At 66.5% G+C, this 57,089-nt stretch carries 50 protein-coding genes (2 of these 50 running past the window's edge); 13 read left to right on the top strand and 37 right to left on the bottom strand.

All coding sequences use genetic code 11. From position 1 onward, the window contains the following. The 3 genes from BMY25_RS06750 to BMY25_RS06740 form a co-directional block, all read right to left on the bottom strand. A protein-coding gene (locus BMY25_RS06750; RefSeq protein ID WP_177176746.1) for an FGGY-family carbohydrate kinase crosses the window boundary here: on the bottom strand, positions 1-1,340 show its 5' portion. 223 nt of this gene lie to the left of the window's left edge; the window shows 1,340 of its 1,563 coding nt (coding positions 1-1,340); it begins with the start codon at positions 1,338-1,340; its stop codon lies beyond the left edge, outside the window. After that, on the bottom strand, positions 1,337-3,013 hold the full coding sequence (locus BMY25_RS06745; protein WP_177176745.1) for an alcohol dehydrogenase catalytic domain-containing protein: 1,677 nt from the start codon (positions 3,011-3,013) through the stop codon (positions 1,337-1,339). The genes BMY25_RS06750 and BMY25_RS06745 overlap by 4 nt, the downstream gene beginning before the upstream one ends. Positions 3,014-3,411: 398 nt before the next feature. Continuing rightward, positions 3,412-4,326 (bottom strand): LysR family transcriptional regulator, encoded by a 915-nt coding sequence (locus BMY25_RS06740; RefSeq protein ID WP_092495847.1) that lies wholly within the window; start codon positions 4,324-4,326, stop codon positions 3,412-3,414. A gap of 128 nt (positions 4,327-4,454) precedes the next feature. Here BMY25_RS06740 and BMY25_RS06735 point away from each other — a divergent pair, with 128 nt between their 5' ends. Genes BMY25_RS06735 through BMY25_RS06725 form a run of 3 tightly spaced genes read left to right on the top strand, consistent with a single transcriptional unit; the run spans position 4,455 to position 7,472 of the window. Continuing rightward, on the top strand, positions 4,455-5,777 hold the full coding sequence (locus BMY25_RS06735; RefSeq protein ID WP_092495846.1) for an MFS transporter: 1,323 nt from the start codon (positions 4,455-4,457) through the stop codon (positions 5,775-5,777). A 17-nt stretch (positions 5,778-5,794) separates the two neighbouring features. Then, positions 5,795-6,739 (top strand): ABC transporter substrate-binding protein, encoded by a 945-nt coding sequence (locus BMY25_RS06730; RefSeq protein ID WP_238858200.1) that lies wholly within the window; start codon positions 5,795-5,797, stop codon positions 6,737-6,739. Continuing rightward, positions 6,732-7,472, top strand: coding sequence for a maleate cis-trans isomerase family protein (locus BMY25_RS06725; protein ID WP_238858199.1), 741 nt, complete (start codon positions 6,732-6,734; stop codon positions 7,470-7,472). Before BMY25_RS06730 ends, BMY25_RS06725 begins: the two co-directional genes overlap by 8 nt. Before the next feature lie 306 nt (positions 7,473-7,778). Here BMY25_RS06725 and BMY25_RS06720 read toward each other — a convergent pair whose 3' ends face one another. Continuing rightward, positions 7,779-8,555: an SDR family oxidoreductase gene (locus BMY25_RS06720; RefSeq protein ID WP_092495845.1), complete on the bottom strand. Its 777-nt coding sequence runs from the start codon at positions 8,553-8,555 to the stop codon at positions 7,779-7,781. Continuing rightward, positions 8,555-9,724: a glutamine amidotransferase-related protein gene (locus BMY25_RS06715; protein ID WP_092495844.1), complete on the bottom strand. Its 1,170-nt coding sequence runs from the start codon at positions 9,722-9,724 to the stop codon at positions 8,555-8,557. Before BMY25_RS06715 ends, BMY25_RS06720 begins: the two co-directional genes overlap by 1 nt. A 199-nt stretch (positions 9,725-9,923) precedes the next feature. Between BMY25_RS06715 and BMY25_RS06710 the strand changes: the two genes are divergently transcribed. Then, positions 9,924-11,117, top strand: coding sequence for a pyridoxal phosphate-dependent aminotransferase (locus BMY25_RS06710; protein WP_238858198.1), 1,194 nt, complete (start codon positions 9,924-9,926; stop codon positions 11,115-11,117). Between the two features lie 57 nt (positions 11,118-11,174). Here BMY25_RS06710 and BMY25_RS06705 read toward each other — a convergent pair whose 3' ends face one another. The 7 genes from BMY25_RS06705 to BMY25_RS06675 all read right to left on the bottom strand — a co-directional run bounded on the left by BMY25_RS06705 (position 11,175) and on the right by BMY25_RS06675 (position 18,106). Further along, the gene (locus BMY25_RS06705) at positions 11,175-12,098 is read right to left on the bottom strand and encodes a dihydrodipicolinate synthase family protein (RefSeq protein ID WP_092495842.1); all 924 of its coding nucleotides are present in this window, start codon (positions 12,096-12,098) and stop codon (positions 11,175-11,177) included. A 52-nt stretch (positions 12,099-12,150) separates the two neighbouring features. Further along, positions 12,151-13,320: a M24 family metallopeptidase gene (locus BMY25_RS06700; protein WP_092495841.1), complete on the bottom strand. Its 1,170-nt coding sequence runs from the start codon at positions 13,318-13,320 to the stop codon at positions 12,151-12,153. Positions 13,321-13,325: 5 nt separating this feature from the next. Then, positions 13,326-14,426 (bottom strand): mandelate racemase/muconate lactonizing enzyme family protein, encoded by a 1,101-nt coding sequence (locus BMY25_RS06695; protein ID WP_092495840.1) that lies wholly within the window; start codon positions 14,424-14,426, stop codon positions 13,326-13,328. A 20-nt stretch (positions 14,427-14,446) separates the two neighbouring features. Then, on the bottom strand, positions 14,447-15,604 hold the full coding sequence (locus BMY25_RS06690; RefSeq protein ID WP_092495839.1) for a M20 family metallopeptidase: 1,158 nt from the start codon (positions 15,602-15,604) through the stop codon (positions 14,447-14,449). Between the two features lie 60 nt (positions 15,605-15,664). Then, positions 15,665-16,429, bottom strand: coding sequence for an amino acid ABC transporter ATP-binding protein (locus BMY25_RS06685; RefSeq protein ID WP_092495887.1), 765 nt, complete (start codon positions 16,427-16,429; stop codon positions 15,665-15,667). Positions 16,430-16,466: 37 nt separating this feature from the next. Next, positions 16,467-17,186 carry an amino acid ABC transporter permease gene (locus tag BMY25_RS06680; protein WP_092495838.1) on the bottom strand — a complete coding sequence of 240 codons (720 nt, stop codon included), beginning with the start codon at positions 17,184-17,186 and terminating at the stop codon, positions 16,467-16,469. A gap of 89 nt (positions 17,187-17,275) precedes the next feature. Continuing rightward, a complete protein-coding gene (locus BMY25_RS06675) occupies positions 17,276-18,106 on the bottom strand; it encodes an ABC transporter substrate-binding protein (RefSeq protein WP_238858197.1) in 831 nt (276 codons plus the stop codon). 258 nt (positions 18,107-18,364) lie between these two features. On the opposite strand from BMY25_RS06675, the gene BMY25_RS06670 reads away from it, so the two are divergent. After that, the gene (locus tag BMY25_RS06670; protein WP_092495837.1) at positions 18,365-19,291 is read left to right on the top strand and encodes a GntR family transcriptional regulator; all 927 of its coding nucleotides are present in this window, start codon (positions 18,365-18,367) and stop codon (positions 19,289-19,291) included. 165 nt (positions 19,292-19,456) lie between these two features. Here BMY25_RS06670 and BMY25_RS06665 read toward each other — a convergent pair whose 3' ends face one another. The 7 genes from BMY25_RS06665 to BMY25_RS06635 form a co-directional block, all read right to left on the bottom strand. After that, positions 19,457-20,950, bottom strand: coding sequence for a gamma-glutamyltransferase family protein (locus BMY25_RS06665; RefSeq protein WP_092495836.1), 1,494 nt, complete (start codon positions 20,948-20,950; stop codon positions 19,457-19,459). Between the two features lies 1 nt (position 20,951). Then, positions 20,952-22,166, bottom strand: a complete 1,215-nt coding sequence (locus BMY25_RS06660; RefSeq protein WP_092495835.1) for an amidohydrolase family protein — start codon at positions 22,164-22,166, stop codon at positions 20,952-20,954. Continuing rightward, positions 22,159-23,643 carry an NAD(P)-binding domain-containing protein gene (locus BMY25_RS06655; RefSeq protein WP_092495834.1) on the bottom strand — a complete coding sequence of 495 codons (1,485 nt, stop codon included), beginning with the start codon at positions 23,641-23,643 and terminating at the stop codon, positions 22,159-22,161. The genes BMY25_RS06660 and BMY25_RS06655 overlap by 8 nt, the downstream gene beginning before the upstream one ends. Positions 23,644-23,764: 121 nt before the next feature. After that, entirely contained in the window at positions 23,765-24,712 is a 948-nt protein-coding gene (locus tag BMY25_RS06650; protein ID WP_092495833.1) for a LysR family transcriptional regulator, read from the bottom strand. A gap of 114 nt (positions 24,713-24,826) precedes the next feature. Further along, a complete protein-coding gene (locus BMY25_RS06645; protein ID WP_092495832.1) occupies positions 24,827-25,585 on the bottom strand; it encodes an ABC transporter permease in 759 nt (252 codons plus the stop codon). Position 25,586: 1 nt separating this feature from the next. Next, entirely contained in the window at positions 25,587-26,393 is an 807-nt protein-coding gene (locus tag BMY25_RS06640) for an ABC transporter permease (protein ID WP_092495831.1), read from the bottom strand. 20 nt (positions 26,394-26,413) lie between these two features. Further along, positions 26,414-27,229, bottom strand: coding sequence for an ABC transporter ATP-binding protein (locus tag BMY25_RS06635; RefSeq protein WP_092495885.1), 816 nt, complete (start codon positions 27,227-27,229; stop codon positions 26,414-26,416). A gap of 262 nt (positions 27,230-27,491) precedes the next feature. Here BMY25_RS06635 and BMY25_RS06630 point away from each other — a divergent pair, with 262 nt between their 5' ends. Together BMY25_RS06630 and BMY25_RS06625 are read left to right on the top strand one after the other, a co-directional pair. Further along, positions 27,492-28,541, top strand: coding sequence for a questin oxidase family protein (locus tag BMY25_RS06630; protein WP_092495830.1), 1,050 nt, complete (start codon positions 27,492-27,494; stop codon positions 28,539-28,541). A gap of 2 nt (positions 28,542-28,543) precedes the next feature. Beyond that, a complete protein-coding gene (locus BMY25_RS06625; protein ID WP_092495829.1) occupies positions 28,544-30,046 on the top strand; it encodes an amidohydrolase family protein in 1,503 nt (500 codons plus the stop codon). A gap of 38 nt (positions 30,047-30,084) precedes the next feature. On the opposite strand, the gene BMY25_RS06620 is transcribed toward BMY25_RS06625, so the two are convergent. From BMY25_RS06620 to BMY25_RS06610, 3 genes are all read right to left on the bottom strand, one after another. Next, on the bottom strand, positions 30,085-31,443 hold the full coding sequence (locus BMY25_RS06620; RefSeq protein ID WP_238858196.1) for an amidohydrolase family protein: 1,359 nt from the start codon (positions 31,441-31,443) through the stop codon (positions 30,085-30,087). A gap of 62 nt (positions 31,444-31,505) precedes the next feature. After that, the gene (locus BMY25_RS06615) at positions 31,506-32,519 is read right to left on the bottom strand and encodes an ABC transporter substrate-binding protein (protein WP_177176744.1); all 1,014 of its coding nucleotides are present in this window, start codon (positions 32,517-32,519) and stop codon (positions 31,506-31,508) included. A 389-nt stretch (positions 32,520-32,908) separates the two neighbouring features. Continuing rightward, a complete protein-coding gene (locus BMY25_RS06610; RefSeq protein WP_092495827.1) occupies positions 32,909-33,526 on the bottom strand; it encodes an NIPSNAP family protein in 618 nt (205 codons plus the stop codon). A gap of 122 nt (positions 33,527-33,648) precedes the next feature. Here BMY25_RS06610 and BMY25_RS06605 point away from each other — a divergent pair, with 122 nt between their 5' ends. Further along, the gene (locus BMY25_RS06605) at positions 33,649-35,001 is read left to right on the top strand and encodes a dihydroorotase (RefSeq protein WP_092495883.1); all 1,353 of its coding nucleotides are present in this window, start codon (positions 33,649-33,651) and stop codon (positions 34,999-35,001) included. 28 nt (positions 35,002-35,029) lie between these two features. Here BMY25_RS06605 and BMY25_RS06600 read toward each other — a convergent pair whose 3' ends face one another. Continuing rightward, a complete protein-coding gene (locus BMY25_RS06600; RefSeq protein WP_238858195.1) occupies positions 35,030-35,716 on the bottom strand; it encodes a GntR family transcriptional regulator in 687 nt (228 codons plus the stop codon). 242 nt (positions 35,717-35,958) lie between these two features. On the opposite strand from BMY25_RS06600, the gene BMY25_RS06595 reads away from it, so the two are divergent. The 3 genes from BMY25_RS06595 to BMY25_RS06585 are packed head-to-tail and all read left to right on the top strand — an operon-like array spanning position 35,959 to position 39,416. After that, on the top strand, positions 35,959-37,032 hold the full coding sequence (locus BMY25_RS06595; RefSeq protein ID WP_092495825.1) for a nitrilase-related carbon-nitrogen hydrolase: 1,074 nt from the start codon (positions 35,959-35,961) through the stop codon (positions 37,030-37,032). A gap of 9 nt (positions 37,033-37,041) precedes the next feature. Then, positions 37,042-38,373 carry a Rieske 2Fe-2S domain-containing protein gene (locus BMY25_RS06590; RefSeq protein ID WP_092495824.1) on the top strand — a complete coding sequence of 444 codons (1,332 nt, stop codon included), beginning with the start codon at positions 37,042-37,044 and terminating at the stop codon, positions 38,371-38,373. Next, entirely contained in the window at positions 38,370-39,416 is a 1,047-nt protein-coding gene (locus tag BMY25_RS06585) for a PDR/VanB family oxidoreductase (protein ID WP_092495823.1), read from the top strand. Before BMY25_RS06590 ends, BMY25_RS06585 begins: the two co-directional genes overlap by 4 nt. A 279-nt stretch (positions 39,417-39,695) precedes the next feature. Here BMY25_RS06585 and BMY25_RS06580 read toward each other — a convergent pair whose 3' ends face one another. The 3 genes from BMY25_RS06580 to BMY25_RS06570 form a co-directional block, all read right to left on the bottom strand. Beyond that, on the bottom strand, positions 39,696-40,535 hold the full coding sequence (locus BMY25_RS06580; RefSeq protein WP_238858194.1) for an ABC transporter permease: 840 nt from the start codon (positions 40,533-40,535) through the stop codon (positions 39,696-39,698). Positions 40,536-40,537: 2 nt separating this feature from the next. Then, on the bottom strand, positions 40,538-41,356 hold the full coding sequence (locus BMY25_RS06575; protein WP_092495822.1) for an ABC transporter ATP-binding protein: 819 nt from the start codon (positions 41,354-41,356) through the stop codon (positions 40,538-40,540). 396 nt (positions 41,357-41,752) lie between these two features. Further along, entirely contained in the window at positions 41,753-42,760 is a 1,008-nt protein-coding gene (locus BMY25_RS06570; RefSeq protein WP_177176743.1) for an ABC transporter substrate-binding protein, read from the bottom strand. A gap of 157 nt (positions 42,761-42,917) precedes the next feature. On the opposite strand from BMY25_RS06570, the gene BMY25_RS06565 reads away from it, so the two are divergent. Further along, complete coding sequence (locus tag BMY25_RS06565; protein WP_092495820.1) at positions 42,918-43,103, top strand: hypothetical protein; 186 nt, start codon at positions 42,918-42,920, stop codon at positions 43,101-43,103. Between the two features lie 160 nt (positions 43,104-43,263). Here BMY25_RS06565 and BMY25_RS06560 read toward each other — a convergent pair whose 3' ends face one another. The 11 genes from BMY25_RS06560 to BMY25_RS20715 form a co-directional block, all read right to left on the bottom strand. Further along, entirely contained in the window at positions 43,264-44,304 is a 1,041-nt protein-coding gene (locus BMY25_RS06560) for an ABC transporter ATP-binding protein (protein WP_092495819.1), read from the bottom strand. Continuing rightward, positions 44,301-45,344 (bottom strand): ABC transporter ATP-binding protein, encoded by a 1,044-nt coding sequence (locus BMY25_RS06555; protein WP_092495818.1) that lies wholly within the window; start codon positions 45,342-45,344, stop codon positions 44,301-44,303. The genes BMY25_RS06560 and BMY25_RS06555 overlap by 4 nt, the downstream gene beginning before the upstream one ends. Then, entirely contained in the window at positions 45,341-46,312 is a 972-nt protein-coding gene (locus BMY25_RS06550; protein WP_092495817.1) for an ABC transporter permease, read from the bottom strand. Before BMY25_RS06550 ends, BMY25_RS06555 begins: the two co-directional genes overlap by 4 nt. A 2-nt stretch (positions 46,313-46,314) precedes the next feature. Further along, complete coding sequence (locus BMY25_RS06545; protein ID WP_092495816.1) at positions 46,315-47,370, bottom strand: ABC transporter permease; 1,056 nt, start codon at positions 47,368-47,370, stop codon at positions 46,315-46,317. Between the two features lie 76 nt (positions 47,371-47,446). After that, on the bottom strand, positions 47,447-49,147 hold the full coding sequence (locus BMY25_RS06540) for an ABC transporter substrate-binding protein (protein ID WP_238858193.1): 1,701 nt from the start codon (positions 49,145-49,147) through the stop codon (positions 47,447-47,449). Positions 49,148-49,181: 34 nt separating this feature from the next. Then, on the bottom strand, positions 49,182-50,114 hold the full coding sequence (locus tag BMY25_RS06535; RefSeq protein WP_092495814.1) for a proline iminopeptidase-family hydrolase: 933 nt from the start codon (positions 50,112-50,114) through the stop codon (positions 49,182-49,184). A gap of 498 nt (positions 50,115-50,612) precedes the next feature. Further along, positions 50,613-51,215 (bottom strand): DAK2 domain-containing protein, encoded by a 603-nt coding sequence (locus BMY25_RS06530; protein WP_092495813.1) that lies wholly within the window; start codon positions 51,213-51,215, stop codon positions 50,613-50,615. A gap of 1 nt (position 51,216) precedes the next feature. Beyond that, entirely contained in the window at positions 51,217-52,218 is a 1,002-nt protein-coding gene (locus tag BMY25_RS06525; RefSeq protein WP_092495812.1) for a dihydroxyacetone kinase subunit DhaK, read from the bottom strand. 72 nt (positions 52,219-52,290) lie between these two features. Continuing rightward, positions 52,291-53,751, bottom strand: a complete 1,461-nt coding sequence (gabD, locus tag BMY25_RS06520) for an NADP-dependent succinate-semialdehyde dehydrogenase (RefSeq protein WP_092495811.1) — start codon at positions 53,749-53,751, stop codon at positions 52,291-52,293. 73 nt (positions 53,752-53,824) lie between these two features. Then, positions 53,825-55,591, bottom strand: coding sequence for an acetolactate synthase catalytic subunit (locus BMY25_RS06515; protein ID WP_092495810.1), 1,767 nt, complete (start codon positions 55,589-55,591; stop codon positions 53,825-53,827). A gap of 482 nt (positions 55,592-56,073) precedes the next feature. Continuing rightward, positions 56,074-56,232, bottom strand: a complete 159-nt coding sequence (locus tag BMY25_RS20715; RefSeq protein ID WP_177176742.1) for a hypothetical protein — start codon at positions 56,230-56,232, stop codon at positions 56,074-56,076. A 152-nt stretch (positions 56,233-56,384) separates the two neighbouring features. Here BMY25_RS20715 and BMY25_RS06510 point away from each other — a divergent pair, with 152 nt between their 5' ends. Further along, positions 56,385-57,089, top strand: the 5' portion of a protein-coding gene (locus BMY25_RS06510) for a MaoC family dehydratase (RefSeq protein ID WP_177176741.1). It continues 234 nt past the right edge of the window; the window shows 705 of its 939 coding nt (coding positions 1-705); its start codon is at positions 56,385-56,387; its stop codon lies beyond the right edge, outside the window.

Below are 57,089 nucleotides of genomic sequence, written 5' to 3'. Positions count from 1 at the left end.
AGCGTGCCCGTCTCTGTGCGGTCGAGCCCTTGATAGGGAAGCTGCAGGATGTCCGACTTGATCTGGCGGAACAGCGGGCTCTTTGCGCCGCCGCCCATGTTCATCGCCCGCACCAGTTCCAGCCCGGGCACGATCTCGCGCACGGAGCGGAGATAGAGCGCGTATTCGTAGCCGATGCTCTCCATCATGGCGCGGAACATGTGGCCCTTGCCGTGGCGCCAGTTGAGCCCGATGAACGCGCCGCGCATGTCGGTGTTGTTGGGCGTATTGCGGCCGCCGAGATGGGGCAGGAAAACCAGCCGGTCGGAACCGGCCGGAGCCTCGGCCGCGAGCCGGCAAAGCGCGTCGTAGGGCGCGATGCCCGAGGCCTCCCAGTCCTTCTTCTCGGTCCCGCAGATCTCGTCGCGGAACCAGCGAAGGTTCAGCCCGCCGCCCGCGACATAGGCCATCGCGTAATAAAGGCCGGGGATCACGTGCGGGCAGGTCATCAGCGCGCCGTAGCGCTGGTCGGTGGCGAAGCGGTCGATCACGACGGAGAAGACGGAGGCCGTGCCGCTGACATCGAAGACCGTGCCGGGATCCACCATGCCAGCGCCCAGCACGTTGGCCGCCTGATCGCCGCAACCCGCCGCGATCGGCATGCCGGCCCGCAGCCCGGTCTGGCTCGCCGCCGCCTCAGTCAGGTGGCCGACGATGTCCCAGGGTTCCACGATCCGGGGCAGCTTGCTGTCGTCGAGCCCGAAGCGCCCGAGGAGATCCGTGTTCCAGCGGACGTTTTCGGTATCGGCGAAGGTCGTGAAGTTCAGATAGGTGCGGTCGATGAAGGCGTCCTCGCCCTTCAGCCCCGCCAGGCGCCCCGCGACATAGGCCGCCGGTTGCACGAACCTGGCGATGCGGTCCCAGATCTCCGGCTGCTCTTCCTTCCAGTAGAGCATCTTGGGGCCGTGATTGTAGGACGGCACGCAGCCGGAAACGCTCAGGATCTCCGCCCCGGCGGATTTCAGGCGTTCCACCTGCGGCGCGCAACGATTGTCCAGCCAGTTGTCGTACTGGGTCGGCGTGCCCCAATCGGCATCGACCGTGGATACGCCGGCCATCTGGCCGCTGATCGCGAGCGAGGCGACCGTGGCGGGATCGATGGCGGCCGCCTCCAGCGCGCCGGCGATCGTGCGGACGACGGAGCCGTAGAGATCCTCCGGCATCTGCTCCACCCAGCCCGGACGCGGATAGTGCAGCACCGATTCCTCGAAGGCTTCGGCGACGAGCCGGCCGTCTTCGTCATAGATGCCGGTTTTCGTCCCCATCGTGCCGATATCGATGCCGATGACATGCGTGGTCATGAGGATGAGGACTCCGGTTGGCCGGGTTTCCGGTTCTTGGAATGCAGCGCCTGCTCGGCGGCGAGCGACCATTTCGCGCTCTCCCCGCCCGGTTTTTCCGCATCGCGAAGCAGCGTGAACGGCAGGTCGGGGACGCCCGGGAAGATCGCGACCTTACCGGAAAGCCGGCCTTCGGTGACGGCGGCAAAGGCCTCGGGCACCGCGTCGAAGCCGGCGACCGCTTCCAGGTTTCCGAGAATATCGAAATCCGCTTCCGTCACCCGGGCGAGAACGGCGAGCTGGTCGGCGACGGCGGAACCCGTGGAGCCGGTAAAGCGCGCGCCGGCGGACGCCACGCGCCCCAGCGGCAGGCGGCAGGGCTGGCCATAGGCGGTGCCGGCGAAGATCACGAGCATGCCGTCCGGCTTCATCCATCCGGCCGCGCGCTCGACAACCGCTGCATCCGGCGCGACCACGGCGATGTCGTCGCAGCCTTGCGGCGCAATCCCCGCCAGCGTCGCGGGAAGCCTGTCCTCCGCGACGACGATCAGCCGGCGACCACGCCGTTCCGCGATGGCGCCGAAGTCGCGCTCCAGCGCCTCGATCCGGTGCGCCTGCCGCGTGGTCGCGATCACGGTGGCCGGACCATCCGCCATTTCCAGCGCACGGTGAACGTGGATGCGGCCCATCGCGCCGCCCGCGCCGAGCACCAGGGCGACGCCGCCCGGCCGCAGCTCGAAGCGGTTGCGCGCCGGATCGAAAGCGGCGCCGATCTCCGGGCCCGGCGTGCCGACGAAGGAGAGCGATTGATAATGGATGCGAGCGGGATCCACCGGCACGGGATCGTCGCCGCCCCTGCCCGCCAGCGTCATCATTCCGCCGGGCGCGAGATGCGGGATCAGCGCCGCCATGGCCTCCGCGAAGTCGTCACCGCAAAGCACGATATCGTCGAACGCGCCGTCGACGTCCTCCAGCCGCGCCAGTTCGCGAACCGCACCCGCCCGCGCCCCGGCCCATTCGGCCAACGCCGCCGGGGCTGCGACCAGTACCGCTTCGGCCGGCCGGCATTCGGACGAGAGGTGCATCGCCGCGCCGCCGGGCAGACCGACGACCAGCATGCGCCCGCCAGCCTTCAGGTCGGTGCGGCTGTTGGGCCGATAAGCGGCCTCGACGCAGGAATAGGGTTCGAGAAGTGCCGCCGCCGCGGAACTCATGCCCTGGGGCAGCGGAAACACGAACGCGTCGCTCCCCGCCCCATCGCTGTCGCCAAGCACGCGGCCGTCCAGGCGGATATATTCCGCCATGGCACCGGGCAAATCCATTCCGACGACCAGCCGCTTCGGGCCGCCGGTCAGCGCCGGCTGCAAGCCGAGACGATCACCGGAACGGTAGCGGTGCTTCCAGCGGGCGCCGACGGCAACAACCGTCAGGGCCATCTCGTGGCCCAGCACCACCGGCTCGCTGGCAAGATCCCGCGCCTGGAACAGCGGATGGCTGGCCCCCATGCGGATGATCTTCACGTCGGAGGAGCAGATGCAGGCTGCATCGATGCGGGCGATCACCTCATCGTCGCCGGGCGGCGGGAATTCCTGCTCCACCGGGCGGCCGGCAACGCCGAGGTCACGCACGCCGCCGCCCTGAAAGGGCCAGAAGCGATTGAAGACGGGTAAGGCGAAATCAGGTTCGTCGGTCATGGCACTGCCCATGCGGCTGAGCCGCTGTCGCGCAAATCGGAGGCCAAATCCGTCTCATGCGGTGCTCGCGGCAACAGCCGTCGCACCGGCGGAGCGGAGATCAGCCGAAGGACGATGAGATCTGGCGGAGACCGGGGGCTTCCTGGCGGCGCGGCGAATGCGCGGCGGGCCGAAACGCTGATGCAGGTCGGAATACGCCTGAAGGCACGCGGGCATAGAAAGCGTTCATTGTTCCACCCTTGGTTCGCCGCTTGGAGTACGGCGATTGTCGCTGATCGTCCGGCGCATCTTTGTGCGCTCATTTGTGAGACGACTGCTCTTTTGAGAGTTTTTATCGGTGCTTTACGGGCCTGTCAATGCGGGGTGGAGGCCGCTCCCGGCGCAATCGATCGGCCCGGTCACGCCGGAAAGGCCGACGAGCCGCCGATACGGGTGAGCGCATCGCAGAGCCACGCGATACCGCCATCGCCCCTGTCGCGCGGATGCCAGGCAAGTTCCACCGACAGGACGATGTCGGGTAGCGGCAGATCGTGGCAGGCCAGGCCGCGGGCGAACACGACATCCGCCATCCAGTGCTTGGGCACCGCCGCGACGAGGTCCGTTCCCAGGACCACACGGCGCATCTCGAACCAGCTCGGCACAGACATGACCACCCGGCGTCTCAGCCCCAGCCGTTCCAGCGCCTCGTCGATGCCGTTGGTCCCCACCGCGCCCGCCGTGACCTTGAGATGCGGCAGCGCCACGTATCGGTCGAGGGTCATCGGGGTGGCCGCGCCGGGGTGGCTGGCCGCCATCACCACGGCGAACCGATCCGTGAACAGCGGCCGGCTGGTGTCATGCACCAGCGTGCGACGGCCGCGCTCCGCCCTCAGTTGCACCTCGCCGGGTTCGATCGGCCTGTCTCCAGGCGCGCCCACCGGCAACACGGCCAGCTGCACGCCGGGAGCGTCGCGGCGAAGCAACGTGCAAAGCGGCGTGAGCAGCGTCGGCGAGACGTATTCCGACAGGCGCAGGGTGAAACCGCGCCTGCTGCTTCCCGGATCGAAGCTGCCCTTCTCCCGAAGCGCCGCGGAAATCTCCGCCAAGGCGGGCCGCACCGTTTCCAGCACACGAAGCGCCACGGGGGTGGGCTGCATTCTGCCGCCCTGGCGCACCATCACCTCGTCGTCCAGCAAGCGCCGCAGCCGCCGCAAGGCATGGCTTGCCGCGGACTGGCTGAGCCCCAGCTGGTACGCCGCCGCAGAAACGCTCCGTTGCTCCACCAGCGCGGCGAGCACCGTAAGGAGGTTGAGATCCACCTCGCGCAGGTTCACGACCGGATCTCTCCTGCCGTCGCACTATGAATCCCGTGCATGTCCTTATGCATGCCGCCTGCTTGGCTTATGCGCCCTCGCCTGTCTAGCCTCTGCGCAATCACAAGAAACAACAGGGTGGAACTCCAATGGTCGCGCGACGCCGTTTCCTCGTCTATGCCGGCATCTTCATCATGATGGCGCTGTGCTACGTCGACCGCATCAACCTGTCGGTCGCGGCCAAGTCGATCGCCACCAGTTACGGCCTTTCGCCGGTCCAGCTCGGCTTCATCTTCTCGGCCTTTCTCTGGACCTACCTGATCTGCCTGGTCCCCCTCGGCATGGCGGTGGATCGATGGGGCGCGCGGTCGGTGACGGCCGGCAGCCTGCTCATCTGGTCCGTCGCCGGCGTACTGACCGGCATGGCAACCACCTATACCGGGCTCTTCGCCAGCCGTTTGGCGCTCGGCGTGGGCGAAGCCGCGAGCTACCCCGCCGGGGGACGCGTGATCCGCGAATGGGCTCCGCAATCGGAACGCGGGATCGCCGCGGCGATCCTGAACAGCGGCGCCTATGCGGGCCTCGCCATCGGCGCGCCTGTGGTCGGCTGGCTCGTCGCGCATTTCGGCTGGCGGGAATCGTTCTACGTCACCGGCGCCCTCGGCGTCGTCCTTTCGGTCCTCTGGTACGCCATCTATCGCCGCCCGGAGCAGGCTGGCTGGCTGAGTGTCGGCGAACGAACCCACATCCTGGCGGGACGCGGTGAAACAGCGAAGCGAGATGCAGCGGGGCCGGACGCAAGCGGGAGCGGGGCCGGCGGGCCGGCCATCGGCGCGTTGCTCCGCAGCCCCTCCATGTGGGGACTGGCGCTGACGCAGGGCTGCGCCGGCTACACGCTTTATCTTTTCATGACGTGGCTGCCGACTTATCTGGCCGACACGCGCGGGCTGGACGTGATGCGCAGCGGCGCCTTCTCCGCCGTGCCTTACGCCGCGGCGGTTCCGCTGGGACTGCTGCTTGGCGTGGTCAGCGACCGGTTTCTCCGGCGCACCGGCACGGCCGGCGGCGGACGCCGGCGCCTTGTGGCAGTCGCCCTGCTGGTCTCGTCGGTGATCCTGCTGACACCCTATGTCACCAATATTTGGCTGATCCTCGCGCTCTTCAGCATTTCGCTGACCTGCGTCTCCACCGCGATGGGCATGAACATCGCCCTGACCAACGATCTCCTGGTGAACGGGGCACAGGCCGGCGCGGCGACCAGCCTGCTGATCCTGGGCGGCAATTCCTTCGGCATCGTGGCGCCGATCGCCACCGGCTACATCGTCGCCTCGCCGCTCGGCTATTCCGGCGCGTTCGTCGTGGCAGGGGTGCTGCTCCTCACCGGCGTCGCGACCTCACTCCTCCTCACCCGCAGGCCGATCGGCGGCGAGCCCGTCGAACGGCGCCGCCTCGTCGCCCGGCCCGTCATCTGATCCGCGAAAGGAATTCCATGACGCAGAGCATGACCAAACTGGCTTTCGCAGCCGTTTCCCGAAACTACTTCAACATGCCGGTCTGGGTCGGCGTGGACCAGGGTTTCTTCCGCGACGAGGGCATCGAACTCGCCGTCGAGCTGCACGAAAGCGTCGATGAGGTGAGCAACCGCCTCTACGACGGCCGCGTGCAGCTTGCCTACGGCATCACCGAGCACGTTATCCTGGACAGCGAGTCCGGCGGACAGAGCGAGATCATCGGCGGCAACGTCAACCGGCTGCCCTTCTCGCTGGTGGCCGGCAAGGACATCGACGGCTTCGAGGACATGCGCGGCAAGGTCGTCGGCGTTTCATCGCTGGAAGCGGGCAGTTCGTCCCTCGTCATGCGGCTCTTCGAGGCGCATGGGCTGCATCATCCCGCCGACTACACCATCAGGGCGGTGGGTCCGATCCTGTCGCGGTGGGAGAAGCTGCAGAACGGCGAGATCTCGGCCGGGCTCCAGGGCGCGCCGCTGAACTACATCGCGGCCGATGCCGGCTATCCCACGCTGGCCGATCCGCGCGTCGATTTCCCGGATTTCCAGTTCACCTCGCTGCACGTCTTGTCGCCCTGGGCCGCCGCCAACCACGAGCTGGCGGTGCGGTTCATGCGGGCCTTTCTGCGAGCGCATGAATGGTTCTACGCCAACAAGGAAGGCGCGGCGGAAATCGCGATGCGGGAGACCGGGGTGGAGCGGCGATACGTCGATCGCGCCTGGGAGGAATATGTCGGGTCGGAGATCTTTCCGCGCGACGGCGACGCCAGCGACGCCGCCGTGCAGGCCCTGATCGAGATCAGCGGCCTGATCCGTGCGCTGCCGAACCGGACGAAGACCCACGCCGCCGACTACATCAACCGCACCTATCTGCGGGAAGCGCAGGCCAGCCGGCTCCACGACAGCAGGGAGAGCCGGCGTGCCTGATCCCGCGGCTCGGGCGCGGCCGACGATCGACTATGGGGACCGGCTGCGGATGGGGATCATCGTTCCTTCCGGCAATGTGGTGGCCGAGCCGCAAATCCACGCGATGCTGCCGGCCGGGGTGAGCGCACTCTTCACAAGGCTTGCCCTGCGCGGCAGCTCGGAAGCGGAGTTGCAGCGCATGGAGGCGGGGGTGGAGGACGCCGCCCGGCTCCTTGCAGACGCGCGGGTCGACCGGATCGTCTTCCATTGCACCGCCGTGACGACGTTCTCGCCCTCATCCGGCCCGGCGATCCGCGAGCGGATCGGAGGCGCCACCGGCATCGAGGGCCTCGTCACCTCCGACGCGCTCGAAGCCGCCTTTCAAGCGCTCGGCACGCGGCGCGTCGTGCTGCTCACGCCCTATATCGAAGCCGTGCACCGGCGCGAGATCGCTTTCCTGGAGCATCTCGGCCTCCACGTGGCGGGAGAAGCCTCCCTCGGCATCGATACCAACGACGAGATGGCGCGGCTCTCGCCCGATACCCTTGCGGACTGGGTGCTGAAGCACCGGCATCCGGACGCGGATGCGTATTTCCTGAGCTGCACCGCACTGCGCAGCGCGGAACTGATCGCGTCGCTGGAAGACCGGCTCGGACGGCCGGTCCTGACCAGCAATCAGGTCATGGTCTGGCACGCACTGCGGGAGGCCGGAATAAAGGCGGCGGATCGCTGGGGGCAACTGATGCGCCTCTGAGGGGCCAGCCCATAACTGCCTCTCAAGCGACGCTTGGCGGGACCGGCTTGTTTCCGGTCCTTTGGCCGGGAGCGCTGTGGCACCCGCGTAGCGGCGACGACGAGGCGAGGCGAGGCGATCAAGCGCCGCCTCGCAAGCAAAAGTCCAGACCCGAGACATCGGGTGACCTGGACGCTGTACGTGGAGGGTTGCGACCGCCGCAGCACCGGCTCTTCGCACGTCGGCGATCGTCGTCCGGGATGAGGGTGACCCGCCCTGCCCGGCCTGCTGCCTGAAGCAGGCAAGGCCACCCTCCCCCGTTCCGCGTCAGATGCCGGCGATCATGCCGCCATCGACGCGCAGCGTCGTGCCGGTGATGTAGGAAGCGCGTTCGCTCGCCAGAAAGGCCACGGCATCGGCGAATTCCTGCGGCTTGCCGTAGCGCTTCATCGGGATGGAATTGCGCGAGGCTTCCGCCACCTCGCCCGCCGTCCGGTTGGTGCGCTTGGCTGCGGCTGCATCGAGCTGGTCGACGCGCGCGGTATGGATGCGGCCCGGCACCACGGAATTCACGGTGACGCCGTCGGCCGCCACTTCGCCGGCCAGCGTCTTCGCCCAGCCGATGATCGACGCGCGCAGCGTGTTGGAGATGCCGAGATTGGGGATCGGCTGCTGCACGCCGGACGAAACCAGCGCGATGACCCTGCCGAAGCGGCGGGCGCGCATGCCGGGCAGGACCGCGCCGGCGATGGCCAGCGGCGCTTCCACCATGGCGGCGAACTGGCGGCGCCATTCCTCCGACTGGACGTCCGCGACGGGTCCCGGAGGCGGGCCACCGCCATTCAGGACGAGAATGTCGATGACCTGATCCCCGAGCTTGCCGATCAGGGCCTGCACGGATGCCGGATCGGCGAGGTCCAGCTCTTCCGTCCGCACCGCGTCGGCCGCGCCCAGTTCGGCGGCGGCGGATGCCAGCTTCTCAGCCGAGCGGCCGGTCAGGATGACCTGAGCCCCCTCTTCGACCAGCGAGCGGGCGACCGCGTGGCCCAACCCCTGGCTTGAGCCGAGCACGAGAGCCGTCCGGCCCTTCAATCCAAGATCCATCAATTCTGCTCCGTGGTGGTGGAATGTGAAAGCTGGGCGCGTTCCCTCGCGGCGGAGAGAAAGGCCATGAAGACGGGATGCGGCCGGCCGGCCGGAAACCCGAGTTCGGGATGCCCCTGGAAGCCCCAGAAGAAGGGATGGCGGGGAACCTCGATGCCGTCGACCACGCGATCGTCATGGCTGGCGAGACTGATCACCAGACCGGCCTCCTGGAGTTTCGCGTGGAGCCCGGGCGCCAGGCAATAACGGTGATTGTAGCGGAACCGGATCGGCTCCCCGGCGATGAGAGACGCAAGCTTCGTGCCGGAACGGGCCTGCCCCACCGCATTACCCGTGCGATGGATGGGCAACGAGGCTTCTCCGCCTAGAGCCGCCATGGCCACGAAGCTCTTGATCGGCGCGTCGGGATCGGCTTCGGCGAGGTTTACCGCCTCGGTCGCGAGCGCCCTCTGGGCGAAGGCGGTCGCCATGGTCTGCATGCCGAGGCAGAGACCAAGGACGGGAATGTCGTTCTCCAGCGCATGGCGGGAAGCGGCGATCTGGGCGGGCACGTTGCACATGCTGGAGCCGCCCGGCAGCAGGATGCCGTCGGCGGCGGCAAGAATATCATCGGCTCCAGGGCCGACGAGGCCGGCTGGCTCGCCGAAGCGGACGGCCAGCGACAGGCCGAGCTGCGAGGCCGCATCCTGCAAGCTCACGAGCGCCGCCGGGTAGACATCGCGATGGTCGCGCTCGCGTCCGACAAGGAGAATGGAAACGTCCGATCCGGCCGTTGCCTGGCCTCGACCGAGGCAATCGTCGACCACCGGCACGTCGACCACCAGCACCGACACTCCGGCCTCCCGTGCCGGTTCTGCAACGGCTTCCGCCGACTGCCCGAAGCGCGGATGGACGGGAACGACGACGTTTTCCTCCCGCGCCGCCGCGATGATCGCCGCAAGGTCCAAGGCCGGCTCGACGGTCTTTCCTAGGCTGCGTTCGGCGAAGAAAAGCCCACTCGGGCCGAGGCCGCCGGAAGCATGGACATATTGGGCGGCATCGGGATCGCGGGCGAGGTCGAAGCGCGCGGGCAAATGCATGAAGCGCGCGCCGTCGCGATAAGCGAGCCGTGCCGCGGCCGCGCCGTAGAGCGCCGGGCGGTCGGTCCCGTCGATCACCAGGGTCAGCATGGGCCTTTAGCCTTTCCGAAACTTACGCCTGCGGGATCGAGCAGGAAACCTGCCGATGGAACCGCTTGCGGAGCGATTGCACGAAATTTCCCCATCCGGACAATTGATCGATATGCTTACATCGATACAATCATGGGCGATAGTCACGAAAGGTGGTTTCATGAATCCTCCCCATCCGGCTCCCCGTCTGGCGCCACGGATGAGTTCCGTCGGCGCGTCGCCTACCGCCGAGATCTCCAACAAGGTCCGCTCGCTGAAGAGCGCCGGGCACGCAGTGGTCAATCTCGGCGAGGGCGAGCTCGATTTCCCGACGCCCCCGGCCATCGCCGATGCCGGCATCGCCGCGATCCGTAATGGCGAGACGAAGTACACGGCCGTCTCCGGCACGGCGGACCTGAAGGCGGCGATAGCGGCCAAGTTCCTGCGCGAGAACCAGCTTTCCTACGAGCCGCGCGAGATCATCGCCGGGGCCGGCGCCAAGCAGCTCATCTTCAACGCTTTCCTCGCCACCCTTTCGCCGGGCGACGAGGTGATCATCCCGGCCCCCTACTGGGTTTCCTATCCCGACATGATCCGGCTGGCCGGCGGCGAGCCCGTGATCGTCGAGACCACACGCTCCGAAGGCTGGGTGCTGCAACCGGACGCGCTCCGGGCCGCCATCACACCGAAGACGCGCTGGGTTGTACTGAATTCACCGAACAATCCCACGGGCGCGGTCTATTCGCCGGAAGCGATGAAGCGGCTGACCGATATTCTCGTCGCCCATCCCGACGTGCTTGTCATGGCCGACGACATCTACGAGCATCTCCGCTTCGCCGGCCCCTTCGCCACTCCAGCGGCGCTGGAGCCCGCGTTGTTCGACCGCACGCTGACGATCAACGGCGTTTCCAAGGGCTATTCGATGACCGGCTGGCGCATCGGCTATGCCGGCGGCCCGGCCTGGCTGATCTCGGCCATGGAGATCCTGCAGTCGCAGAGCACGTCCAACCCATCGACGATCAGCCAGGCCGCAGCCGTTGCCGCGCTGACGGGCGATCTCGGCTTCATGGCGGAATGGATCTCCATCCTGCGCGACCGCCGCGACATCGTGATGGACATGGTCGCCGCCACGCCGGGCCTCGAAGCCGACACGCCGGACGGCGCCTTCTACGTCTTCGCCGACTGTAGCGGCCTCATCGGTTCCGCGACGGCGAGCGGCAAGGTGCTGGGCAGCGACCTCGATGTCGCTGGCTATCTTCTGGAAGAAGCGCATGTCGGCACCGTCCACGGCTCCGCCTTCGGCGCGCCCGGCCATCTCCGGATCGCCTACGCCGTGGATACGGACGTGCTGCGCGAGGCCTGCGCCCGCATCACCGCGGCCTGCGGTCGGCTGCGCATCAAAAAGGCGGCCTGAGCCGCCTTTCTTTCGCGAAAGCATGAAGCCGGCGCCTCGAGCGCCGGCTTTTTCGTGTCAGGCCGCGAGGCTGAGGCGGGCCGAGGGCTCGTTGGCAAGCTTGCCCAGAACCGCGGCGATCTCCGCTTTCACCGCTTCCGGCAGGTCGCGGAGCGGCAGGCGCACGGAGCCGCCGTCGAAGCCGCGTAGGTTCATCGCCGCCTTGGTCGTCTGCGGCTGCCCGTGGCGGCGCGCCAGCGCACGGAAATCGTACCAGAGCCGGTGCAGGTCGCGCGCGGAATGCGCATCGCCACGTTCCAGCGCGCGGTAGGTTTCCAGGATCAGTTCCGGCAGGGCGCAGCTGTTGGTGGAACTGATACCGTCGAAGCCGGCCATCATCGGCCCGAGGAAGGCGAGATCGGAGGCGCAGAACAGGCGAATGCGGCCACCGAGACGATTGGCGATGCGGTCGATGGCCGTCACCGAGAGGTCGCCCTGCTTGATGCCCACGGCTTCCGGCATGTCGGCCAGCCGCTCCAGCACGTCGGGCGCCAGCGTGATGCCGATGCCCGGCGCGTTGTAGACGAGGATGCCCGTCTTGGAGACCGGCGCGATGTCCTTGAAGAAGGAGACGATCTGCTCGTCGGTGACTTCCGAGACGAAGGGCGGCGTTACCATGGGCAGGCCGCCGAGATCGCCGGCAAGCTCCGTCAGTTCGCGCACGACGCGGGCATCCGAGCCGGCGGAGCAGAGCATGACCGGCACGCGGTCCTGCACGACGTCCATGACGTGGCGGAAGAGATCGGCCCGCTCCCCCGTGCTCATGGCGGGGAATTCGCCATAGGTCCCGCCGATGAGCACGCCGTCATAGCCGAGGCCGATGACACGCTCGACGGAGCGGGCGATTCCCGCCTTGTCGATTTCCCCGGCCGGGGTGAACGGAGTGACGGTGATGTTGAAGATGCCCTTCAACCGGGCGCGGCTTTCCTCGATATTCTTCATGATGGTCTCTTCGAAGGTGATGGGAAGGAGTGCGGAAGGGTGGTGGGTGCGATCAGGCGACCTGCAGCAGCGCGCGGTCGATGGTTCCGAGCGCGCGGTAGCCGGTGTCCGTCACGACGATGGTCTCGCTGACTCCGACGGTGAACTGGCCGTAGATCCGGAGCGCCGGAGGCAGGTGGAACGCCATGCCGGGCTCCAGCGGCGTCGTCACGCCCTTGTTCAGGCTGAGGATCGCGCCCTCGCCCCAGTCGGGCGCGAAGGAGATACCGACGCTGTAGCCGAGGCGTTTGCGGAAGGCGTCGGTATAGCCGGCCTTGTCGATCACGGCCTGGCAGGCATTGTGCGGCACCTCGCAGGCGACGCCCGGGCGGATCGTTTCCAGAGAAACGGCAAGCGCCTCCTGGCAGACCTTCATCATGTCGGCGGCCTCGGCCGGCGGCGTGCCGATCCAGGCCGAGCGCATCAGCGCGGCATGATAGCGGTCATGGCAGGCGGCCATTTCCAGGAAGACCGGATCGCCCGCCTCGATGCGGCGGCGCTTCCACGTGCCGTGCGGCACGCCGCAGCGCGGGCCGGACGACACCAGCGGCTCCATGCCGAGATATTCCGAGCCGGCGGCAATCGCCGAGCCCAGCATCGCGGCGACGAGGTCGTTCTCCGTCGCGCCGACACTGATGGCGGCGAGCCCGGCCTTCATGCCCGCATCGACATAGGACGCGGAGCGGTCGAGTTTCTCCAGCTCCAGCGGCGACTTCACCGCGCGGAGCTTCTCCACGATGCCGGCAGCATCGCCGATGGCGCCCAGCGCGTCCTGCAGCGCCTCGTAGACGGTAATGGGCAGGAACCAGCCGCGCTTGTCGATCGCCACGCGCTTGCCGGCAAGGCCACGCTCGCGGATGACTTTGGTCAGGAAGCCGACGGGATCCTCGCCGTCCTGGTAGATCGCCGCATCGGAGATGAAGGTGTTGGCGATGAAGTTGAAATATTCCAGCTGGCGGATCACGAAGACCGGATCGCCATCGACCGGCAGCACCAGCGCCTGGAACGTGTAATAGCCGGGCGTCTGCTGGCCCGTGAGATAGAAGATGTTCTCCGGCCCGGTCACAACCATGACGTCGAGGCCTGCCGCAGCAAGACCTTCGCGGGCGCGGGCGACGCGCCCCTCATACTCGCTTTTCGGGAAGGCGGATTCGGAGCCCTGAACGACGCTGCCGATATTCATGGTTCTCAATTCTCCCACAGGGTGTCGGTGCGCTCGCGCGCGAAAGGAAGGCCGAGGCCGGGCGCATCGGGGGCGGTCACCACGCCGTCGCGATAGATGAGCCCCGGCGCGGGATCGTCGGCGATGCCGTCGGCCCCATAGAGTTCGGCGAAGCGCGGCTTCAGCGCCGCGCAAAGATGCAAAGCGGCGGCGGTGGCGAGACCGCCTTCGTTCATCTGGCCGATCATGAAGGGCACGCCCGCCGCCGCCAGCGCCTGCCCGGCACGCAGAGCGGGGCGAAGACCGCCGAGCTTCACCAGCTTCAGATGCGCCATGAGGCGGTGGCCGCCCCGCGCGAGCCACGCCACGTCGTCGTCACCCTTCACGCTCTCGTCGAGCATCACCGGGACCGGGGTCGCCTCCGCCAGTTCGGCGATCGGCTCGAAGGGACCCGGCGGCACCGGCTGCTCGACATAGGCGAGACCGAAGGCGGCGAGCGCATCGAGATTTCGCCGCGCCTCCTCATGCGACCAGGAACCGTTCGCATCGGCGGCGATCTTCACGTCCGCGCCGAAGCGCTCGCGCAGCAGCCGTATGCGGGCGACGTCGCCGGCAAAGTCGCCGCCGCCGATGCGGACCTTCAGGTCGCGGAAGCCGCGCTCGACGTAAGCCTCGGCCTGACGCAGGAAGGTCGCGTCGTCGGAGATGAACAGCGTCTGGTTGCTGGGATAGGTCGTCCCGCCCGCCGGATCGGCACCGGCCAGGAGACCGGCGACTGGGCGGTTCGCCAGCTTGCCCCAGCGATCGTGCAGCGCCATGTCCACCAGCATGCGGAGAGGCGCGCTCGCCTCCCGCAATGCCGGGGGAGGCGCATCCAGCAGAGTGGCGGGATCGCCGGACAAGCCCAGCCCCGGCAGCACGCGGAGCGCTTCCGCCACCACGGCTTCGGCCGGGATGCCGTTGAGATAGGCGATGTTGATCCGCACCTCGCCCGTCGCCACGGCGCCGTCTTCGTCCTCGATCCGGAGATAGAGCGTATCGAGGCCGGGGACCTTTCCGGACGATGCGGTGTGCAGGAGCAGGCCGCCGCGATAGGTCAGCATTGCCCGGTGCAGGGAAAGGCGCATGATCCTCCGCGCTCCGTCGATCAGGAGGACAGCATCGCGGCGGCGACGTCGCGATAGATCAGGCTGGAGGTGACGAACTCGTCGACGGGCACGAACTCGTCCGCCTTATGGGCGACGGAGAGCGAGCCTGGGCCGATGACGACGCCTTCCGCCCCGGTTGCGCGGAAATGGACGAGATCGCAGCCGCCCTGGAAGCCGAAGGGACCGGGCTCCGCGATGCCGCGCCGTCTCGCCACGTCGAGGCTCTTCCGAACCACCGGGCGGTCGGCCGCCGTTTCGGTCGCGCCGCCGGTGGTCGCCTTCCAGTCGGTGATCTCGGCGCGCAGGCCGAAACGTGCGTTGGCGCGAACCAGCAGATCGGCGAGATCCGCCTTGACCGCGTCCTCGTCCTCGCCCGGCACCATGCGGCGGTCCAGCAGCAATTCGCAGGCGCCGGGCAGCACGTTGTCGGCGTGGCCGCCATGGATGCGCGTCACCGTCAGGCTCGCCTCGCCCACCAGCGGGTGATGGCGACGACGGACGGCGTTCTCGTGCTCCTCCGCGACCATGCCCAGAAGCTGGCCGGCGCGCAGCACCGCGTTTTCGCCGAGATGCGGCGTGCCGGAATGGGCGGGAACGCCGTGCACGCGAACCACGGGGCGAAGGCTGCCCTTGTGGGCGCTGTAGATCGTGTTGCTGGTCGGCTCGCCCACCACCGCGAAGTCGATCTTCGGGCGCTTGGCGGCGTAATGCTTGGCGCCTTCGCTGGCGATTTCCTCGTCGGCGACGAAGATCGCGAGCAGCGTCCCGGACCAGCTTTCGCGGCTGGCGGCGAGCATGCGGACGGCTTCCAGCATGGAGGCGAGCGGGCCCTTGCAGTCGCAGGCGCCGCGTCCGTAGAGCCGGCCGCCGTCTTCGCGCAGGATAAAGGGATCGCTGCTCCAGCCCTCGCCCACCGGCACGACGTCCATGTGCGTGTTGAATGCGAAGACCGGCCCCGGCCCGTTCAGGAGGACGGCTTCGACATTGACGCGGCCCGGCTTGTATTCGTCGAGCGTGACCTCAAGCCCCATCTCGCGGAGCTTCGCCGCCACGTAATCGGCGGCCTCGACCTCGCGGCCGGGCGGGTTCTCGCTGCGGATCGCGACAAGATCCGCCAGTTCGCGCTTCATCCGCGCGGCATCGGGAACGGAATGCATGATTGTCTCTCGGAACTGGTTCGAAGGCTCTGCCGGCGGGCGGGCTCGCCGGCCTGTCTGTCAGTGCAGGATCTGCTCGAGGAAGCGCTGGGCGCGGGCGTTGACCGTGCCACCGAAGAAGGCGTCGCTCTTCGCCGTCTCGACGATCTCGCCCGCTTCCATGAAGACGATCCGGTCCGCCGCGCGCCGGGCGAAACCCATTTCGTGCGTGACCACGATGCTGGTCATGCCTTCCGCGGAAAGCTCGGCCATGACGTCCAGCACCTCGCGGATCATCTCCGGGTCGAGCGCCGAGGTCGGCTCGTCGTAGAGCATCAGCGCCGGCTTCATGGCGAGGGCACGGGCAATCGCCACGCGCTGCTGCTGACCGCCGGAAAGCTCGTCAGGATAGCTGTCCGCCTTGGCCGGAATATGAACCTTCTTCAGCAGATCCAGGGCGACATCGTGCGCGTCGGCGCGCGACAGGCCGAGCACCTTCATCGGCGCCAGCATGATGTTTTCCGCCGCGCTCAGATGCTGGAAGAGCTCGAAGTTCTGGAACACCATGCCGATCTCGCGGCGCAGGCGCGGCGCGTTGCGGAGATCACGGGTGATGTCCTCGCCACGGAAGAAAACGTTGCCCTCGTCCGCCGGCTCCAGGAGGTTCACGCAGCGCAGGAGCGTCGACTTTCCCGAGCCGGACGGACCGATGAGCACCACAGTCTCGCGGGGGTGGACCTCCAGTGAGCAGCATTTGAGGATCTGCGTCGAACCGAAGCTCTTGTCGATTCCGACGATCTCCAGCAGCGGCTTTCCGGCAGGCGTGGTGCGGGGCGGCGAAGTCATGACGGCTTCCGCGGAAAGGGGAGAGAGGGGAAACATGTCAGTGGGCCTCCTCGATCGGGGCGAGGCGCTGCAGCAGGGAGCGCTTCTCGCTGCGGGCACGACGGCGCTTGACGTCGAGCGACTGCTCCAGCAGCGCCTGCAGGCCCATGAAGATGGTCGTCAGCGCGAGATAGTAGATGCCGGCGGCAGTCAGCGCCTCGAAGTATCGGAAGTTCGAGCTCGCCGTCTGGTTGGCGACGAGCAGCAGCTCCTGCACCGCGACGACGGAGACCAGCGCGCTCGTCTTCAGCATGCCGATCATCTGGTTGCCGACCGGCGGCAGCACGATGCGGAGCGCCTGCGGCAGCACGATGTAGCGCATCACCCCGGTCCGGGTCAGGCCGAGCGCCAGGCCGGCCGTGCGCTGCCCCTTCTTCACCGCGCCGAGGCCGGAGCGCAGGATTTCCGCCATGTAGGCGCCCTCGTTCAGCGACAGCGCGATCACGGCGGAGAGGAAGGCGGAGAGGCGGATGCCGAAGCCCGGCAGCACGTTGTAGATGAAGATGATCTGGAACAGGACCGGCGTGCCCCGGAAGAGCCAGAGATAGATCCAGGCCAGAACGCGGACCGGCCTGAACGTCGCTTCCTGCAGGAGGGCGATGACCAGCCCCGCCAGGACGCCGAAGAACAGCGATGTGACGGTGATGAGAAGCGTCATCATCGCGGCCTGGAAGAAGACCGCGGAGAACAGATAATCGATGACCAGATGTAGCGACATCAGCGCTCCTCGATCTTCTTGCGGAGAGAATGGACGTTGCGGGAAACGAGCCCCGCAACGATGGGCCCGGAAGCATCGGCCCCCGCGGCTTACTTGAAGATGGAGCCGGAGGCCGGGAGGTTCCACTTGGCCAGAAGCTTGTCGTAGGTGCCGTCGGCGACGACCTCCTTGATGGCGGCCTTGAGCGAGTCCTGCAGCGCCGTCTCGCCCTTGCGGGTGGCGAAGCCGATCTGCGTGTTCGCCTCGAATTCCTCGCCGACCGTCTGGAACGTATCGGGCACTTCCTGCAGCAGCTTCGCCGCGCCCGGGCTCGACTCGAAGATCGCGTCGGCGCGACCCTGGCGCAGGTTCAGCGCGGAATCCTGCGCGGTCGGCAGCGTGCTGACCGTCAACGGCTTCAGGCCCTTCGCCTTGCAGCGCTCCACGTCGGCGCGGGCCTGGCTTTCCTCGATGCCGCCCAGCGTCACCGCGATGTTCTTGCCGCAGAGCGAGTCGTCGCGACCGGTGATCTTGGCCGGATTACCCTTCTGCACGATTACGACGTTGCCGATCTTCATGTAGGGGACGAAGTCCACCTGCTCGGAACGCTGCGGGTTGATGTACATGGCGGAGTTGATGATGTCCGTGCGACCGCCCAGCAGCGCCGGGATCAGCCCCTTGAACTCCATGTTCAGCGGCTTCGGGGTCGCGTGCAGCTTTTCGCCGAGCGCCTGGATGAAGTCGATGTCGAAGCCGGTCAGCTTGCCGTCCTTCTGGAACTCGAACGGCGCGAAGGTCGCCGCCGTCCCATAGGTGAGCGCGCCCTTCTCCACGAGCCCCTTCCCGGGAAGCTCGGCGGCGGTGGCGGCCTGGATCAGGCCGAGAGGCAGCAGGGCGGCAATGGCCAGCTTGCGAAACATGTAGATCCCCTTCACGTACATTCATTGCTCTTATGTGTGTAATCAGTACAATATGCCGAAGCCCGAACGTCAAGCGGATTGCTCCGCCGGACCTGCCCAAATATCGGGACTCTCCTGCCTACAAATGAGGCATTCACGGTGGGTTAGAGATATGCACGCTCGCGGAAGACCTCCCGTCCAGGCACTTGGGAAAGCCTTCTGTTCAAAAGGTGTTCTTGTTCTCTCCGCCTTCACATTGTATCGAAGCTGCAAGAACAGACGGATCAAGCAGGGCGGGGAATGGGGCGCAGTCCCATACAGCGGAGATACAGGCTCGCGAACCAGATCCTCGACGTCGTGCGTGAGGCGCGCTTCGAGCCGGGCCATCATCTGCGCGAGCAGGCGTTGGGCGATCTTCTCCAGGTGTCCCGCACCCCCGTCCGCTCGGCGCTCATGCTCCTGGCCGACCACGGCGTGCTGGAGGCCAAGAAGAACCATGGCTTCTTCCTCAAGGCCTCGCCGGACGAATTGCAGCGGCTTGAAGTCGAGGTTCCCCCGACCAGCGATCAGGATCTCTACACGCTGATCGTGCAGGACCGGCTCGCCAAGAACCTGCCCGACAGTTTCATCCAGAGCGACATCGCCCGTCGCTACGACGCCGACAGGGCCGCGTTGCAGAAGACGCTGACCCGCCTCGTCGACGATGGCCTGCTCCAGCGCAACGCCGGACGCGGCTGGACCTTCATGCCGACGCTCGACACCGGCGTCGCCCTCAGCAACAGCTACGATTTCCGCCGCGTGCTGGAGCCGGCCGCGCTGCTGCTTCCCGGCTTCACCCCCGATCCTGGAATGATCGAGCGGGTTCGGCTGCAGCACCTTTATCTGGAGGCGCATCCCGACATCGCCAGTGTCGACCGCCGCCAACTCTTCGAGACGGACCGCCAATTTCACGAAATGCTGGTGGAATTCTGCGGCAACCCTTTCTTCCTGCAAGCGATCCAACAGCAGAACCGGATGCGCCGCCTGCTCGAATTCACCGGCTATTCCAATCGCCGCCGCGTACGCGACTGGTGCCGCGAGCATCTGGCGATCCTGGATGCGGTGGAAGCGGGAAACCAGCGGGACGCGGCCCGCCTGATGTCAGAGCATCTCGAACATGCGCTGCAGGCCGCGCCGGCGCTGAGCAAGAGCAAGGCCAGACCGGCAAGGAAGACGGCGCAGGTCTAGAGCGGGAGGCAGCCGTCTTTTCCGTCTCGCCGAAAATTCATCCCGCCCGGCAAGCGATTCGAAATCTCGGGGCAAGCCGGGGCCGGATATGGTGCAGCCCCCAGATCGCAGGACGAAGGAAGCCGCGCTCCCGGTGTTAAGTCCTTGAGGTGCCGGCGGGCGGCCTCATCCTCTCGGATCGTGGCAACCTGTGACGGAGTTTCCCTCGATCCGGATCATGCCGGCCTGCCCTGCCAGCGGGCTCAGGCTCGGGATCGGACTGATGACATGGCCGAGAGCCCGAAGCTCGGCTTCGGTGCCCATAGGCTCCAGCTTCAGCGTGTCGCGATTGTCGGAAAAGGTGCGGCCGAGCAGGAAGCGGGGCCGCGCCAGCGCCGCATCCGGGGGAAGGCCGTGATCGATGGCGTGGCGCAGCAGCACCGTCAGCGTCTGCGGTTGTCCGTCGGCGCCCTGCGTGCCGTAGAGCAGCCATGGCCTGCCCTCGCGCGTGGCGATGCCGGGGTTGAGGGTGTGAAAAGGACGACGTCCGGGCGCGAGGCGGTTCGGCCCCTCCTCCAGCGAGAAGCTGGCGCCCCGGTTGTGCCAGATGATGCCGGTGCCGGGCAAACAGCAGCCGCTGCCCCAGTCGAAATAGGTGCTCTGCAGGGCGGAAACGCAGCCGCCGGCTTTGTCCCGCGCGGCGAAATACACGGTGTCGGCCTCGCGAAACGGCTCCGGCCAGGGCCGCGCGCGCGCCCGGTCGATCTCGCCGGCACGCATCCGGAGGTTCGCCTCGGAAAGCAGCGAGGCAACGCGCTCGCGCGTCCCGGCGCTGTCGTCCAGCCCGCGCCGGTCCAGAAAAGCGCCCTTCACCGCTTCGACCATCAGATGATAGTCAGCGGCGCTGCCCATCGCCGGCGTCTCGCCGAGCGCCCCGAGGATGCCCATGATCTCCAGCGTCGTGACGCCCTGCGTCGGCGGCGGCGGAGCATGAAGCGTCGCATCGCGGTAGCCGAGCCGCAGAGGCTCTCCCACTTCGGTCCAGGTGCGGCGGAGATCGTCGGGCGTGACCCCAAGGCCGAGCGAACGGAGGTCGTCGAGAATCCGGCCGGCCAAGCTGCCGGTGTAGAAGCTTTCCAACCCTTCCGCCCGAAGACAGTCGAGGCTGTCCGCCAGCTTTTCCTGCCGGAGCGTTTCGCCTGTGGCGGTCTCCCGGTACACGCCGAAGCCCGGCCAGTCGGCGCTTTCGCCCGCCCGCATTGCGCGCCAGAAATCCTGCGACGGCGTGACGACCATGCCGTCGCGCGCCGCTTCGATGGCCGGGGAAAGCAGGGCGTCGAGATCGGGTTTGGCGTTGCCAAAGGCATCCAACGCCGCCTGCCATGTCGAAACGGCGGCTGCCGATGTCAGGATGGAAGCCGGCCCGCGCGTCTCGATGCGGGTGACGGCGGCGGCGGATTCCCAAGCCTGGCCTATGCCGTTCAGGGCGCGCACGTGGCCCTCCCGGTCGGACACGAGCCAGACCGCGTCGCCGCCGATCCCGCAGAAATGCGGCATGGTGACGGAGAGGTGCGCGCCCATAGCGACCGCCGCCTCCGCCGCGCTCCGGCCCGCTTCCAGCAGCCGGTTGCCCAATGCCGCGGCATCCGGATGCGGAGCGATCGCCAGCACGTCCTTCATGTCAGGCGCCTCTCGCAAGCGGGGCACGTGGCGACCAGAGCCGCAGGCGTCCGCCCTTCACCACCGCCCGCACAGGCGCATTGCGGCGCAGGGCGTCGGCCGGCGATCTGGCCTCCACCAGCAGGAAATCCGCCGGTTTCCCGACCGCGAGCGCCGCCGCCGCACGACGCATGATCCGCTCCGGGGCCGTGGTGATCATGGCGAAGACATTCTCCAGGGCGGCATCGGAAGCGAGGCGGTCGAGATTGGCATAGAACTGCCCCATCCGGAGGAGCGAGGCGTCGCCATAGGGGGTGAAGGGGTTCTGGACGTTGTTGGTGGCGAGCGCGACGGTCACGCCCCCTTGCGACAGGCGATGGGCCGGCGCCATGCCGCCCGGGCCGTTGAGGAAGGTGTCGGTTGCCGGCAGGACGACCAGCGCGATGCCTGCCGCCGCCATTTCCCGCGCCAGGGCTTCGCGCCGCTCCGCCGCAAACGTCGCGAATTTCGTCGCATGTCCCACGGCGACGCGGCCTTGCCAGCCACGCGCCAGCGTTTCCCGGATGATGGCGGGCAGGATCGAGCCCTCGGGGTCGAGATCGAAATCGGCGTGGAAATCCACGTCCACGTCGAAGCGCTCCCCGAGGTCGAAGATCGCCCGCACATGGGCTTCGGGATCGGTGTCGGTATAGGGGCAGCCTCCGACGAGGTCCGCGCCGGCCTCCAGCGCCGCGATCAGGAGATCCAGCGTCGCGGGTTCCTGCGTCAGCCCTTCCTGCGCGAAGGCGCAGACCTGCAGCTCGATCAGGTCGGACCATTCGGCACGCAGCCGCATGATCGCCTCGAAGGCGCGCAGCTCCACGCGGGGATCGACCTCCACGAAGGTCCGCATGCGCTGCGTGCCCGCGCGCACCGCCATGTCCAGCACCTCGCTCGCGCGGGCATGCACGTCCTCGGCGGTGAAACCCCGCTTGGCGGCGGAGGTCAGGCGCACGGCCTCGGCAAGCGTGCCCTCGCAGATCGGGCACTGGCCGAGGATCATCGCCTTGTCGAGATGCACGTGGACGTCGCTGAAACCAGGCGTCGCCAGCGCGCCCGCGCCATCGAAGCGCGGCAGGGAAGACGCCGCGGGCGCTTCGCCGATCGCGGCGATGCGTCCGCAGGAGACGGTAAGCGAAACGGGCGCGCCCCCCGGCTCGGTCATGACGTTGTCGAGGATGAAATCGCCTTCAGGCATTCTCGAGTTCCAGCGCGGCAAGCCGCAGGCGGCATGCTTCGAGCTTGTTTGCCATGTTTTCCGGGACCGTCACACCGGGTTTGTCGAAGGTGTCGAGGTAAGGGACGATGGCGGCGACCTGCTCGTCGAACAGCCGCTCCGTGACGGCGTCGACGAGCTTGCGCGTGCCAAAGCGGAAGGCGCCGATGGAGACGGCGGCAAGCCCGCCCATGCTCAGGCCCGCCAGCGCATTGAAGGCGAAGATCCGATCGAGGCCGGGGGCCGTGCCGGGCACGCGCTCGGTGAAGCGATACTGCCCGTCGAGATAGGGAAAATCGAGGCGCGGGCTGGCGAGATCGCCGTCATCGGGAACGAAGCGGTCGCGCCACAGCGCCGCGTTGGCGTGGATGCGGGCAAGCTCCGGCCGGCGCGCCATGTCGACGCTGACCCCCGTCGCCGTGAACACATGATCGAAGGTCCAGTCGTCCAGCGGCGTGCGAACGTGAACATCCTGTCCCGTCCAGCGGATCGTCTGCCATGGCGAACCCAGATGGATGGTGAAGTTCTCGTAGGAGCAGGCCTTGTGGAAATGGTGCTCCGCCGGGGCCTGGCTGAGCCCGTTCATGTATTTGGAGATGTTCCACTTGGTCTGGTCTGGAATCCGGTTCGCGTGGACGAGATACCCGCCATTCTCCAGTTCTCGGATCACGTCGCGCATCGGCAGGTCCCGCCGGCGCAGGAACATGTCGACGCGTGCCGCTCCCGCCTCCAGCGCGGTGACGGCCATGTCGAAGGCCGCCGCGCCCGCGCCCAGCACGCCGACGCGCTTGCCGCCGAGATACGCCTCGTCGAAGATATCGGCGGAGTGGTTGTAGACCTCCGGCGGCAGCGTCTCGGCGATCTCGCGCGGCGTGCGCCAGCCGCCGCCGCCCTCCATGCCGGTGGCGAGCACCACCTGCCGCGTCCGCATGCGGCTGCCATCGCCCAGCGTCAGCGTCACGCCGCCTGCATCGAAGTCGAGATCGATCACGCGCGTGTCGTTGCGGATCGGCAGGTCGGTGACGGCGCGGAACCAGCGGAGATAAGCCATCCAGACGGTGCGCGGGATGCGCTTGATGCCGTCCCAGCCCTCCTGTCCGTAACGGGCGATGACGTAGCTTTCGATGGCGAGCGACGGCAGGCCGCCCTCCATGCCGGTGATGTCCTTGGGCGAGCGGATCTCGTAATTGCGGGCATAGGTTTCCCAAACGCCCTCGAAACCGGCGGGATTGGCGTCCAGGATGACGAAGTTGGCGACGCCACGGCGCTTCAGCTCCAGTCCGACGGCCAGCCCGCTCTGCCCGCCGCCGATGATCGTGACGTCCGGCAGCACGGCGCCGTCTTCCTTCACGGGCATGACCCACGGCTTGGTCGCGAAAGAGAGCATCTCCATTTCGCGCCGCACCTGCCCGGCGAGTTCGGCGAGACGTCGCTCCGCGTCGGGCTTCTGGTCGATCATCGCTCGTGTCCTCTTCCGTCTCTGGCTGGACCGTAAGGCTAGCGATGGAAGCGGGCGGGCATAGCGCCGAATATCAGGCGAAACGTTGCGGTTTCGGCAACGGGCGCCAGCGCGGCAGGCCTCAGGAAGCTGGCGCGCGCCAGCGGGCCAGGGTTTCGGCAAAGGGTTCGAGCGCGCGCAGGAACCGCTCCGTCAGGACGGAGCCGGCGATGGAGGGCGTACGGGTGGAATGCGTCCACAGGCAGAGCTTCACGACGGGCACGCCGCGCCCGGCAAGCGGCACGAAGGCAAGCGCCTCGCGCGAAAGCTCGGCCAGCAGGCCAACGGGACTGCGCACGGCCAGTCCCATGCCGGCCAGGACAAGGCAGAGAATGTTGTCGGAGGAGTTCGATTCCACGAAGGGCCGGTGGCGGCTCGCTTCCGTGACGTGGCGGGCAATCTCCGACCCGCCGCCATAGCCGGGGCTGCCGAGGATCATCCGCTCCCCGACGAGATCCACCAGCGTCATCTGCTCGCGCCCGGCAAGCGCATGGTCCGGCGGCATGACGACGCCCATCGGGATCGGCACCGAGCCGACGAGCCGGATGTCGGAGCGCATCGGCGGCCCCATGGTGAGCCCGATATCCACTTCGCCGGCCGAAACCAGATCGAGGATCTGCTGCGCGCCGTGGATGGAAAGCGAATAGGTCACGCCCAGATGCTCGGCGGCGAAGGCGGCGAGCTCCGCCGTCATGAAATCGCGTCCGATCCCATCCTCGCAGGCGATGCGGACATGACCCCGCCGCAGCGCGCGCATGTCGTCGATGCGATCGATCGCCAGTTCCAGATTGCGTTCGAGATTGCGGATATAGCCGTAGAGGACCTCGCCGGCCGAGGTGAGCTTCACGCCGCCGGATACGCGGTCGAACAGCCGGACCTGCAGCTGTTCCTCAAGCTTCAGGATCTGGCGGTTGACGGCGGATGGCGCCGTCGACAGGACCTCCGACGCCTGCCGCATCGAGCCCGCCCGAACCGTCTCGGCGAAATAGCGCAGGGCGACCAGATGGACGTGGACGAAGCTCTGCGACATGGGCCATTTCTCCGCGCCGGCGCGTGCCGGTGCGGATGGGGTAGACCGTAGCCCCCACGCAAACACAAGATCTTTGCTTCGGCAAGGAGATGCCCGTTTGTTGGGCAACGTCCTCTATGGGCTCGACCGCGAGAGGGCCCGCCGCTCGCAGGCCGCAGTTATCCCGTAGAGCCCGAGCGAGATCAGGCAGGAGAGGATCGCGGCCGACCAGATATCGGCGACGCGGTAGCTTTGCCCGTAATAGACGACGAGGAACCCCAGCCCACGCTCGGAGGCCAGCCATTCCGCCACCAGCGAGGCGATCATGGAGCTGCAGGCGGAAAGCTTAAGGGCCGTGAACATGAAGGGCACGGCCGCAGGCATGCGCACCTTCCAGAGCATCTGGCTGGCTGTCGCGGAATAGCTGTAGAGGAGTTCGCGGACTTCCTCGTCGACATTGGACAGCCCGCGATAGGCGTTCACGAGCATCGGGAAGAAGCTCAGGAACGCCGCGACGAAGATCTTCGGCGCCATGCCGTTGCCGAGCCAGAGGATCAGGACCGGCAGGATCGCCACGACGGGGATCGCCTCGCAGAGGATCGCCAGCGGAAACACCGCCCGGCGGAAGAAGCCCCAATGGACGAAGCAAATCGCGACGAGAAGTCCGGCCACGTTGCCGATCGCCGCTCCGATCAGCGCCTGCGCGAGCGTCACGCCGGCGTTGAATCCCAGTTCCGACCAGTTGCGGACGCCGGCAACCACGATCTCGAGGGGTCCGGCCAGCACCAGCCTGGAGACGGCGCCGCTATGCGCGAGGGCTTCCCAGGCGATGAGAAGGGCGATCCCGTAGATCACGGGGAGGATGACGCGGCGCGGGGCGAGCGAGGGCGTCACGTCAGACCTCCGTGGCCAGGCTGGTGTAGCGCCCCATCAGTCGCTCGATCAGCACGATCAGGCCGAGGAGCGCCAGCGTCATGAGGGACGCGGAGAAGATGGCCGCCCACATCGTGGCGAGCTTGAAGTACTGGCCGGACACCATCACGAGATAGCCGAGACCGACATTGGAGCCGATCCATTCCGTCACGAGCGCCGTGATGAAGGCGCCGCTGGCCGAGACCTTGAGCGCGGCGAACAGCATCGGCAGGGAGGACGGCAGCCGGATCTTCCAGAGGATCTGCAGGGGCGTCGCGGACAGGCTGTGCAGCAGCTCCATGCGGTCGGCGTTCAGCGTGTTGAGGCCGCGCAGCAGCGCCAGGAAAACCGGGAAATAGGTGGCGAAGGCGACGATCAGGATGATCGGCACCAGACCGCGCCCCAGCATCACCACGATCAGCGGCGTGAAGACGATGATGGGGATGGCGCGGCTTGCCAAGGCATAGGGATAGAGCATATCGCGCAGGAACGGCACCAGCGTGAGGAGGAAGGCGCCGCCCGCGCCCGCAAGCGCTCCCAGCGCAAAGCCGCCGAGCGCCTCGAACGCCGTCATCCGGGCATGCTTCAGGAGGGTCGCGCTGTGATGGGAAAATTCTCCCAGGACGGCCTGCGGCGACGGTAGCAGCCATTTCGGCAAAAGGCCGGTCCCGGCGCTCCAGCTCCAGAGCAGGATCAGGGCGACGATCAGCACGACCGGCGGAAGGATCGCGCCGATCCGCTCGGGAAATCTGCCGAATTCGGGGAGTTTGCCGGACAGGGAGGAGGACAAGGGCGTTTCTCGCTCGGCGGCTAAGCGGGCTGATGAAGGGCGCGGCGAAGCTGCGCCTCGTACTGGACGAAGCGCGGATCGCCCCTGAGGTCCGGCGTTCGGCCACGGCCGAAATCCACCTCGATGATTTCGGAGATCCGGCCCGGCCGCGGCGTCATCACGATCACCTTGTCGGAGAGGATCACCGCTTCGGAGATGGAGTGCGTGACCAGCAGCAGCGTCGCGCCCGTTTCCTCCAGGATGCGGAGGAGCTCGAAATGCAGCCGGTCGCGGGTGATCTCGTCGAGCGCCCCAAAGGGTTCGTCCATCAGCAGGAAGCGGGGCCGGAGCGTCAGCGCGCGCGCGATCGCCGCGCGTTGCCGCATGCCGCCGGACAGTTCCGAGGGTAGCGACTTCTCGAAGCCCTTCAGCCCGACCAGCGCGAGCGCTTCCTCGGCGCGCGCATAGCGGGTCGATTTCGGCAGTCCGGAAATCTCCAGCCCGAGGGCCACATTGTCGATGATGGAGCGCCAGGGCAGCATGGTGGAGCCCTGCTGCACGAGGGCGTAGATGCGATTGGCGCGCGCCTCCGCCGGGCTCACGCCGTGGAGCAAGGCGGTGCCGGCGGTCGGCTTCACGATATCGGCGAAGACGCGCAGCAAAGTGGACTTGCCGCAGCCGGAAGCGCCGATCAGTGTCGCCCAGCTGCCGCGCGGGATATCGAGGCTGCAATCCTTGAGGGCCTGCACCGAATGGCTGCCACGCCGGAAGACGACGTCGATGCCATCAGCATAAAGCCCCGCCGGCAGGGTCGCGGCGCGGACCCGCGTGGCTTCATCCGGGAAGGCGTTCAGCATGACAATGTCCAGTCCCATCCAGTGCCAGGGGCGCCGTCCCTCGAAAGCTAGGGACAGCGCCGGGCCGCGCACAACCCTCCATTCGCGGACAGATCGTTGCTGCTTGGGCAACGCGGATCGTGGTGGCGGCTCGCGCCGGCGTCACCGAATTGCATGATCCACGTTGCCAAAACGGCAGCGGCGAGCCCGCCGGCTTCGGATGTAGGCTCGGGAGCGGGATCTCGTCCCGCTCCCCGAAGATCGCAACCCGAGAACCGAAGCGATGGCTCCAGACCTTTCCCCGCCCATTGCCGCCGCCTTGCGCGCTTTGGTGGACGAGACCCATGCCTATGCCAGCGAACTCGCGCTCACCTATGCAAACCACGTGCCGATGGTGCTGGTGGCGCAGGCGCGGATGGGCGGCACGCCGGCGCAGATGAAGCGGTTCTTCGGTTTTTACCGCGACTACAAGCATCTGCTGTCATCCGGGGATTGCGGACTGGAGATCGATGCCGGCACCTGGACCGATCATCTCGGCGAACGCGACCATGAGGCGGCCTACCTCCGCTTCTTCCAGAGCGAACTCGCGGCGCGGGGCATGGCGGGGATGCTGGCGGAATGGCTGCCGCAGCTGGCGCCGGGCCTCGGCGCTTCGGCCTTCCATGCCCTGATGCGCACCGCCTACGGCGTCCTGAACGACGATGCCGACGAGGTGGCACGGGGCCTTGCTTACTGGTGCGCCTGCTGGCTGCCCATGCCGCAGCCACGGGGAACGGCCCCCCTTTCCTCGGATCCGGCGGCGGTGCTCGTCCATGCCGGCGCGCTTCCGGCGATGCATGGCCAACCGGTCCACGGATTGATCTGGCAAAACATGCGGCAGTCCTTCGCGCTGCCGGGTTTCGAGGCGGCGGGCGACTGGCTGGCGATCGACGACACGGCCTTGGAGCGCTGCGCGGCGTCGGCGATCGCCCTCTTCGCCGCGACGCAGGATTTTTGCGCCCTGCACGCGGTGACCGGCCTGCACTGGATCCGTGTGCTCGCGCCCTACCACGATGCCACGCCGCAAATGGTCGGCTTTTTCTGGGCAGGCGTTGCGGGACTGATGAACGAGATGGGCTATCCCGCCCTCCCGGCTCCGGAAACGCCGGAGCGCTGGCGCGCGCTCCCCGCCCCCGAATGGCCGCAGATCATGGCGGCCGCCTGCCAGAGCCTCGACGAGCATGACCTCAGCCTCACCTTCTCGGCGCTGCAGGAAGAAGCGGCCTATGGCGACCCGCTTTACCGTCGCGCCGCCGCCCGCCGGCTGGGAATGATCCCCGAGATGAAAGCGTGACGATGGAGCGACTGGAAGATTGCATCGTTGAGGCCGGCACGGCGCTGGTCGGGAGCGATGCGCAGGGCCGGATGCAGCTTCGCCATGACGTGGCGATCCGCATTCATCGCGGCGTGATCGCGCAGATCGGCCCGTTGCGCGGCATGATCGGCGGCAACGAACACCTGCCGCGTTACGGCGGGCCGGACACCATCGCCATGCCCGGTCTCGTCAACAGCCACCACCATTTCGGCATCACGCCGCTGATGGCCGGTGTGCCCTTCGAGCCGCTGGAATTCTGGCTGCCGCAGTTTCGCGCGATGCGCTCGCCCGGCACCCGGCTCGACACGCTCTACAGCGCCATCGAGATGCTGCAATCCGGCACGACCACCGTCCATCATATCGCCAGCGGGCTCGTCGGCGGGCGCGCGCAATGGGACGAGGCGGCCGACACGGCCATAGCCGCCTATGGCGAGATCGGCATGCGAGCCGGATATTCCGTCATGCTGCGCGACCGCAACATCCTGACCTATGGCGACGACGACCGCCTGCTGGCGAGCCTGCCGCCGGAGGTGGCCGGGTGGTTCGGCGCGCGGCTCTATCCGAAGGGCGGCAGCATCGCCGTCTATCTCGACTTTCACGACTCGCTCCGCAAGCGCCATGCGGATAATCCGCGCCTGCGCGTCAACATGGCCCCGGCCAATCTGCACTGGTGTTCGGACGCCTTGCTGGAGGCGATCGGGGGCGCTGCCCGCGACAATGGCATGCGCATCCACATGCATCTGGTGGAGACGAAACGGCAGGCCCGATTCGCCCGCGAGCGTTTCGGCCGCTCGGCCGTGGCCCATCTCCACGAGATCGGCTTTCTCGGCCCCCATGTCACGCTCGGCCATTGCAACTGGCTGGAGGAAGGCGACCGGGAGCAACTGGCCGAATGCGGTTGCTCGGTCTGCCACAATGCGAGTTCAGGGCTGCGGCTCGGCAGCGGTCGCGCCGATGTTGCGGGTCTTGTGCGCGACGGCGTTCCGGTAGCGCTCGGCATCGACCAGTCCAACATCGCCGACGACCGCGACATGCTCCTGGAGATGAAGCTCGCCTGGGCGCTCCATCGCAGCACGGATCTCTTCGGGCAGCGCTTCGACGCGGCCGAGGTGATCATGCAGGCGACCGAGCATGGCGCGATGACGGCCGGCTTCGGCGGCCTCGCCGGCCGACTGGAATGCGGCATGCAGGCAGACATCGTACTGATGTCGCGGCGCAAGATCGAGCGACCCTTCGCCGATGGACGCACGCCGGTTTCCGAACTGGTGCTGCACCGCGCCCGCCGCGAGGCCATCGAAATGGTGCTGGTCGACGGGCAGGTCGTCGTGCGGGATGGGCGCGTGACGCGCATCGACCCGGATGCCGTGATGGAGGAGATCCGCGCCCGTCTGTCAGCGCCTCCGACGGCGGGCGAAAGCGAGGCGCTGGAGATGGTGACGGCAGCCATGCCCCACATCCGCGCCCATCATGCGAACTATGCCTGAGGCGAAGGCCCGGCACTCCAGCCGGGAAGGCTCTCCGCTCAGAAGCCGGCCGCGATCCGGCCGAGACGGGCGTGCAGTTCCTCCGAGGCGCGCGTTGCCAGCGGATGGGTCGAGGCACCGTCGCGGCTCACGCATCCGCCGCCGACATAGACGCCCTTGAGATTGCGCAGACTGCAGGCGAGCACATAGGTGCCGAGCGGATCCCATACCGGCCCGAGATCGGGCGAGCGGGGATCGACCAGCAGGAAATCGCCGAACTTCCCGACCTCGAGCGATCCCACCCGGTCGGCGATGCCGAGCGCCTCCGCCGTTCCGAGCGTATGCAGTCGCAGCATTTGCGCCACGCCCATCGCCTTGGGATCGCGATGGAAGGCGCGCTGCATGTAGATGCCCATGCGCATGTTCTGCCAGGGATCGGAAACATCGGTGCAGGACTGGTCGTCGAGCCCTACGCCCACCCTCATGCCGAGCTCCACAAGGCCGGGGATATCCGCAAAGCCGGAGGCCAGCCGGCCGTTCGATGTCGGCTGCCAGATCATCGCGCAACCGCAGGCGGCGCACTTGCACTTCATCTCCTCCGTCGGGTGGATGAAGTGACCGAAGACGAGGTCGGGGCCGAGCGCGCCTGCCTCCTCGTACCAGGCGAACTTGCTGCGCTGCAGGTCGAGCTGCTCGGAGGTTTCCAGAAAATGCGGCTGGTTGATCACGCCGTAGCGGCGCATGATCGCCACCTCGCGCACCGCCGTGCTTGCGTCGTCGGCCCATTGCACCGAGCCGCTGATGGCATGGCCGAGATGCAGGTCCGACCGGTTCAGCCCCTCGGCGAAAGCGAGGCTCTCGCCGAAACGCTCCTCGATCTCCGCGTCGGAGCCGACCTGATCGTTGATCAGCACGGAATTGATGAAGCGCAGCCCGGCATCCACCTTCGCCCGGATCTGCTCGTGGCCGTAGGCGGCGGGCTTGAAAGGACCGAAACGCGCCTTGCGCCCCTCCTCCATGATGAAGGGCAGGCGGCTGTCGCAGAAATCGTAGGCGGTGGTGATGCCGTTGCCGAGGAAGTCCAGCGCCCCGTGCAGGACGACCCAATAGATATCCTCGGCGTCGCAGTGCCGGGTGTAGCGGGTCATGTGGTCCGCCCAGGCATAGAGCGGGCTGTCGTGGCCGAGCCCGCGCGAACCGGACGTGGAAAGATGCGAATGGCCCGAGATGAAGCCTGGCGCGACAAAGGCGCCGCCGGCGTCGATCACCTCTGTGGCGTTGCCTTCACCGGGACTGCCTTCGCCGATCCCGGTGATCCGTCCGTCCGCCCCGACCCGTAGCCAGCCGTTGAAGCAGGCCGGGCGCTTCGGATCCATGGTTATCAACGCCGCGTTCGCGACGAGCAGGCGATCGGTCAATGCGGTTCCTCGAAAATGTTTGGCGGCGGGCAATGCCGCCGCCAGAATGCATCAGATGATGATCAGAGCTTTGGCGGCTTGGCCATCTCGAGAATGTCGGTGGTGAGGATGTCGCTGGTGTCGACGACGCCGTCGGTCAGGTGCGCATCATTGGCATTCTGGGCTGTCTCCTTCCAGACCGCCGGATCGAGCCACATCAGACCCTTCTCCTTGGTCAGCGGACTGGTCATGTAGGCGCCCTGCTTCTGGGCTTGGTAGACCTGCTGGTCGAGGTCGAGCCCGTCATAGTAGCCGCCGTCGACGAGGAACTTGGCGGCGCCCGCCGGATCCTTGAAGAATTGCTGCCACGCCTTCACCTCCGCGCGGAGATACTTCGCCAGGATCTCCTTGGAGCCGGGCTTGTCGTAGAAATCCGCTTTGACGAAGTAGGAGTTCATCTGGTTGTTCAGCCCGTAATCGCCGAGGCTGATGACGTTGACCGGCACACCCGCATCTTCGATCAGGCGCGGTTCGTTGAAGGCGAAGGTGGTGATCATGCAGTCGATGCGGCCGGCGACGATCGTGGAAATGTCGTTCGGGCCGATCGCCATCGTCTTCACGTCGGATTTGGCGACGCCGTTCTTCTGCAGGAAGAGGTCGGCATAGGCCGCGGCGGTGGTCTTGATGCCGAGCGTCTTGCCCTTGAGGTCGGAAGGCTTGGCGACACCGGAAGCCTTGCTGCAGGTCATCGCGACGGGCGAGCGCTGGAATTCGCCGGCGAAGACCTTGAACTTCTCGCCCTTGCTTTCCCCGGCGAGGATCAGTTCCGGTCCCACGATGCCGATCGTGGCGGCGCCCGAGGACACCATCTGCACCTGGTCGACGCCGACGCCGGCCGGAACGACCGTCACGTCGAGCCCCTCGTCCTTGAAGAAGCCCTTTTCCTTGGCGTAAACGGGCCCGAAGCTTTCCACGTCCGGGATATAGCCGAGCACGACGGTAAGTTTCTGAAGGTCCTGGGCAGAGGCCTGGCCCGCGAGGAGCGCCAGTCCGGCAACGCCGAGCAGAAGAGATTTGAGGCGGGGAACGGCAAACATCTGGAGCTCCATCTTGACCGGCAGGCGGTCGGCCCGACGCATGGGCAGGCTATGCAGTGACCGCGGAGCGCTCAAACCGCAATTTCAGGACGGGACGATGCGCAAAGAGCAACGGGGCTGAGGCGAGGCAAGTCTTTCCAACGGGATGATCAGGAATCGCCCGGCCGAACGGAGACGATTTCCCTCACCGGCGGCGACCGTCCGCTTCGGACGGTTGGACGCCGGTCCGGGAGGAGCCAAGATTGCGCCGGCGCACCGTATCGGAAGCGGTCCGGTGCCCTCCCCTCATCGGTCCCTGGACCCCTGCGCCCTCCGATAGCCGAGGGCTTCCTTCGGCCGAAGCATACAAGGCGGGGCCGCCGCCTGCGGCCGGGCGCCCCCGCCAGCACTTACTTCAGCTTCGAGAACGCCGTCGCGACGAAGAGCTCGCTCTGCAGCGCGGTGAGATGGGCCGAGCCTCCCGGCGGCGGCCAGATGCCTTCCTTGCCGGCCTGGGCCCGCGCCTTCATGCGATCTTCGATGGTCTTGTAGGGCCAGACATGCACCATCTGCAGCGGGCCTTCCTCGACCGAGCCCATCACGGTCAGGAGCCTGGACATTTCCTGCCGGCGCTCGACCACTTTGCTCCAGGCTTCCGCCGTCTCGGGCAAACCGCCCGGCGCGATCGAATAGGTGCGGATTTCATAGAAGGGGCCGTATTCACCGGGCACGATCGGTTCATCCATGAAGGGCAAGGGCTTGAACGCCGTGCTGTGAACCGCACCGAGATGGGCGCCGATACCGTACGGATCCTCGGTTTTCATCAGCCGCGCCCGCTCGGCCGCGAGCTTGTCCTCGTCCTCGTAGGCGGTCAGGAACGCGAACCGGTTCAGAACGCCGAATTCGCATGAGAAGCACCCGAGCGGCGTGCCCGTGCTGGAGAAATTCTCGAAAGTGCTGGGCAGGATCGGCAACACCGCACCCAACGTGTTTGGCAACAGCGCAAGAACAGTCAGATCATAAAGCATGAGTGGTTCCGTCTCCCGATCCACGATGGACTTTCCAGCCGCACCCGATATCCTTGGTACACCACCAGAATCCCAAGCGCATGTCAAAGCCGCGCCACATAGGGACCGACCGGGGAGTGCACATGTCGTTCACGCGCGTCATCACGGGTCGGGTCGTGACCCCCACCGGGATCGTCGACTCCGGCTGGATCGCCTTCGCAAGCGAGACAATCTCCGCCATCGGCAAGGGCGCGCCGCCCGCGGCCGACACGGTCGACGACTATGCCGACGCCTATCTCCTGCCGGGCGGCATCGACGGCCAGACGCATGCAGGCAGCCAGATCGGCTTCCCCGGCATGGGGCCGACGACACGCGCCGCGGTGATGGGCGGCGTCACCACCATCGTCGACATGCCTTACGACGAGCCGGATCCGGTGACGGACGGTGCCGTGCTCGCCGCCAAGATCGCGGGCATCGGCGCCTACGCCGTCTGCGATGTGGCGCTCTACGGCACGGTCACGCCGCAGCCCGACCCTGCTCATGTCCGGGAGTTGATCGATGGCGGGGTCTGCGCCTTCAAGATCTCCTCCTTCGAGGCACATCCGACGCGATTCCCGCGTATCGGCAATGCAGCGACCCGCGCGCTTGCCGAACTTCTCGGCGGCACCGGCCTGCCGCTGGGTTTGCACAACGAAGACCAGGAAATCGTCCGCGCGACGGCCTCTGAATTCATCGCGGCCGGCAAGACGGATCCGGAATTCCACAGCGCCAGTCGGCCGGAAGTCGCGGAGCTGACCGCCACGGCCAACTTCATGGAGCTTGGCGTCGGAACCGGCTCACACCTGCACATCGTGCACATCTCCACCCCGGACGGGTTCGAGATCGTCCGCCGCTATCGCGAGGCCGGGCTGAATGCCTCGGCGGAGATGTGCGTGCACTATCTGCACTTCGACGACGAGGTGGATACCCCCCGACTAGGTGGATTGCTGAAGGTCAACCCGCCGATCCGTGCCGGCCGAAGGGAAGCGCTCTGGCAGGTGCTCGAAACGGGCAATGCCGCCTTTGTCTCGTCCGATCACAGCGCGTGGCCGCTCGACCGCAAGAACAAGCCGTCGATCTTCGACGTCGCCGCCGGAATGCCGGGCCTCGAAACGCTGCTGCCCGCGCTCTTCACCGACGCCGCCGCGCGCCATGGCGCCGACCGCGCCGCCTCGATGGTGGCCGACCTGACGGGCGACAGACCGGCGCGTTTCTTCGGCTTGGCGGCGAAGGGCAAGCTGGCTCCGGGCTTCGATGCCGACGTGGCGGTCATGGCTTCCAGGCCCATGCGCTACGATTCCAGCCGCAATCCAGAGTCTCCGGGCTGGAGCGCCTATGATGGCGAGGAATTCGCGGTCACCCCGGTCGCGACCTATGTGCGCGGCCGGCTGGTCTGGGACGGCGGCAAGGTGACGGCTGATCCCGGTTCCGGCCGCTTCGTGCCGAGGGCCGGATAGGATTGCCGGCGCGAGATAGGGCTCGCGGCTAGCGAGCCCCGCCCGTCAGCCGCTTGATGATGGCGACCTTCACCGCCTCGATATGATCGGCCATCGCGGCGCGCGCCCGCTCGCCATCGCCGCTTTCCAGCGCATCGAGAAGCCGGTTGTCGTCTTCCGCCGCGACGCGGTAGCTCGTCATGTTCCGGTAGGCGTTGAAAACATGCGTGCGACGCCGCAGATCGCGGATCAGGGACGCCATCAGCACGTTGCCGGCAGCATCCGCGATCTCGCCGTGAAGCAGGTCGTCGGCCTCCCAGATCTCGCTGAGGGTCGGCTGCCTGGCAGCTGCGATCCGGCTCAGGGTCGTGCGGATCTCGTCGAGACGCGGCTTGGGAATGTTCCCCGCCGCCAGCCTCGCGGCTTCGGCTTCCAGCAATTGCCTGACATTCAGGATATCGACGAAGGCTTCCGTCGAGAACGGACTGACAGTCACTCCGCGCGTCGGCTGCTTGAACACCAGCCCTTCCGCTTCCAGCCGTCCCAGCGCCTCCCGGATCGGCGTGCGCGAAGCGTTGAGCTGCTCGGCCATGCGCCGTTCGGTGATGACATCGCCCGGCCGCAACTCGCCGCGGATCAGGAGATCGGTCAGTTGTTCGTAGACCTTCGCGGTGAGGCTCTGCCGCTCCACTGCTGCCTGGCCTGCGTCGTCCGACACGTCAGCGACTTCGCCCAAAAGGATCTCCCGAGTGCTCAAGCATTTGGGATAGCCATATGCCGAGGGCAAGGAAAGCCTTTGGTATACCTGAGCCTCCGCTTTTTGCCGACGACTACAATGATCTATTCGTAGGCACCCGGAAGCTTCGCCGCGTTTTTCAGCAACTTCGCTCTCGAGGGGCTTGCAATCGCCCGTCGCTTCACTCACACTTCTTGGTATACCAGTGGCGTTCAAGCGCCGCATGTGTGAGGAAGCGAACAATGGTTCTTTCACCCTGGCGGGCAACCAGCATCCAGATGCGGAGCGAGCGCGCGTCGCAGGCGCCGGACGATCAGGCCGCCAAGGAAGTCATCCAGCGCAACCTCGATCGCCTTGTCGGCTTGATCGAAAAGGCGTGCGCCTCTTCCGAGAAGCCGGATCTGGTGGTCTTCCCCGAATTCGCGATGCAGGGCCCGCCGCTTCACATGAAGGTGCGGGAATGGATCGCGCGCGCCTGCTCCTCGATCCCCGGCCCGCTGACCGAACCGCTGCAGGCGCTGGCGAAGCGCGAAGGCATCTTCATCGCGGGCAACATGTTCGAGGCGGCGCCCGAATGGCCGGGGCGCTACTTCAACAGCTCCTTCCTCATCGACCGGACCGGCGAGGTCATCGCCAATTACCGCCGGCTCAACACCGCCGCCTTCCCCTCCGTGCACGACTTCATGGGCGCCTATCTTGAAGCGACGCCGAAGGAGAAGGTCTTTCCGGTCGTCGACACCGAGCTCGGCCGGCTCTGCATGATCCCCTGCGGCGAGATCAACATCCCGGAAGCGGCACGCATCATGATGATGCAGGGCGCCGAGGTGATCCTGCACCCGACGAATTCGCTGCGCACCGAGCGGCAGGAAGCAGCCAAGCTCCTCCGCTGCACCGAGAACATGATGTACCTCATCAGCGCCAACGTTGCCGGGCCGATCGGTTTCTCGCCGGACAACAAGCATCTCGGCGGCCGCTCGCACATCCTCGACCACCATGGCGAGACCCTCGCCTTCCAGGAGGACGCCGAGGAGAGCATCGGCGTGACCGCGCTGATCGATATCGAGAAACTGCGCCGAGACCGGCGCACCGATACCGGCCTCGGCAACACGCTGCTGCGCGCCCGCTACGAGATGTACGCGCCGTATTACGCCGCGGCGCGCTTCTATCCGCCGAACTACTTCCTCGACGCACCCATGGCCGACGTCGCCGAAACGCGCGCCGCCATCGACATTTCCCGCCGCAACATGGAACGCGCCGGCATCCTCGAGCCGCTTCCGGCGGGTGTCGCCGAACTGGTTGTCGAGCACGCACACTAGGAGAGCAGGATGATCAACGCCGAGGAAAACGAACAGCTCGTCCGCGTCGGCCGGGGCACTCTCATGGGCGACTTCTTTCGCCAGTTCTGGCTGCCGGTATGCCTGTCTTCGGAGCTCAAGGCCGACGGGGATCCCGTGCGGCTGATGATCCTGGGCGAGAAGCTGATCGGCTTCCGCGATACCGAAGGCCGGGTCGGCATCTTCGACCATCGCTGCCCGCACCGCTGCGCTTCCCTGTTCTTCGGGCGCAACGAGCTTGGCGGCATCCGCTGCGCCTACCACGGCTGGAAGTTCGACGTGACCGGCAAGTGCCTCGATCAGCCGAACCTCGAAGACAAGTCGAAATATCCGGCCGGCACGCCCGCCTACGCCTACCGCGTCAGGGAATCCGGCGGGTTGGTCTTCGCCTATATGGGCGAGCGTCAGGAAAACCCGCCGGAACTGCCCGAACTCGAGGCGATCATGGGCGACGGCGACGACCGGAACATCGCTCTGACGCATCGCGACTGCAATTACATGCAGGCGCTGGAAGGCGATATCGACACCTCGCATCTGGGCTTCCTGCATGTCGGCGGCATCGACGGCGACAAGCTGGACCTGAGCGATCCCGAGGCATTCACCGTCACCGAGAAGGCACCCAAGATCAACGTCTCGGTCATGCCCTTCGGAACGATGTATTCGGCCCAGCGCAACGCCTACGAGGGCACCGAGCATCACCGCTTTGCCAGCTATATCTTCCCGTTCTGGGTGACCTACCCGTCCGGATCGCTGGACGAGAACGTGACCGCCAACGCCTGGGTCCCGATCGACGACACCTCGACGATGATCTTCAACATCGATCTGCGCCGCGCCAGCGGTGGCGGCAAGAAGGGCTTGCGATACAAGGACGGCGCGCCCGTGGACGGCCTTGCCCGGCCGCTCGAATACCTGCCGACGACCACCGACTGGAAGGGACGCTGGCGCCCGGTGAAGGACTCCTCGAACGACTACGGCATCGACCGGGAATGGCAGCGCAACGGCGACAGCTATACCGGGATCGTCGGCGTGCCGCTGCAGGACCAGGCGATCCAGGAAAGCATGGACCACGTGGTCGACCGGACGATGGAGCACCTGGCCGCCAGCGACCGCATGGTGATCCTGACGCGGCGGGTCATGCTGGACGCCGCCAAGGCCTATCGTGAAACCGGCCAGCTTCCCGACGTGCTCGATAATCCCGCTCTGTGCAGGGACGCGCGCGGCGGCGACATCGTGGTCCCCTACGGCACCGACTGGCTGGAGGGCTACGAAGAGAAGATGGCCGAGATCAAGGGCTACTCTCCCACACTTCACGCGGCCGAATGATCCACGACGCGAATTTGGGATCCGGCGCGCTGACGCCGGATCCAGCTGACTTAAGCCTTGGACTCGCGGCCGAACGCACCGCTGCCCCGGGCGCGTCCCGGCTCACGCTGCGCGTCCACGCCATCCGCATGGTGGCGGACACGATCCGCAGCGTGGAGCTGATTTCGCCCGTCGGCGGCCCCCTCCCCGGCTTCACCGCCGGCGCGCATATCAACATCAAGCTGCCCGGCGAGCTCAGCCGGTCCTACTCGCTGACCAATGGCCCGGAGACGCGCGACCGCTACGTCATCGCCGTCAACCGCGACATCGCCAGCCGCGGCGGCTCGGCCTACGTGGTCGAGAAGCTCAAGGTCGGCGACCTGCTGCCGGTCGATCCGCCCCACAACACGTTTCCGCTGGTCGAGGACGCCGAGCTCAGCGCCTTCTTCGCCGGCGGCATCGGCATCACGCCGATCCTTTCCATGATCCGGCATCTCGAAGCGATCGGGCGCCCCTGGAAGCTCTTCTACGCCGCGCGCGATCGCGCCAGCGCCGCCTTCATCGAAGAACTGGAGACGCTCGAAGCCAGCTCGCGGGGACGGGTGCATTTCCATTTCGACGCGGAAGCCGGCAAGGTCATGCCGCTGCTCAAGCTGGCTGCCGGCGTGCCCAAAGTGGCGCATGTCTATTGCTGCGGTCCCGCCAGAATGATCGACGTCTTCAGGGCATCCGCCGGCTGGCGCCCGGAAGACAACGTCCACGTCGAGCATTTCGCCGGCACCAACGCGCGGCCGACCACCGCGTTCGACGTGTTGCTGAAACGTCAGGGCAAGGAGTTTCACGTCCCCGCCGGCCAGAGCATCATGCAGGTGCTGAAGGACAATGGCGTGAGCGTCGCCTATTCCTGCTGCGAGGGCGTCTGCGGCACTTGCGAGACCGTCGTGCTGGAAGGCGAGCCGGACCACAAGGACAACGTCCTTTCCCCGCGCGAGCGGGCCTCCAACAAGGTCATGATGATCTGCTGCTCAGGGGCCAGGACCGGCAAGCTGGTGCTGGATATCTGACGGCGGGTCGATTGCCGCTGGTCGTCTTGTCGGCTCGTGAATGGCGAGGTGGCGGCGGCAGGCTGAAGCGCGCCGCCTTCCCCGTCATCCGTCAGCTTGGGATTGGCGCGCAGCGGCTCGTCCATGTCGATGCGACGCCCGCCCCGCCGCGGCACATCCTTGCAAAGCGCGACGCCCGGTCACCGGCTGCGCCCCCTGCCGCAGCCGTTTCGTTCGGCAGCTTTCCTCATCGGCATCCCCGGATGAAGGAAACAGGAGGCGGATTGTCGACGCTTTCCGTCAGTGGTCCTCGCCGACAGCCGAACTGGAGCTCTTCCAGGGCACGATGACCTTCTCCGCCCATTCCATGGCCATGAAGAAGATCATGCCGATGATGGAGATCATCACGATGGCCCCGAACTGCCGGGTGATGTTGAAGCTGGAACCCGCGACCTGGATGACGTAGCCGAGGCCGACGTCCGAGCCCACGAATTCGGCCACGATGGCGCCGATCACGGCCATCACGGTCGCCAGCTTGAATCCCGCGAACATGTTGGGCATGGCCTGCGGCAGGCGGAACTTCCAGAAGGTCTGCCAGGAGTTGGCGCCCATCGACCGGGCGAGGTAAAGCATCTCGGCCGAAGAAGCCTTCAGGCCGACGACCGAATTTATGACGATCGGAAAGAACGTCAGCAAGACCACGATGACGATCTTTGGCGTCACGCCATAGCCGAACCAGGCGACCATCAGCGGCGCGATCGCGACCTTCGGAACGGTTTGCGACGTGACGATCAGAGGGTAGATCGCCCGGTCGGCGAAGCGCGAATAGGTGACCAGCACGGCCAGCGGCACACCGATCAGCACCGAGCAGACGAAACCGATCAGAATCTCGGCAACCGTGTAAGTCGACTGAACAAGCAGCCGGGGCCAGTAGGCGACGAATTCTTCCGCGATGCGCGACGGACTGGGCAGCACGAATTCCGGCGTGTGGGTCACGCGGACACCGACTTCCCAGATCACCAGGAGCGCGATGATGGTCCAGACCGCCGGCGAGATCCTGCCGAATGTCCGCAGCGGCGACAGGCGACGCACGGGAGCGGACGCCATCGCGGACGCGCTTACGTTTTCGATCACAGCCATGGTCAAACCTCCTCACGGAAGACGCCGAGACCTTTGAAGATCTCCGTCAGCTCGCGCATGTAGTTGTTGAACTGCGGGTCCTCGCGCATCATCAAGCGGCGCGGGCGCGGCAGATCTATCTCGATGACACGCTCCACGCGGCCGGGGCGCGGAGACATGACCACCACGCGATCGCTGAGGAACACGGCTTCCGAGATCGAGTGGGTAATGAAGAACACCGTCATCTCGTTGTCCGCGCAAAGACGGAGCAGGTCCAGCTGCAGCTGGTCGCGCGTCATCGCGTCGAGCGCGCCGAATGGTTCGTCCATCAGCAGCAGCGGCGGCTTGTGCAGCAGCGCGCGACAGATGGAGACGCGCTGGCGCATGCCGCCGGACATCTCCTTGGGGTAGGCGTCCTCGAAATCCTGCAGCGAGACCATTCTGAGCAGCTGCCGGGCGCGCTCGCGGGCTGGACCGAGCTCCGACTTGCGGATCTCCGCCTGCACCATGACGTTCTGCAAGGCGGTGCGCCATTCAAGCAGCACATCCTGCTGGAAGACGATGCCGACGTCGGAATTCGGACCCTTGATGGTTTTTTCGCCCACCCGGATCGTTCCGCGCGTCGAGGACACCAGACCGGACACCAGCATCAGCAGCGTGCTCTTGCCGCAACCGCTGGGCCCGAGGATGGACACGAACTCGCCGCGGCGAATGTCGAGATCGATATCCTGGAGGGCATGCACGTCGCCATTGCGGCCGCGGAAGGTCTTCGACACGCCGGAAATGGCGATGTGCGCTTCGGTCGAGCGAGGCACCCCCGGCGGCATGGACATGTCGTTCATTCCACTTCCTCGGCTGGTGGCCGAGCTCCCTGAATGCCCGCGGGCGGTGATGCCGTCGAAGCGGCGGGGCCGGCGCTTCCCGGCTCGCATGGAGCGGGGCCGTGTCGTTGCCGGCCGACCCTCCGGTCAAAGGATTGCTCGTCTCGGCGCGAAACGCCTTTGCCCTCTCCTGCGCCGGGCGGCCCGGCCTGAATGGACAAGCGGAATGCGGGTCTCATCGGCAGCCTCCAGCGAACGCGACGATCGCCCCCTTGCAGTCTTGCCCCTTGCGCAAAGCAAGGACCGCGCCACCGGGCTCCGCCTTCTCCGCATTCCGACTTGCGCCGGGACGGGAGACCTTCGCCTTGTCCGGCGGCAAAGCGGTCAGCCCGGCAGCGCCGGGGTTGAAGACGCGCCCTACTCGCCTTCGGCGGGCAGGTACTTGTCGGTGTAGACCGTGGAAGGCTTCACATAGCCCTTGGGCATGCCGCTATAGGTCTCCAGCAGCGAGATGGTCTGCTTCAGGTCCTCAGGATCGACATAGCCGAAGGGCTTGCCTTCCGTGCGCGCGGTATGGCGATACTTCTCCATTTCCTTGATCTCGCTCGCAATCCCCTTGGGATCGCCATCCGGGCGGTACTCCATGAAGAATTTGAGTGCGGCGGCCGGGTCCTTCTGGACGTCGTCGTGCCCCTTTGCGTAGGCCGCGAGGAACGCCTTCACCGCGCCCTCATGGGCCGACAGCCAGTCCTTCCGGACGATGACGCTGGAGCCCAGAATGTTGACGCCGTAATCGGCGAACAGCATCGGCGGACTGATCGCCGCATATTTGGCGACATGATCGCCGTCCGGATTGGCCCACTCATTGATGAAGTCGGCGTCGTGCTTGAGCAGGGCCTGCTGGTCGTTCTCGGTGATGATGATCTTCACCTTGTCCATGTCGATGCCGTTGGCGGCGGCGAAGGCCTTGATCATCCCGTCCTGCAGGTTGCCGGCGTCGGTCGCGAAGCGCCGGCCTTCGAGATCCTTGGGCTTATCGATGCCCGAACCCTCCAGCGTGATGATCGCCGAAGGATCCTTCTGAACCAGACCCATCACCGCGGTGATGTTATCGAATCGGGAGGTTGCTTCCGCCTGCGCCAGCGCTCCAAGCCCAGCGATGCCGATGTTGAAGCTGCCGTTCTCGACGGCCTGGATGGTGCCGGTAGAGCCATTGCCATCGACGACATCAACGTCGAGACCGGCCTGCTTGAAGTACCCTTTGCCGAGCGCGACGAAGATCGGCGCGTCGATCCCGCCCGCGGTGAAAGCGAGGCGGACGCTCACCTTCTGCAGGCCCGCCGCAAGGGCGGACGAGGACAGCAAAGCGGCGACCATGGTCACGCCCATGAGGGGCAGCATTACTTTGCGCAACGTATCGTTCATGTCGACCTCGCTCCCGCCGCTCACTGGCATCCAGACGGTATGCCGCAGGATTTTCGGTGTCAACGCGCCGTGTTGAACAAATAGTCATCCTATTTTTATGCCTATCACTTAGGCATATACATTAAAGAAGGGGCAGAAGCTAAGCTTAGCGGAAGCGGTGAACTGGGACGCGTTCCTGGACGAGCACAGGGCAGTCGTTTCGGCGCTGAAAGCAGGCGAGCCGGCGCACGCGGCGGCAGCCCCGAAGGAACATCTCGTGGCATCGCGTCTGAAAGCGGTGAAGCGGTTCCTGGACTATCACCGCCGCTCCACTGGGCCGGATCTGGATTACGTCTTCGATTGAACCCCTTGCGCGGGCGCCCACCGGTCAGCGGCCGTGCGACAGGCAGCCGTGCATCGACAATGCCGGCATGATCGGCGGCGTCTCGGTCTGCGCCATCAGCGCCCTGAGGGAATCGCTGGTTGGGCCGGCGAACCGCAGCTTTCGCGCGCCGGTCGCTCTCTCAAGTTCCGGCAGTGCGCGACACCTCCGTTCGCGGATAATGGCAGGCCACGCTCCGGCCATCGTCCAGCGGGCGGAGCAGCGGCCGCTCCGTGCGGCAGCGATCGTCAGCAAAAGGGCAGCGTGTGTGGAAACGGCAGCCCGGCGGGGGAGAAATCGGGCTCGGCAAGTCACCCTGCAGGACGATGCGCTCGCATTGCTGTCTGGCGTGCGGTTCCGGAATCGCGGAGAGGAGAGCCTCCGTATAGGGGTGAGCGGGCCTGCCGTAGACGGTGTCCGTGGAGCCCAGCTCGACGATCGAGCCCAGATACATCACCGCAATCCGCGTGGACACCTGCCGCACGACGGCGAGATCGTGGGCGATGAACACGTAGGTGAGAGCGAGCTGGTCGCGCAGATCGGCGAAGAGGTTGACGATCTGCGCCTGAACGGAGACGTCGAGCGCAGAGACCGGCTCATCCGCGACGATCAGCTGCGGCTCCATGGCGAGTGCGCGCGCGATGCCGATGCGCTGACGCTGGCCGCCGGAAAATTCGTGCGGATAGCGGTCGAGGTATCCCGGGGGCAGCCCCACAAGGTCCATGAGTTCGCGGAGGCGGTCATCGATCTCCGCCCGGGGCCGAATGCCGTGCACCCGCAAGGGCTGCGCAAGGATATCGGCCACCCGCCGGCGCGGGTTCAGGGAGCCGGACGGATCCTGGAAGATCATCTGCACCTTGCGCCGGTAGGGCTTCAGTTGCCGCGCGCCGACATGCCCGATCTCCCTGCCTTCGAAGAGGAGCTCTCCTTCGCTGATCTCGTAAAGCCGCGTCAGGCATCGGCCGAGCGTGGACTTGCCGCAGCCGGATTCCCCGACAAGTCCCAGGGTCTCGCCGGGAAAGACGGCAAGCGACACGTCGTCGACGGCATGAACGATCTTGCCGCTGCCCGGCAGCAGCCTCTTGCCGAAGTGATAGCGCTTGGAAAGATGGCGCGCTTCAAGGAGCGGCGGCGCACTCGACTCGGCCTGGCTTCGGGCGGCGAGGACGGCGGCATCGGTCATGCGGCTGACCTTTCACCGCCGAGGACCGTGGCCCGAAGCCTCGGTCGATCTTCCGGCGGAATGAAGCAAAGGGCCGTGTGCCCGTCGTCCTTATAGCGCGGCGGCGGATTGGAGCAGGGCTCGAAGCGAAAGCGACAACGCGGGGCGAAGGCGCAGCCGGGGGGCAGGTTCGCGGGTGTCGGCGGCGTACCGGAAATCGAGGCAAGCCGCTCCGGCCGTGGCCCGCGCAAAGGCGGGATCGAGGCGAGCAGTCCCCAGGTATAGGGATGCCAGGGATCGTCGAAGATCTGCTCGGCCGTGCCGCTTTCGACCACCCGCCCGGCATACATCACGAGCACGCGGTCCGCCATTTCGCCGACCACGCCCATGTCGTGGGTGATCAGGATGATGGACGAGCCGAAATCCTTCCGCAGCCGCCGCAGCAGGTCCAACACCTGCGCCTGCACGGTGACGTCCAGAGCCGTCGTCGGCTCGTCGGCGACCAGCAGGGCCGGATTGCAGGACAGCGCCATGGCGATGACCGCGCGCTGGCGCATGCCGCCGGAAAGCTGGTGGGGAAAGCGGTCCACCATCTCGGAAGGATTGGGCAGGCCCACCTCGCCCAGGAGCTCGACCGCGCGCTTGCGGGCACCGCGCCGGGAGATGCTCTGGTGCGCCCGGATCTGCTCGGCGATCTGCATGCCGATCGTGTAGACCGGCGTCAGCGCGGTCATGGGATCCTGTGATATCAGCGCGATCTCCCGCCCACGGATGCGGCGCATCTCACGGTCCGGCAGTTCCAGGATCCGCTTTCCCTTGAAGATCACGGAGCCGCTGGTCGTCGTCGTGCGCGGATCGGTCAGACCGAGTATGCTGAGCAGCGAAACGGTCTTCCCCGAGCCGGACTCGCCGACGATGGAAAGGATTTCGCCGGGATTGACGTCGAAGGAAACGTCGCGAATGGCCGTAACGGGGTCCCGGTCCGTGGCGAAGGAGACGGTCAGCCCACCGACGCGGAGGATCGGATCAGTCGGATCGGGATTTGCAACGGGCGGGATCATGAGCCCCTCACGCGCGGGTCGATCAGGACATAGACGACGTCGACCAGGGCATTGGCCATGACGACGAAGAAGGACGCGTAGATCACGGTCGCCAGGATCACGGGCAGGTCCAGCGTCTGCAGCGACTGGTAGGTGAGCCGGCCGATGCCGTTCAGCCCGAAGACCACTTCGGTCAGGAGCGCCTGCCCGCCGACAAGGGCGCCGAAATCGAGCCCGAACAGGGTGATGAACGGGATCAACGACGTGCGCAGCGCATGCTTGATCAGAACGCGGCCGGGGCTAAGACCCTTGGCGCGGGCGGTGCGGATGAAGTCTTCCTGATAGGCCTCCACGAGATTGGCCCGGAGCACCCGGCCGTAGAGGCCGATATAGAGGGTCGCGAGGCTGATCCACGGGATCAGCAGCGTCTTGAACCACATCCACGGATCGCTCCAGAACGGCTTGTAGCCGAGCGCCGGCACCCAGGCGAAAAGCCAGGTGTCGTGGAAGCGGCTTTGCGAGACGAGGTTCAGCACTTCGCCCAGCCAGAACGCGGGGATCGAGACGCCGACCAGCGCGATCGCCATGGACGCCTTGTCGATGAACGAGTCGCGAAGCGCCGCCGCCAAAAGACCGAGGACGACGCCGCCGACCAGCCAGAAAAACGCGGCGCCGACGACGAGGCAGAGCGTGATCGGGGCCGCATCGAGCACCTGCGGGATGACGCGCTGGCCGCGGTTGACGAAGGAGGTCAGGTCCCGCGTCACGAAGAGGCGTTTCATCATCAGCCCGTACTGGATCGGCAGCGGGCGATCGAGGCCGAAGTTTGCCCGCACGGCCGCCACGGTTTCGGGCGAGGCATTGCGGCCGGCGATGCGCGCCGCCGGATCGGCGCCGGGGGTAGCGAAGAAGATCAGGAAGGCGAGCACGCTGATGCCGAACATGACGAACAGCATCTGGAAAAGCCGCTGAAGGATGGTGAGGGCCATGGCTACCTCGGGCGGAGCTTGGAGCGCGGATCCAGCGCGTCGCGCACGCCGTCGCCGAGCAGGTTCAGCGCCAGAACGGTGATGACGATGGCAAGCCCGGGCGCCAGCGAGACGGCTGGCCGCGTATAAAGCAGGGACTCGCCATCCAGGATGATCGTGCCCCAGCTGGCGTCCGGCGGCTGCACGCCGACGGAGAGGAAGGAGAGAGCCGATTCCGTCATGATGTTGAGCGCCATCATCAGCGGGATGAAGACGATCAGCGTCGTGGAAACGTTTGGCAGGATGTCCTTCAGCAGGATCCGCCAGCGCGGAATGCCGAGGCCGATCGCCGCCAGCACGAACTCGCTGTTCTTCAGCGTCAGTACCTGCCCGCGCACCGGCCGCGCCACATAGGGCACGTAGACGAGCCCGATGATGACGATGGGCAGCGCCAGGCTTCCCGCACCGATGGTGAAGGGGCCGATTACCAGCGCCTGCGAGATCAGGACGATCGACAGCGAGATCGCGAGCAGAAACACCGGAAAGGCCCACAGGATATCGAGAACGCGTGAGATCACGAGGTCGACGATGCCGCCGAAGAAGCCTGCGACGATGCCGAGGATCGCGGCGAAGACGAAGCAGAGGAAGGTCGCCGCGCCGGCGATCAGCAGCGTGTTGCGGCCGCCATAGAGAAGCCGGGCGGCGACGTCGCGCCCCTGCGTATCCGCACCCAGCAGATAGCGCGCGCCCCAGGTCGGGCCGATCGGGGTGACGCCGAGGCCGAGCCCCTGCGTGGACGGCTGCATCACCGGAACCCGCTTGCCGTTGATCAGGATCCTGGCACTCAGCCCGGAGCGGAAGGGATCGGTATGCGCAATCTGCGAGGCGTAAAGCGGCGCCAGCAGGGAGGCGACGACGATCACGATCAGCAGGACACCGGCACCGACAGCGGTGCGGTCGCGGCGAAACTTGGCCCACGCCCGGCTCCAGGGACCTTCCTGACGCGCGACAGGCTCAAGCGCGATCTCGTGCGCGTCGACCAGCGGGATGGATGTCGAGGTTTCGACGGTCAAGGGCATGTCCCGTTCGAAGGGGAGGCATTCGCCTCCAGGACCCAGCGGGGGCGTCCCGCATCCGCTGGGAAGGTGCGGAGGATTACTTCACCCAGGAGTTCGCGATCAGCCAGTAGAACTGGTTGGAGAACTCGAAGTTGGCGACCCGCGACGATGTGAAATCGACGTGCTTCGGGTTGAAGAGCGGCACCCAGGGCGCCTTCTCCATGAAGGCCTTGTCGATCTCGGCCCATTGCTTGTTGGCGCCGTCGGGATCCGTCACCGCCTGCTTCAGCGCGGCCTTCATGCGCCCGTCCATGTCCTTGTCGCAAAGACCCGCGATGTTGATCGAGGAGTCGGAGCCGGGATGGAACGAGTCGCAGCTCAGGAGCACGTTCAGGAAGTCCGACGCCGCCGGATAGTCCTGGTACCATTGCGAGATGCTGATCTGGACGTTGTTGCTGGTATTCTGGATGTAGGTGAACTGGATATTGGACGAGATCGGCTTCACCGAAGCGTCGTAGCCAAGATCGTTCAGGAGGCTCTGGAAATAGCCGCCGATATTCTTGGAGACGGCGGCGTCTTCCGTGATGATCGTGATCTTCTGGCCCTTTGTGCCGGATTCCGCGATGAGCTGTTTCGCCTTGTCCATATCGGGACCCGACCAGGTGTCGCCCGGATCCTGCGTGTAGATGCAGCTGTCGACATGGCCGGGGAAATCGGGCGGCAGGATCTGGCAGGTCGGTTGACCGAGCGTGGCGCCGCCGAAGAGGCCGACCACCGCGTCCCGGTCCACGGCATAGTTCAGCGCCTGTCGCACCTTGAGGTTGTTGAAGGGCGCGAGATTGGTGTTCATCGGCGCGTACCAGATGGCCGTCAGCGGCGAGAGATGCACCTGGTTGGCGTTCTTGGTGCCGATTTCGTTCAGGCGGTCGGCTGGCGGCGGATCGAACATCCAGTCGGCCTGGCCATTCTGGATCGCCGTGATCGCGGCTTCTTCCGTCAGGCCGAAATCGTAATCCACCTCGTCGGCGAAGGCTTCCGGCTGCGCGTCGGCGCTCCATTCCTTGAAGCTGGGATTGCGCACCAGCGTCATGCGCTGGTTGGGATTGTAGCTCTTCAGCATGTAGGTGCCAGTGCCGGGGATCGGCTCCGTGCCCATGTCCTTGGCGGGCGTCGACGCCGGCAGGATCACGGCATGCGGCACGGAAAGCTTGTAGAGGAATTCCGGATCGGCCTGCGTCAGATGAATGGTGACCGTGCCGGCCGCGTCGTCGGCCACGATGCCGCCGTCCAGCGTGCAACTCGCCGGCGTCTTGATACAGGCGTCGGCGCCAACGATGCCGTTATAGAACGTGCCCGAGGTTGGGCCGTTTACCTTGAAGATGCGCTGGAAGGAGGCGACCACGTCTTTGGTCGCGACTTCGTCGCCATTGGAAAACTTGATGCCCTTGCGCAGCTTGAAGACATAGGTCTTGCCGTCGTCCTGCGCCTGCGGGACCTCCTCCGCGAGGTCTGGCACGACCTTGAAGCCTTCCGCCCCCGGTGCCTTCTTGAAGGCCAGCAAGCCATCATAGAGCATCTGGTCGATTTGCCAGTATTGCAGGGTGTAGTTGATCTGCGGGTCCATCGTGCCGGCGGCGGCTGCTGCCACCAGCCGGATGGTGCCGCCACGATGCTGCTTCATCATGTCGGCGCGGTCGCCGGACTGCGCCAGCGCCGCGCCCGTCAGCGCCGACCCCAGCAAGAATGCGGTCGTCGCGGCGCCCAGGTGCCGCATCAGTCTTCCGGTACGTCGGTTCATGCTTGTCCCCTCGTTCTGATCTGATCGGCCGCGCTCAGGCATCGTGTTCGGCCAGAAAGTCCCCGACGACCTGCATGCAGAGCTCCGTTTCCTCCACATGCGGCATGTGGCTGGAGTGGTCGAAGACGGTCCACCGCACGTCCGGGATCTCGTCGGCGAACGGCTGCACAGTGGCCGGCGTGGCCTCGTCGTATTTGCCGGAGATCAGCAGGGTGGGCACTTCGACAGTGCCGAGGCGGCCGATCATGCTCCAGCTCTTGAGCGAGCCGATGACGTGGAATTCGCTGGGGCCGTTCATGGTGTGATAGACGGTCGGATCGTCGGCGATCGCGGCGAAGGTGCGGGCCACTTCCTCCGGCATCGGCTTCACCCGGCAGACATGGCGCTGATAGAAGATCAGCACCGCCGCATCGTATTCGGGACTGCCCGTCGTGCCGGCTTCCTCGTGGCGAAGCAGTGTTTCCTGCACCTCGGGTGGTAACTGGGCGCGAAGTTCGTTGGCGGCCTGCAGCCAGAGCTCCATCGAAGCGGGCGAATCCGCGATGACGAGGCTCTTCAACCCCCTCGGCCGGGTCGCGGCGAATTCCGAGCCGAGCATACCGCCCCAGGATTGTCCGAGCACATGATAGGCGGACCGCACGCCCAGATGGTCGATCAGGCTATCGAGTTCGCGCTTGAAGAAATCGACGGTCCAGAAATCCGCGCCCTTTTCCCGCAGATGCGTGGAGCGCCCGTTGCCGACCTGGTCGTAATGCACCACGGCGCGGCCGGTGGATGCGAGGCGCTTGAAGGAATCCACGTAATCGTGGGTGCAGCCCGGGCCGCCATGGACGACGATCAGCGGCGGCTTGCCGGACTGCAGATCGCCGGTCACCCGATACCACGTCTGGTACTCGCCATACGGGGCGAAGCCCTCGATCACGCCAGTTCCGGACGAAGGCTGCACCGTCCCGCTTCCGCGCGTCATGCGTCTCTCGTCTCCCCATCAAGATCCGGCGCCATCAAGCGCGACGGTCTTGCGGCCCTGGGCCGTTCTCAGGGAGAGGTTACGAACGGAACTACTTGGAGTCGTGAGGAAATAGTGCCCACCGACTGCCGCGTTTTGAGGCGTCGCAAGCATTCGGACAGGACTGTGTCGAGCCACAAGGCAGAGGTCGGTCGGGAAAAGGCAGCACCGGTCGATCGGGGCGAAGGGAGGCTTTCAGTGAATCACTGATGCGATTGACCCCGTGTGACCGAGCTGCGGAGAGATCTGGATCGCGGTGATGCGCGCCATCCGGCTTTTCGATCTACTGGAAGACCCGCCGCTCAGGCGGATTCGGCGTCGCTGGCGGCTCCGAGCGTATCTCGTTCCCCACCAGCGTCACAACGGGGGACGCTCAGGATCGTGGGCTTCCCGCTGGCGCTGCGGTCTCGTCCGCGGTGGGCTCCGGCGTCCACCGGAGCCCACCGCGGACGAGTTCGATCAGAGCGCCTGCAGCATGTAGCGGAAGGCGATCATGCCGGGATCGTCCATGCCGACCGACCGCTCGGAGAACATGCGGGCGCGGCCGATCTTGTTGGGCTTGTCGCGGAATTCCGCGATCGTGCGCTCGACAGCTTCGCCGGCCCGGGCCTTCTGCTCGGCAGGGGCGTCGAGCCCTTCCGTCGCGCTGCGCGCGGCATCCAAGGTATCGAGCACGGTCTTGTCGCTGAGGCTGGCACCGCCGCGGGCCGAGAGCGCTGCCAGGACGCTGCCGAGCAGCTCGCTGATCTCGTTCCAGGCGAGCTCCTTGCGGTCGCCGAGCTGCTTGGCGACGGTGAGGCAGGCGACGGCCAGCAGCGTCCCGAAGGATGAGCCGGATGCCTTGGTGCAGGCCATGGCGCAGCTCTTGAACACGCCGGCGAGGTCGTCCTCCGGCATGGCGGGAAGAGCGGCGCGGATATTGGCGGCGCATTTCTGCAGCGTGGCGCCGAGATCGCCGTCGCCGAGCTTGCCGTCGAGTTCGTTGAGCTCCGGCGCAACCGCCTCGACCTTGTCGACCCAGCGGTTCAGCGCCGCCTTCATGATCTGTGCTGTCAGCGTCATCTCAGTTGCTCCAGAACGGGCAGCGGGCGGGGGCGGAAAGCAGGGCTTCCAGTTCGCTGTCGAGGCGGAGAAGCGACACGGACGCACCGGCCATCTCCATGGAGGTCGCGTAGCGGCCGACCAACGGGCGAACGATCTCGATGCCCTTGGCGGACAGCTCGGCCGCGACATGGCGGTAGAGGATGTAGAGTTCTTCCAGCGGCGTCGCGCCGAGCGAATTCACCAGCACGGAGACACGCTCGCCGCTGCCGATCCGCGTATCCGCCAGGAGCCTCTCCAGCATCTCGCCGGCAACATCGTCGGCGCTCTTCAGCTTGCCGCGCCAGATGCCGGGCTCGCCGTGGATGCCCATGCCCATCTCCATCTCGTCCTCGGCGATGGAGAAGGTCGGCTTTCCGGCTTCCGGCACGATGCAGGAGGTCAGCGCCACGCCGATCGTGGCCGTGGCTTCGACCGCCTTGCGGGCCGTTTCCGTCACGTCGCGGAGGTTTGCGCCGCCTTGCTCGGCACGCGCACCGGCGATCTTGTAGGCATAGATCAGCCCCGCGACGCCGCGCCGCTTCTGGCGCTCTTCCGGCGTCGCGCTGGCGATATCGTCGGCGGCCAGGACGGTGGTCGTCTCCATGCCTTCCATTTCCAGCATCTCGCCGGCCATGTCGAAGTTCATGCGGTCGCCGCCGTAATTCCCGTACAGGCGGAGCACGCCGGCGCCGCCGTCGGCCGCCCGCATCGCGTCCATGCAGTCGCCGACGCTGGGACCGGCGAAGACGTTGCCGACCGAGCACGCATCGAGCAGGCCCTCGCCGACATAGCCGGTGAAGGTGGGGAGGTGCCCGGAGCCGCCGCCGGACACGACGCCGACCTTGCCGTTGACGGCACCACCCGCGCGAGCGATCACCCGGCCATCCTCGCCGAGGCGGCGGTAGATGTCAGGATGCGCCAGACAAAGGCCGTCCAGGCTCTCGTCGACGTAATCGGCGGGTTTGTTGAGAAGCTTCTTCATGGCCTGACCTCCCGTGTCGTTATGGCCGGATCGTTGTGGGGGCGACGTGCAAAAAGGAGCGCAAGCACTTCGTCAGGCTCCGATGCCGCCCATGCAGAGATATTTGATCTCGAGGTAGTCCTCGATGCCGTACTTCGAGCCTTCGCGCCCGAGGCCGGATTCCTTGACGCCGCCGAAGGGCGCGACTTCCACCGAGGGAACGCCCTCGTTGATGCCGACGATGCCGTATTCCAGCGCCTCGCCGACGCGCCACACCCGGCCAACGTCGCGGGTGTAGAAGTAGGCCGCCAGGCCGAACTCGGTATCGTTGGCCATGGCGATGGCTTGCTCTTCCGTACCGAAGCGGAACACGGGCGCGAGCGGGCCGAAGGTTTCTTCCTTCGCCACCTGCATGGCCGGCGTCACGTCGGCGATGATCGTGGGGCTGAAGAAGGTGCCGCCGCGCTCGTCGCGGCTGCCGCCGACCACGACCCGGCCACCCTGCCCCAGCGCATCGGCGATGTGCTGCTCGACCTTGGAAACCGCCGCCTCGTCGATCAGCGGGCCCTGCGTCGTCCCCTCCGCCTGCCCGTCACCGACCTTCAGCGCGGATACGGCGGCGGCGAACTTCTCCAGGAAGGCATCGTAGACGCCGTCCTGCACCAGGATACGGTTGGCGCAGACGCAGGTCTGGCCCATGTTGCGGAACTTGGAGGCCATCACCCCCTTGATCGCCTCGTCGAGATCCGCGTCGTCGAAAACGATGAAGGGCGCGTTGCCGCCGAGCTCCATCGAGACCTTTTTCACGGTGCCGGCACACTGGGCGATCAGCACCTTGCCGACCTCCGTGGAGCCGGTGAAGGTCAGCTTGCGAACGGCAGGGCTGGCGGTCATCTCGCCGCCGATGGCGCGGGCCGAGCCCGTCACCACCTGCACGATGCCGGCCGGAATGCCGGCGCGCTCGGCGAGCGCCGCCAGCGCAAGAGCGGTGAACGGCGTCTGGCTGGCGGGCTTGATCAGGATCGGGCAGCCGGCGGCCAGAGCCGGGCCGGCCTTGCGGGTGATCATCGCGGCCGGGAAATTCCACGGCGTGATCGCGGCAACGACCCCGATCGGCTGCTTGATGACGAGTAGCCGGCGACCGCGCACGGTCTGCGGAATGACGTCGCCATAGACGCGCTTGGCTTCCTCGGCGAACCACTCGATGAACGAGGCGGCATAGGCGACCTCGCCGCGCGATTCAGCCAGAGGCTTGCCCTGCTCCAGCGTCATCAGGAGGGCGAGATCCTCCTGGTTGGCCATGATCAGGTCGAACCAGGCGCGCAGCAGGACGCTGCGTTCCTTGCCGGTCAGCGCCCGCCACTCCGGCCAGGCCTTCTCGGCGGCGGCGATGGCGCGGCGGGTTTCCGCCTGGCCCATCGCGGGGACTCTGCCGAGGACGGAATCGTCGGCGGGGTTGGTCACGTCGATCGTGTGGCCGCTATCGGCGTCGCACCATTGGCCGTCGACAAGGCATTGCTCCCGCAGGAGCGAGGGGTCGCGAAGTCTGGACACTTTTTTCCTCCCGAAAGCGCGACCGGCCCCGAAAGGCCGGTCGGCAGGCGGTCTGGCGGGCTTGGATGCCGGCCTAGTAGTTGAGGCGCTGGTTGGCCTCGAAGGCGGTGACCGGCGGATAGGCCCGCTGGTCCGTCACGATGTCGAGGACCGTCGTCGTGTTGGCGGCAAGCCCCTTCTTCAGCGCCGGCAGGAAGTCCGCCGGATCGGAGATGCGCACGCCTTCCAGGCCGCACGCGCGGGCGATCGCGGCATGGTCCACCGCCTGGAAGTCGCAGACGTCCGTGTATTCGCCGAACAGCACCTTCTCCGCATGCTTCTGGTAGCCGAGGATCTGGTTGTTGAGGACGGCGAGCACGACGTTCAATCCCATGCGGCGGGCGGTCTCCAGCTCCGACCAGACATGGGCGAAGCCGCCGTCACCGACGAGGCAGAAGACCGGCGCGTCCGGACGCGCCACCTTGGCGCCCAGCGCGAAGGGCAGACCCCAGCCGAGGCCGGCAAGGCCACGCGGCGTGACGAAGCGCATGCCGGGCTTGCGCGACTTCAGGAAGTTCGCCACCCAGATGGAGGAATAGCTGGCGTCGGCGACGACGATGGTTTCCGGCGTCAGCACCGTGTCCAGGTCGCTCATCAGCCGTTCCGGACGGATCGGCGTCTGGTTGAGATCGACGGCCTTCGCCATGTCGGCATCCCAGCCCTTGAGGCCTTCTGCGATCTGCTTTTCCAGGGCCGGACGGGCGCTCTTGCGCTTGGACAGGTCCGTTTTGGCCAGCGCCTTGTTCAGCTCGGCCAGCGTCAGCTTGGCGTCGCCCACGAGGCGAAGCGCCTCATAGTTGCGGCCGACTTCCTGGCTGTCGATGTCGAGATGGATGAAGCGCGCCGACTTGGGATAAAGCGACCAGCTGTCCGTGCCGTTCTGGTTGGTCCGGTTGCCGATCAGCAGGATCACGTCGGCATCTTCCACCAGCGGGCGGAGGTGCCGCGTGCGGCCGCGCGTCCCCATGAAATAGCCGACCACGCCGACGGAAAGCGGATGCCCCTCGTCGGTCGCACCCTTGCCCATGGCGGTCGTGGCGATGGGGAAGCCCAGTTCCTGCAAGGCCGCCACCTCGGCGCTCGCGTCGGAAAGATGGACGCCGCCACCGGCGATCACGAGCGGAGCCTTGGCGCCGGCGAGCAGCTCGGCCGCCTCACGGATAGCGTCCGGGCCGGCCGTCATGCGGTCGAGCGGATAGGCGCCGAGCGAGGCGATGCGCTCGCCCTGCCCGACCTTGGGAGCCTCGTTGAAGAGGTCGATCGGAGCGATCAGGACAGCCGGACCGGGACGGCCGGACGCCGCCGCGGTGAAGGCCATGTCGACGTAATCGTCGATGCGGTCCACCTCGGTGATCCGCTTGATCCACTTGGCCGAACCCTTGAAGAGCTCGAGGTGATCGAGTTCCTGGAAGGCGTTCTTGTCGGTCTGCTGGCGATGCACGTCCTGCACGATCGCGACGATCGGCACGGAGGCCTTCAGCGCCTCGGCGAGGCCGGGCACGAGCAGCGTCGCGGCCGGGCCGTTCTGCGCGGTGACGACGGGAACCTTGTGCGACACGCGGGCATAGGCATCGGCCATCGCGGTGCCGGCGTTCTCGGTACGGTAGCCGATCTGACGGATACCGAAATGAGGGGCGGCCAGGAAGAGCGCCGAGGGGATGCTCTGCCCGAAGATGACTTCCACGCCATGACGCTTCAGCGCCGCCGCGAATACATGGGCACCCGTCTGGTTGCCGGCGATCCCGTGGGAATCGGACGCACTCGCGACCTTTGCAGGCGTTTCTCTCTCCACAACTGCCATTCTTATCTCCGACTCCGAATCCGGACGGTTTGGTGCGGGACGGCGCCGAATGCCGGTCGCCCGTCCCGGCTGCGGCAAGCTCGCTCCAAGGGACGAACCGGCAGCCTTACGATCCGGGTGCTAACATGAAAAAACGTTTTTATAAAATCGTTTTTTGGACGGATCGTCCCGACATTGTGGATGGAGCGAGGTTCGAACCCGCTCCGCCTCCCCTGATCCGGGCCGGGCTCGCATTGCGAAAAGCGAAGCGGCCGAAACACACCCATGTGAATCGGGCCGGGGCAGATTGACAGACGGCCGAAGCCGGGGATAGTTCTGTAAAAACGTTTTCTGAAAAACGTTTCTATGATCTGCGTTCGGTGCCGGGCAACATGCTTACCCGGATAAAGGACTGGATCGAAGGGTCGGCCTCCTGCAGAAGCGCCGCAACAAGAACCGTCGAAAAGGCGGTCGGTCAAGGGAGATGGAATGACAGAACCCGTTCACACGGTCGGCGCGCCCGATCGCCTGCCAGTGCCGAGCCGGATGCGCAGATGCAGACGGCTTGCCGCCTCGTGGCCGGCCTCTTCCCCGAAGACCCGCCGCTTCGCCAGCCAGTTCACCGCGCAGTCGGCCGCCCATCTCGCCGCCCAACCCGCCACCTGCGCCGCCGCCAGGGCCGTCAGCGCAAGACCCTAACCCGCCGCTGCCGCGCGTCGCCCATGGCGTCGCCCGGCTTCAGACCAGCCGCCGGCCGCCTCCGACAGGCGGCAAGGGGATGAACCCCGGCGCGAAAAGACCAGAGGAAACGTCCATGGCCCGTGTCAATCCGGCTCTCCGAGAGCCCACCTACGAGGAAGTCGCCGTCGGCGAGCCGATCGGCCCGAAGCGGGTGGTGGCCGACGAGCATTACCAGCAGCGCGCCCGCTTCGCGCTGGGCCAGCATGCTCCGCAATATGGCGGTGGCGACGGGTCGCTGGTGCCAGCCCCGATGATCGGGCGCGACCTCGTCGCCCTCTTCTGCGAAGTCTACGATCCGAGCCGCACGGTGGGCCTGCACCAGAAGGAAGAGATCTGGTTCCACGCGCCGGTCCCGCTCGGCACGGTGATGAACTACACCGGCAGCTACACGGACAAATACGAGCGGCGCGGCAAGGGCTATACCGTGTTCGACTGCGAGGCACGCAACGCCGAGACCGGCGAGTTGCTGGTGCGCCAGATCAGCACCGAGATCATGCGCATTCCCGAAGGCATCCAGCTCGGCACGGGTTCCGCGCCCGTTGAGCCGGGCGCCGAGCGCGTTTCCGGCGAGTGGCCGACCGATCGCACGCTGGCCGTCAGGGCGTCACGCGACCTGGAGCCCGGCACGCCCGTCCGCCCGCTGACCAAGCTCGCGCGCCAGGACCAGATGACGGTTTTCTCCGGCGGCGCGGACCAGTGGTACAACATCCACACCGATATCGAGGTCGCGCTGAAGGCCGGATTCCGGGACACGCTCGCGCAGGGCATGATGGAAACC

Origin of the sequence: Faunimonas pinastri, assembly GCF_900110915.1 — a bacterium.
In the GTDB taxonomy this organism is placed as follows: Bacteria; Pseudomonadota; Alphaproteobacteria; order Rhizobiales; family Afifellaceae; genus Faunimonas; species Faunimonas pinastri.
Note: the sequence above shows the minus strand (reverse complement) of the source record. Positions and strands in the feature narration are given on the sequence as shown.

Bases quoted from the DNA above. Each gene is read 5' to 3' on its own strand.
- BMY25_RS06530 (WP_092495813.1), bottom strand. From the start codon at position 51,215: ATGACGCTGACAGCACAGATCATGAAGGCGGCGCTGAACCGCTGGGTC.
- BMY25_RS06695 (WP_092495840.1), bottom strand. From the start codon at position 14,426: ATGCGCCTTTCCCTGCACCGGGCAATGCTGACCTATCGCGGCGGCCTG.
- BMY25_RS06550 (WP_092495817.1), bottom strand. From the start codon at position 46,312: ATGGCCCTCACCATCCTTCAGCGGCTTTTCCAGATGCTGTTCGTCATG.
- BMY25_RS06590 (WP_092495824.1), top strand. From the start codon at position 37,042: ATGATCAACGCCGAGGAAAACGAACAGCTCGTCCGCGTCGGCCGGGGC.
- BMY25_RS06670 (WP_092495837.1), top strand. From the start codon at position 18,365: ATGGGGCGCAGTCCCATACAGCGGAGATACAGGCTCGCGAACCAGATC.
- BMY25_RS06595 (WP_092495825.1), top strand. From the start codon at position 35,959: ATGGTTCTTTCACCCTGGCGGGCAACCAGCATCCAGATGCGGAGCGAG.
- BMY25_RS06615 (WP_177176744.1), bottom strand. From the start codon at position 32,519: ATGTTTGCCGTTCCCCGCCTCAAATCTCTTCTGCTCGGCGTTGCCGGA.
- BMY25_RS06540 (WP_238858193.1), bottom strand. From the start codon at position 49,147: ATGAACCGACGTACCGGAAGACTGATGCGGCACCTGGGCGCCGCGACG.
- BMY25_RS06555 (WP_092495818.1), bottom strand. From the start codon at position 45,344: ATGATCCCGCCCGTTGCAAATCCCGATCCGACTGATCCGATCCTCCGC.
- BMY25_RS06680 (WP_092495838.1), bottom strand. From the start codon at position 17,186: ATGTCGCTACATCTGGTCATCGATTATCTGTTCTCCGCGGTCTTCTTC.
- BMY25_RS06585 (WP_092495823.1), top strand. From the start codon at position 38,370: ATGATCCACGACGCGAATTTGGGATCCGGCGCGCTGACGCCGGATCCA.
- BMY25_RS06625 (WP_092495829.1), top strand. From the start codon at position 28,544: ATGGAGCGACTGGAAGATTGCATCGTTGAGGCCGGCACGGCGCTGGTC.
- BMY25_RS06570 (WP_177176743.1), bottom strand. From the start codon at position 42,760: ATGAACGATACGTTGCGCAAAGTAATGCTGCCCCTCATGGGCGTGACC.
- BMY25_RS06715 (WP_092495844.1), bottom strand. From the start codon at position 9,724: ATGCTGACCCTGGTGATCGACGGGACCGACCGCCCGGCGCTCTACGGC.
- BMY25_RS06660 (WP_092495835.1), bottom strand. From the start codon at position 22,166: ATGCCTGAAGGCGATTTCATCCTCGACAACGTCATGACCGAGCCGGGG.
- BMY25_RS06575 (WP_092495822.1), bottom strand. From the start codon at position 41,356: ATGAACGACATGTCCATGCCGCCGGGGGTGCCTCGCTCGACCGAAGCG.
- BMY25_RS06630 (WP_092495830.1), top strand. From the start codon at position 27,492: ATGGCTCCAGACCTTTCCCCGCCCATTGCCGCCGCCTTGCGCGCTTTG.
- BMY25_RS06535 (WP_092495814.1), bottom strand. From the start codon at position 50,114: ATGACGCGCGGAAGCGGGACGGTGCAGCCTTCGTCCGGAACTGGCGTG.
- BMY25_RS06685 (WP_092495887.1), bottom strand. From the start codon at position 16,429: ATGACTTCGCCGCCCCGCACCACGCCTGCCGGAAAGCCGCTGCTGGAG.
- BMY25_RS06710 (WP_238858198.1), top strand. From the start codon at position 9,924: ATGAGTTCCGTCGGCGCGTCGCCTACCGCCGAGATCTCCAACAAGGTC.
- BMY25_RS06650 (WP_092495833.1), bottom strand. From the start codon at position 24,712: ATGTCGCAGAGCTTCGTCCACGTCCATCTGGTCGCCCTGCGCTATTTC.
- BMY25_RS06730 (WP_238858200.1), top strand. From the start codon at position 5,795: ATGACGCAGAGCATGACCAAACTGGCTTTCGCAGCCGTTTCCCGAAAC.
- BMY25_RS06675 (WP_238858197.1), bottom strand. From the start codon at position 18,106: ATGTACGTGAAGGGGATCTACATGTTTCGCAAGCTGGCCATTGCCGCC.
- BMY25_RS06690 (WP_092495839.1), bottom strand. From the start codon at position 15,604: ATGCATTCCGTTCCCGATGCCGCGCGGATGAAGCGCGAACTGGCGGAT.
- BMY25_RS06515 (WP_092495810.1), bottom strand. From the start codon at position 55,591: ATGGCAGTTGTGGAGAGAGAAACGCCTGCAAAGGTCGCGAGTGCGTCC.
- BMY25_RS06720 (WP_092495845.1), bottom strand. From the start codon at position 8,555: ATGGATCTTGGATTGAAGGGCCGGACGGCTCTCGTGCTCGGCTCAAGC.
- BMY25_RS06580 (WP_238858194.1), bottom strand. From the start codon at position 40,535: ATGGCTGTGATCGAAAACGTAAGCGCGTCCGCGATGGCGTCCGCTCCC.
- BMY25_RS06655 (WP_092495834.1), bottom strand. From the start codon at position 23,643: ATGATCGACCAGAAGCCCGACGCGGAGCGACGTCTCGCCGAACTCGCC.
- BMY25_RS06545 (WP_092495816.1), bottom strand. From the start codon at position 47,370: ATGCCCTTGACCGTCGAAACCTCGACATCCATCCCGCTGGTCGACGCG.
- BMY25_RS06700 (WP_092495841.1), bottom strand. From the start codon at position 13,320: ATGAATATCGGCAGCGTCGTTCAGGGCTCCGAATCCGCCTTCCCGAAA.
- BMY25_RS06560 (WP_092495819.1), bottom strand. From the start codon at position 44,304: ATGACCGATGCCGCCGTCCTCGCCGCCCGAAGCCAGGCCGAGTCGAGT.
- BMY25_RS06525 (WP_092495812.1), bottom strand. From the start codon at position 52,218: ATGAAGAAGCTTCTCAACAAACCCGCCGATTACGTCGACGAGAGCCTG.
- BMY25_RS06735 (WP_092495846.1), top strand. From the start codon at position 4,455: ATGGTCGCGCGACGCCGTTTCCTCGTCTATGCCGGCATCTTCATCATG.
- BMY25_RS06610 (WP_092495827.1), bottom strand. From the start codon at position 33,526: ATGCTTTATGATCTGACTGTTCTTGCGCTGTTGCCAAACACGTTGGGT.
- BMY25_RS06665 (WP_092495836.1), bottom strand. From the start codon at position 20,950: ATGAAGGACGTGCTGGCGATCGCTCCGCATCCGGATGCCGCGGCATTG.
- BMY25_RS06705 (WP_092495842.1), bottom strand. From the start codon at position 12,098: ATGAAGAATATCGAGGAAAGCCGCGCCCGGTTGAAGGGCATCTTCAAC.
- BMY25_RS06635 (WP_092495885.1), bottom strand. From the start codon at position 27,229: ATGCTGAACGCCTTCCCGGATGAAGCCACGCGGGTCCGCGCCGCGACC.
- BMY25_RS06605 (WP_092495883.1), top strand. From the start codon at position 33,649: ATGTCGTTCACGCGCGTCATCACGGGTCGGGTCGTGACCCCCACCGGG.
- BMY25_RS06745 (WP_177176745.1), bottom strand. From the start codon at position 3,013: ATGACCGACGAACCTGATTTCGCCTTACCCGTCTTCAATCGCTTCTGG.